Source organism: Chitinophaga niastensis, from assembly GCF_003014755.1.
In the GTDB taxonomy this organism is placed as follows: Bacteria; Bacteroidota; Bacteroidia; order Chitinophagales; family Chitinophagaceae; genus Chitinophaga; species Chitinophaga niastensis.
Map to the genome: position 1 here is coordinate 1,441,316 of NZ_PYAW01000002.1, position 57,671 is coordinate 1,498,986.

Genomic DNA, 57,671 nt, shown 5'->3' on the forward strand with positions numbered 1-57,671 from the left:
CATTTTGATAAATGACAAGATTGCCATCACTTTGCATAACCAATACCCCGGGTATACCAGTAGTGGTATTGCTACTCCAATGTGCAACATTTCCGGTATCATAGAGTACCAGATTACCATCTCCCTGCATCACACATCTGTTGATGTTTGGATTGCCGGCTGTTATACTGCTCCAAAGAGCAACATTGTAATAGTAAATGACAAGGTTACCATCAGTTTGCATTATCAGGATAAAGCGTCCGTCCGTTGAGCGTAATACCTGCCCTTGTAATAATTGCTCATTTGTATTCAGGCGGTCTGGACCTCCTAAAGTGACTGGATAAAGTGCTTTAAGCGCTACCTGATCATAATAGGAGAAGCCGCCCCAATTATTACCACAAGTGCCGCCATTCATTACAGAAGCGCCATCAGCAGATGGGGTGCTGGGGATCGGAATAGCAGCTGATTCACCTGAAGGTTGCCAGTTGGTATGACGTAATCCTACGCAATGCCCCAATTCATGCGCTACCAGTAACGTTAATTGTGACGCACTGGTAAGATTGTAATAGGTTAATGTATATTCAGAAATATAAACAGTATTGAAAGGCTGTCCGGTTGAAAGCGGGAAACCTGATTGTCCACAAATCCCCAATTGTAAACCACTGTTTTGAACAATCTGGATATTAGCAGCAGCTGCTGAATACACCCTCGATAATTGAATGCCTGACCCTACTGCGTTGTAGGCAGCAATTACGTTATCAAGGATACCACTCAGGTTAACGGCACTGAATGATCCTGCATTAAGGTATACATTGATATGCCGATATGCAGGAGATACCAGATAAGGAGAACGGGCCTGCTCAGTGGTTACTTTAGCAACCCTTTGTTCTAGGTCTTTTTTATAAAAGATAATATCTCCCTGTACTACATAACGGTCTTTAAACTCCACAATATCTTTCCGGTCATAGCCTTCTTTAACCAGCAGTTTTATGAGCGCGTCATCACTTTTTTGTGCAGATTGATCTTCCTTTCTGTTTCCCTGCTCTTTGGTACATCCAATAGCTAAAGTAAGCAGGAGTACTATGCAAAGTAAATAATTGTGTTTAAACATATTTAAATGGTTTAATTGTTACAGTATAATTCTCAATGATGTTATCTATCATAAATAATAAAGCATTTTAGGGGGAGAACGTGGGCGCATTTTAAACAGTTGAAATGATGAGGGATATATTTTTCCGCTAACCACATGTTATGAGTTGGCTTAATAACATAGGAAATGCTATAGATTATACATCAATCAGATGATGGGGATTAATATAATATTGGTTATGAAGAGGTAATAACTAAATAAAGGTTATCAGTGCCTATATAGTATTACTCCGCAATAATAGATCTCGGGTTAAATCCATAGGGTTCATGAGGGAAATATTTTATGGAAGATAATAAAGAATATTCAATAAAATATAAAATATGATTTCCCCTGAATATTTTTCATAATCCAATGAAACCCTTATTGAATAGTAGTTTCATGGGATACTGAAAAAATACAGCATTGATTTTTATGTCGGGTAGGCAAGAGAAATTTCACCCCAAGCCTCTCACAGCACTGGACGTGAGACTCTCACCTCATCCAACGCTTCTAGGTCAGGATTTTCTTTTCTTACCTTTAAGCTCAGCATAGGGGAACTCCCCCTAAAAAAAGCATAGGCAAAAATCCCATGGAATCTTTCCGGTTCCCGTTCCCTTCCAGAATTGTTCTTTAATTCCATACCTGAATAGAATAGAGAGCATTTTATATTTGTTAAAAAATGAGAAAGGATATTTATGAGCTTGTTCCCAATCCTGAACACTATAAATTGGAGTTTACGGCCTTTTTGCTTTGAGTTCATCAAATACTTTTTGATATCGGGGCAGTTTTATGGAGCTTTATTTATAGTTACATTAAATATAGTAATAATTAACAACCTATGAGAGAGATGGATTGAATAAACAGACCTCTATGAATAGTAGTGCACCTGATAGCCTGATTTTGAGTAAGTCTAATATTGCCTCAAATTGTTTCTTTGAGATTGGTAGATTTTGTAAAATAAGCTCTCTGCAAGGTAGTGGTATTCTTCAGTTACAAGCCTATTCAAAGGAAGCTGTAATCATATTAAATAATATAGATCTTGATCAGTTAAAGTTTCCACTTTATGGCTTAAATCTGATAGTTGATAAAAATCAGCCGTATGCTCTTAAAATGAAATTATATGACCAGATTATAAAACGTTATTCGAATGTTCCGGAAACCCGAAGAAAGTATGATGTTCAAAGAATACAACTCATGAACAATGAAGGGCGGCATTGGTTTATAAATTTTATTCAAAAAAATTGGGATTACTATGGATATGACAAAACGCTAATTTTTATCAATGCTTTTTTTTAATGCTTTTTTGTTTTGTCATAAATCTTTGTTTATATCCAAAGATCATATATGAGGGGTATAATTTAGAACAATTTAAAGATGCTGAAGAAGAATTAGTTGGAAGTCAACGAAATGCAAGAAGAAAAAAAGTAAGTAAATTTTTAAATTGCTTAATGTTTACGGGATTTATATTTTGGGGCTTAAAACTTGATCCTGAAAAAATACGTGTTGCAAATCTTCCCCTCTCTTTTTGGATAATATTACAATATATAATCGGGCTAATTTGTTTAGGATATATAGCTAATGTAATTATTGCAAAGTAATTATATTAACATAATATGGGCCGTAATGGGTCAATAAAAGGGGGGGTAACTAACAGGAAACTGAATTTTAATCCTACCACGACTGACCGAAATGGATCAGATCACAACCTGGTGGCAAAAGACTATACTAATATAGTGGCGGACGCATTAACTGAGCTGTTTCCAAACTTAGACGGCAGTGTTGCACTTGCATTATCCTGGGGTGGCTTAGATAGCACTTCCGCATTTTTGAACGATTGTACTCAGTTAGAAAGAGATAATATTATTAACATAAATAATACTAATTCGAATGATACCGCTGGTACAAAATGTAATTAAAAGAGCATTCCTAATTTGCATGATTGTAGTATTAGGTCAAACTACTTTTGCTCAAATTATTGTCACCAATAATAGTGAAAGTATAAAATTAAATAATCAGATATGCAACACTATTCGATTGCCATATATAGTAGATTCGATTTGTAACGTTTACTCCACAGTGACAATTATTGTACGAAATAATACCCTTGATTCTATTGCGTTTTCCAGGGAATGTCCCCGATTTTTGAAAGCTGCATTTTCTCGAATTTTACCTGCATATCAAAAGGCCGATTGGGGGAAAATACTCCCCACTTCCCAAACTAATTTTGATATTTTACAACCACTAGTTTTTAAATGCATTGCTATAGCATGTGATACTTTAACAGCAACGGAAACGAAAGGTATGCTAGCCCATGATGTGAAACTCAGGAAAGATAATAAAGTTCCCACATTTCTATTGCTACCAGTAAATATTACTTTGTATGAAAGCTGTAGGCTTAAAATACCTCCAGCACACTAAGAATTAATTTTTAGCAATAAATAATATTGCTCCAAAAATAAATACTATTCAGCACGTAATCTTTCTATTGGATTTGCCTTAGCAGCTTGGTATACTTTCGTTCCGATGATAACACTGCAGCAAAACAAGACAATCAGGAATGTACCGATATAAGGCGCTGGCCCGGCATCAGGATGATATTGATAAATAACCTGGAAAATAAACTTGCTGGTAAACAAGTAGCCTAAAGCTGAACCAACCACAAATGAAATCAGGAGGATGCGTATGAACTCCCGGTTAACTAATCCAATGATTTGAAGCACCGATGCACCAAGTACTTTGCGAATACCAATTTCTTTACTTCGTTTGTCTATGTTCAATGAAATTTGTGCAAACAAGCCTGACGCTGATAAGAGCAAGGTAACTATGGCAAGAAAAAAAGCGATCGACTTGAAGCCTTGCGTCATCCGGATCTCCTTTTCAATTAAATCTGATTGTAAATAGCCCCGGTATGGTACATTGGGCACCACTTTGTGCCAGGCTTCCTGTAAGTACCTGGTTACTTGCGACAATCTATCTTTATCTGAACGAACGACCATAAACTTATACTCATCGGGTTTAGCCATGCGTAGCACGCAAGGTGGTATTAGGTCGTGCAAGCCATACTCTTTGTAGTCGTTCACAACTCCAACAATCGTGTAGCTGGCACTGTCCAGGGTCACTCGCTGGCCAAGCGGATCTGTTAGCCGCAATCGTTGCAGAAAGGTCTGATTGACCAGGATAGATTGATCAGCATCAGCACCGGTATCATAAAAATGACGTCCCTGAATTAAGCGGATCCCCATGCTATTAAGATAGGCTTCCCCTCCAATACGCGCGACCTGCGCCTGTATTTGGCCATTTTCGGTTTTGGCTGTCTGGGTGTAGGTGCCATCACCAATTTGTTGAACACATCCGGCTACACTTTTAATTTCCGGGTACTGCTGAACGGCCTGACTAAAAACGCGATACTCCTGAGGATTGTTGATTTCTACAACGGCTACTTCATTGATGGAATAGCCAAAATCGGCTTTCTTTTGAAATGACGCATTCTGGGACATAACAATACCAACCACCAGTGCGAAGCACGATAGACTGAATTGTGAAATCAACAGGAAACGTGTAAAACGGTTGGAAGAGGCAAGGGCCGTTTTGCCCTTAAGAATCAGCACTGGCTGAAAGGAACTGATGTACACAGCTGGGTATAGGCCAGAAAAGATGGCACTGACAACGGGAATGAATACCAGGAACAGCCAAAAGCCATAGTCCTTGCCATAGTTGGGCGAAAGATCAACATCGGTAAGCTGAATGACTGCTGGCAATAGTAGGTAGACAAACAACAACGCCAATGTGGAAGCTAATAGACATAGAACAATGTTCTCGGTTAAGAATTGCCGGATTAATTGGCTCTTGAAACCGCCCATTACTTTACGAATACCGATCTCTTTTAATCGGCCACTGGCAAATGCGATGGAAATATTGGTAAAATTAAAGCAGGTAATAATTAAAATAAACAGCGACATGATGGCCGGAACTATAACGAGGACACCACGGGGATTGACCGTCAGTTGGCTGCCATATACGTATCCCGGCATATCAATATCCGAGCTGGCCGCCAACTCAGAGAAAGGTTGAAGGGAAAAGCTTTCTATAGGCCAATCGGTGCGATTACGGTTATGAAGCGCTACATAGGGATTAAGATTGGCAGTTACAAAACGAGTCGCTTGCTCACTTTTTAATTCCGCAAATGTTGTAATGAGGTTCGGGTTCGCCCAGTCATTAGGCGCTAACTGCCCATTAACAAATCCGTTCTCAAACGAGGTGATGATATCGAACTGAATACTTGAATTAGCCGGAATCTTCTGCGTTACGGCAGCAACCGTGTACACCTTAGGCTTACCTTCCGATCCAATGATTGTCAGGGACTGACCCACCGGCATTTGCTTTGGAAAGTATTTGTCTGCAAAAGTTTCACTGATGATTACCTGATTCGGTTGGTCAAAGCCAGACAGGTTTCCGAATTTTAGCGGGAACGTAAAAAAATCAAATAGGGCCTTATCTGCGTAGTGAATATGCTCGTCGAAAGTATTCTCTTTGATCTTTACAACAACGGCAGCGCTGCTAAGGCGGGCAATCCGCTCTGCCCCAGCCAGTTCTTTCTGCATTGCCTGCGCTAACGGTAACGGTATAACGGCCCAGGGCTGTTTACTTCCATCAACCATGCGCACACTGTTTAGCCGGTAAATGTGTTCGGTGTGAGCATGATGCTGGTCGAAGTTCGCCCTGTAGTTATAGTTGAGGTAAGCCAGTATACAACAGGCAATGGCAAAACCTAAGCCTACAATGTTGAGGACCACATATATCTTGTTGCGCCAAAGAACACGGAAAGCGATCTTCAAGTAGTTCGAGAACATAAGGTTAATTTAAAAAAGACTGTTAAGCTGTTAAGTTATAAAGCGCCAAACGACAGCTTTTAAAGTCAGCGTAGGCATTTTACCAGTCTGTGACAACTACCATACCACTTGTCTGGATATCGCTTTACATGGCTGTAGTGGCCATTTTTACACCTTCTGTGACGGTCCTTTTTACAAGTATGCTGTACGGATACGGACACGGGTGTTCGATTTTAAGCGTCAGATAGCGGCAGTTAAACGTAACACTGGATAAGAAAAAAGCCTTCAAATTGTTTGAAGGCTTTTTTATGTGCACTGGAAATTTTGTATTTGATCTGCTATGAAGCGAAGGATCAGGTAATCGTTAAAACTTAATCAACAGTTTTTCAGAAATAAGCTTATTGTCTTTGTAGTATTCGAAATACCATTCTCCGTTCTTTTTCAGCACTATCCCATGAGATGCCCCGTTATCGGCAATAAAATAATCCTGTACCGAAGTTTTAAGTAGGGTTAAAACTATTTTTGGTGCGGTATCAATTAACTGATATCCATTAGCTGTTGCCTGGGCATATAATGTTCCGGCGGCTTCCTTTATCTCTGCTACTACAGTTGTTGTGGCAGGCGAGGGGGCTGGAACAGCTGTAGTGGCAACCGCTTGCTGGGGCCCCTCATTTGTTGTTCCAATATAAGCATACGGTACGTCATTCAGCGATGTAAAGGCGTCTTTTAAAGCAAGATTATAAGAAGCAGCAAATTCTTTCTCCCTGCTTTTGCCTTCTTTACTTTTAAAAATGATATTACCCCTGCAATCCTTTAATAAAAGTGTAAGGTTGGTGACAAACAGTCCTTTTTTCTGCACTACCTCGGCACTCAGTGCATTGCACCTATTGCCGGCAAGTTCTTTTGGTATTTCTGAATTATCAAAATAAGCGGAAAATCCTTTTTCTTCCAGGAGCGATTTGGCCATGGTGTTTAATCCATACTGGTTGTCTTCCCTGGAGAAATTGAATTTTTCCGGTACCAGCACGTATTTGTAGTTATTGATGGTATTCTGGGTATACCCGGAATATGAAACGAGTAAAAAAAATAATAAAGCGTATCCTTTCATATAGCATTTTGTCTTCTGATTATGACGAATATATACAAAATAATTGTCAAAATCAGTACAAACCAGCTGATTCCCTATACTACTGTGTAAGATCCAGGCAGTCATCTACACTCAGCAAATTATCATCGGGATTAACCGGGTTATAGGAGATTACCGTTTTATCTTTTTGCTGCATGGGAATATTCTTGAGGAATGGCTACCGAAGCAGGATGGAAGTGTTTTATAGTTTGGCCATAAGCCGGTGTCAAACAATTTAGTGTATTGACGTTACACTATTTCACTTGTTAGCGAGAAAAAAATTCTATTGTTTCCGACTGCTTTTTTAGGAGCTGCACCCTGTTTGAATTTGTTTCTTAATAAGAGTTGGATTGAACTGTCATTGTTCTCATGGACGTAAGCTTCAATTGTTATTAATTTCATTTTATTAAATCCGAAGTCAATAACCTTTACTAAGGCTTCATTCATATACCCCATTCTGTGAAATTCAGGGTCGAGTGTGTAACCTGTTTCCGCTTTATATTCATCTTTCGAAATATTCCACAGACAAATTGTCCCAATAAATTTGTTTCTGCCTTTTTGGGTAATTACCCATAGTATAGTTTTGCCAATTGCTATTTCTTTTTGTACTCTGTCAATGAATGCCTGTGTTTGTTCAATGGAAGAATGCCTGAAATCCTCAAGGTATGTATTTACGCTATCGTCGGAACGATGAGAAAAAATATCCTTGTCATCAGTTGTTTCAAGTTGCCTTAAAACCAAACGATCAGTTGTCAGGATGGGGAAAGGGGTGAAATTTGTTTCAATCATTGGTTTAATAGATAGTATTTAATCTGACAGAAGGGAAAAAAATTATATTTCAGATGCAGGATTTAGGGGGACAAAAAATTGTTCTGTCAACATTCTTCCTTCACTAAGGTAAGGCATCTTCAAAAGTCTGCAAAGGGGTTTTACCATACCAGGTATTTCAGTTTGTTTCCGATTTTTTAAGAAATATTGCAGTTTGTACGTAGTGAAAATTTAACTTTGACAGCCCAAGGCTTTCCGTTAAAAAGCTGTTTGAAATCATTAATTTTTTGTTTGATAATTATTAATCCCCGCACTTTCACTGGTGTATCTTTGTTGTAAACCCCGGTAATTGTTTAGAAAATTTTAAATAGAAAATTTATGGAAATTAAGCGCAGCGGCTCACAGCCTTCAGGTAAAGGCCCCGCAGAATATTTTACCGGATCGGTACGGATCGACCCCCTTTGTAGTCCACCAGAACCCGCCCGTGTGGTGATGGCGTTGGTCACCTTTGAGCCAGGCGCCCGCACAGCATGGCATACGCATCCCCTCGGTCAGACCTTAATCGTCACCGCAGGTGCTGGTCGTGTGCAGCGTGAAGGCGGCTCAATCGAGGAAATCCACCAGGGGGATGTAGTTTGGTTCCCGCCAGGTGAAAAGCATTGGCATGGAGCTGCGGCTACCACAGCGATGAGCCATATTGCCATCCAGGAAAAGCTTAATGGTTCGCCTGTCGATTGGATGGAACAGGTAACAGATGAGCAGTACAGCAAATAATAGAAAAATTGGAGAACGCAGATTAAATTTTTGTCGGCGCAGCCCCAAATTGTTTTTTGAAAGCAAGTGAAAAATGTGACAGATCCTCAAAACCCAGGTCCAGGTAAATATCGGACGCTGTTTTGCCTTTTTCCCGGATAAGATAATACGCTTCCTGTAACCTTCGTTGCTGCAACCAGCGGCCCGGTGTTAAGTGGAACAACTTTTCGAAATCTCTCTTGAAGGTAGCCAGGCTCCTGCCGGTCAGATAAGCAAATCGGTTAAGGTTGACATTAAAATGGAAATTCTTGTTCATAAAAGCCTCCAGGTCTATTTTTCCTGGCTCACTGAAATCGAACAATATGTCTTTCATCTCAGGATTTACTTTTAACAGCAGCAGGATCGCCTCTCTTAATTTCACAGCCACCAACCCGGCATCATCTTCCACATTAAGCTGCATGTAAGACGACAGTGAATCAAAATAGTTTTTATACAAGGGGTGAGGTTTCAGGTCGATTACCGCGTTACCATTGATATGCTTTTCAGCTTTATATCCGGCTTCCATACTGAAGTTCCGTAAAAAGGGCTGATCAAAGTGAACCGAAACCGACTTGAATTCGCCTCCTTCCGGCGGCAGTTTATTAAACTTCATCAGATGGTTCCGCCTGCCGAATCTAAAATCTCCGGGTTTAAAAATATATTCCTTGTTACCATCATTCATGATCATCGTCCCCGATACCTGGTAGCTAAATACATACTCAGGTATAAACTGTTCTCCCTCCCTGCGGCGGGTAGCGTAGCAGGAATATGCTATGGGCGATGGTCTTTTATTGAGTTGTGGCATTATTCAAATTGAATTTATTATTGCTGCACTCCGAAAAGCGACTTACCCATTTCTGTTTGCGTAAAATCTACCGCATCATCGGCATCGGTCGAAGTGCTTACCGGCAGCCACTTTTCCATTTCCTCGCTTCTTACAACATTGGCTTGTTTTACCCTGCCTATCGCATCGCTACCCAGTACCAGGTGTACCGGTGGTTCCGGGTTATCAACCAGGTCGATCATCACTTTTGCGGCTTTATCGGGGTCGCCCATTGGGATAAAGTTACTGTTTTTAAACAGCTCCATTCGCATGCCAACGGTCTTTTCATAGCCTTCTACCTCTGGCGCACAGGTCATCGAAGTAGCTCCGGTACGGAAACCGCCCGGCTCAATGCTTGTTACCAGTATGCCCAGCGGCTTAACCTCTTTAGCCAGCGCCTCGCTAAAACCGCTCAAACCAAATTTTGCTGCCTGGTATATGGTTAGGCCGGGGTTACCCACCCTGCCGCCTATCGAGCTGATTTGTAATATCCTGCCCGAACGCTGTTTGCGCATGTAAGGTAATACCACACGCGTTATTTCTATGGGTGCATACAAATTGGTTTCCAATTGGCTGCGTACCTGTTCATCGCTATAAGCCTCGGCTGCACCTATGATGCCAAAACCGGCGTTATTGACCAGCACATCTATCCGGCCGAATTTTTCGATCGTATTTTCAACTGCGGCAATGATCTGCGCCTTGTTGGTGACATCCAACCTTAGCGGATAAATACTATCAGGGTACTTCTCTGCAAGATCTTTTAATTGTTCCGGGTTTCGGGCTGTTGCGGCTACCAAGTCGCCACTGGCTAATACTGCTGCTGTCAAACTCCTTCCCAATCCGCGGGAACTGCCTGTTATAAACCAGACTTTTGGCATAATTTAAAATTTTAATTTTAATCAAAGTTCGGTTCAATTTGACGAAGCCACTTTGTTAAAACGTTCAAATTGCTTTGTTAAAACGTTCATGTTTGAGAGATTTCTTGATTTTTATCAAGTACACTATGCTGGTTAAATGCAATATTTGCGGAGCTGGATATTCATACTTTTAAACCCGGGTAGGTAAGGGTTATAAGAATGGTTGCTGGCGTTGAATAACTTTAGTAATCTAAAACAAATTTTCATGTTTATTGGACATTTTGGACTGGGGATGGTCACAAAGAAAATAGCCCCGAAGATCTCGCTGGGAACACTTTTTATGGCAGTTCAGTTCTCTGACCTTATATGGCCGACTTTATTGTTGCTTGGTGTAGAAAAAGTTGTGCTGCATCCTGAACTTGGAGGAACAAGAACCATTACGTTTACAAGCTATCCGTTTACCCATAGCCTGGTAGGAGCTTTAGTTTTGGCTGTCTTGTTCGGTACGGTTTATTATGTGGTTAAAAAAAATTTTAGAAATGCGCTGATATTGGGAGCAGCTGTGCTCAGTCATTGGTTTTTGGATTTTATTGTACATTTTCATGATTTGCCGCTATTTCCTGCTTCTTCAGTGAAAGTAGGACTTGCGCTTTGGGCTACGATAGGAGGGACACTGTTTGTAGAACTTATATTGTTTATATCCGGAATTGTTTTGTATTTGCGTTCTACGACTCCTTTAAATGCAAAAGCAAGGATTATTTTCTGGATTAATATCCTTTTGCTCGTCTCTGTACAGATTTCAAATTTTTGGGGACCTCCACCCGCAAGTGTAAACGCACTTGCCTGGTCTGCCCAGTTTCAATGGCTATTTGTCATCCTGGCTTACTGGGCTGATAACAATACCCAATCAGCAACTACCGGAAAGTCGATTGAAAGATTTTAGTATTTTGCAAGAAATGGATGATCCTTAACTGTTATAGCAAGCGACCCATGTTTACAGTAACTTAATTTTTTTATTATGGTTTCAACTAAACAAATATCAAAGCACTTCAGGGATGTTCATTTTGGTGGTAACTGGACTAGTGTAAATCTTAAGGACACATTAGCAGATGTAAATTGGAAACAGGCAACCACAAAAGTTCATAGCCTAAATACTATCGCTGTTTTAGTTTTTCATATTAACTATTATGTGAGCGCTATTTTAAAAGTCTTACAGGGAGAACCCTTAAACGCAAATGATAAATTTAGCTTCGACCTGAATCCTATAATGTCTGAAGAAGCGTGGCAGGAATTGGTAACTAAAGCATTTACTGAAGCTGAACAATTAGCTTTACAAATTGAAAATTTAGATGAAACAAAACTATTCCAGGATTTTGAAGATCCCAAATACGGAAATTATTATAGAAACTTACTCGGAGTTATTGAACATACACATTATCACCTTGGACAGATTTCCCTGATAAAGAAAATTATAAATGAAACAAAAACAGCAAACTGACATGGCCGGTACCTGCTCATGCATCCATTGTACTAAGTCTACAACCTAAAGTTGAAGAATAGCCATGATTTAAAGTGTTCAAAAATGGAGAAAAAATGTTCAAAAATGGAGATTTTGTATAAGGGTAGTGAGAAGTAGATTATAAGGTTAACTCGATGTCAACGCAGGGAGGAAAATGTGGTGAATTATGTTGCTACTGATACAATATTGCCCAATATTCTTACCACAATGTCAGCCCTTCGTTAGCACAATGTCAGGAATCAGATTTACTGGTTAAAATAATATTATAAGGCTTAAGTCTTGAGGAGAAATGCAGTGTAGATTACGAAAGTAAGTGATTTTTTGATATTTCAATCAAGAAGTCTTTGATATAATTTTTGAGAAGGGAAATTTGCATAACATTTTAATTAAAACATGCGCTAAATTTGGCGTGCACATTTGATCCAGTAATTATTCAATTATGACAGAGAATACAATTTTTTATTTTGAGGCAGATAACCCGGAAATGATTAAAGCCTTTCATAAAGCACAGGAAACATTCCGGTATTTCTGGAGAGAACTTTCCTGGGAGTATCGAAGAATTGTTCCTGCACTGGATGTGGCTTGCGTAAAAGTAGCTTTCATGGAGCATGTTGCGCATCAAACAACTCCTATCGTAGAGCATATGTGGATTAACGAAGTAGAATTTGATGGAGATACGATTAGCGGAGTGCTCATAAATGATCCAAATGAGCTGACGAATATTAAGAACGGAGACTTTGTTGAAGTGCCGCTAAGCCAGATCAGTGACTGGTTATTTAGTACTCAGGGAAACACCTATGGAGGATTTACAATACAGCTGTTAAGGTCAACAATGGAGGAGCAGGAACGTAAGGAATATGATGAGGCATGGGGATTGGATTTTGGTGACTATCATGATATTTTGCTCGTTTATGAACAAAAGGAATACCCTGAACATCTCATTGAGCACCCTATGAGTATTAATATGAAGGAGCGCTTAATAGAATTTTTGAAAGAACATCCTGAAGAAATAACCAACCACGACGAAGCTGGATATACGCTTTTACATAGGGAAACAGTATCAGGCAATAAAAGTTCTGTTGAAATTTTGTTGCAGCTTGGTGCGGATAAAAATATTAAAACCGGTAAGGGAAAAACGGCGTTAGATTTCGCAAAGCAGTTAGGTTGGGAGCATATAGTTCCATTGCTTGAGAACTAGTATTTGCACATTGGCAGCACTTAGTATTTTTATGTATCGAAGAATACAATGCCAGAAGACCACATGAAGACCTGGAAAATGCAACTCCCAGAGGTATCATGAAAAGTTGAAAAGTACAAATCAGGCCGTTTGAGAAATTGGTGCTTACAATGCCTTGCAATATCTATGGCATACAAGTTCCGCGTTTATTTATTGGTCCATGATTTTTAAATAATCATTAGAAAAAGTAAGCATTTTTGGTAAAACTAATAATTAGCTATATCTTCCTTAGAGAAGATTTGGAATTTATTTTAACCCGTTTATAATTGGCCAAGGCTGATTTTGTGATACCCAGAATTGTTATCCACTAGAAGATTAATATTTATTTTTTATTCCAGTCTCGCCACTTTTTGTAGTACTAAGATTTACCAGCGTAAATTATCATTCAGCTAAACAGTAGTTTATCTCATATTAAAGCCTTTCTCAGAAAGGCAGAAAAGAAGCACCGACATGTTTACAATGAACATGGTTGAATCATCAAACAATTAAATTAAAAAAAATGAAAAAACTGAATTTGAACGCTCAACAATTGAGTGATGTTAAAGTATTGACAAGAAGTGAATGAAAAACTATACTAGGAGGAACTACAAGATCCTCAAGGGCAGCAGCGGGGTATTGTAATTGGATGGATATCAAGTGCGATCCGGGATACACATGCGTGTCTACTCATAATCCTTCGAGTCCGGACCAGGGGAGATGCGTTGCTAATTAATAATAGTTAATAATGCAGATCAAGCGTTGAAAATATTAAGTTTTTATGAACTTAATTAAATCGACAAAGCGCTGGAGGTGGAATCTGGCGCTTTGGGGGTTTAGTTCCTCTGACCCGGTAGTATCTAATCCTTTTGTGTAAATAGTAAGGAAGTAAGCATCCAGTAAAATGCACCTTGTTTGGGGGTACGGTTTTTATGTTAAGAGAGATTTCGTATTCAATATCCGGTTGTTTTTTTATAAAAAATACTAAACAATTAATCCATATGAAAAAAATACTGCTACTGATACTATTTTTCTTTTCAATAAGCTATTCTTTTTCGCAAACTATTATTGTGAATCCTGATGGAACTGTTTCAACTGTAATGGGCAATGGTAGCATTAAAACTATTGTGAATACTAATGGAACTCTTTCAACTTTAATTGACAATGGTAGCATTAAAACTATTGTGAATCCTGATGGAACTTTTTCAACTGTATTTGGCAATGGTAACACTAGAACTATTGTGAATCCTAATGGAACTCTTTCAACTTTAATTGACAATGGTACTACTAAAACTATTGTGAAGCCTGATGTGACTCCTGATGTGACTCATTCAACTGTAATTTACAATGGTATAAAAATAAGCAGGAATAAAAGGAAATCAATAATGTATTTTTTATTACAATTTAACTAACATTTTTCTCCATACTGTTGTCATGTCACAGTAGTAGCTATTGCAGTTAAATCACGACCGATTGTACCACAACCTGCTTTTTAGCGCCTACCGTTATTTATTCTTTGATTACTTGTCAATAGATGGCAGGCAATCGACTTGTGCATATTTAAAACGTAAACGCAATTGTAACTGATAAGAAAGTTAAATTGTGATGGCATACTTCTTTTTCAATTGTTCATAAATAGATTCCGGGTGGTAGATAGCGTCTTTATCCAGATACCCTATACGCCAAATCTCATTCCATAAGTGAAGGGCAAAATTTTTTTCTGTAAGGGAGTAATTTTGTTTACTAATAAGTTTATAGACATCTGTCCAGTTTATAGGACAAAATGTTTCCGGCGCCATAATGTAGGACTCGGTATCGTAGCTTTTAATAATTTTATTAAAAAGCGATGGCCCCAATTCTCCCCATTTTATGCAATTGTGATCAAGATTGTCTATATGCGTTAAGCAATCTGCAAGGATGGCTGCTTTAGCGGGTGATTTAATAAAACCAATATTTACGATTTTATCATTTTCATGACCATGTTCTGTTGAAAAACAGTATTCTTCCTTCATGTCAAAGTGTCGAAGACAAACTGAATCCATATCTACCCACCAGCCACCTTTTTCATAAAGTAATTTATAACGGAACCAATCGGAGAATGATGCTATCCCTCCTTTGCTATCTATAAAAATTTTATTAGCATGAATAATGCTATTAGCATCTAGTACGGTCGTATTCTTCGGGACGTTTTTAATATCCTGATAAGCATATAAATGAAAGTCATGCTCATTTTGTAAAAATGATTGGATACAAAGATGTTCCATTGTAGAAAGGCTTTCCCCAATCCAGAGGCTTTGTATAATTTTGTTTGTATCGGTTTTAACAGGCATTGAATTTGTAATTATAGTTAGCTATTCAAATTTACTCAATTGGTTTTAAAAAGTATCATCTTATGCTCTCTCACAGAACGAAAACATCCCTGCAGGATAAACCCCACAGCAATACATCTTTTACCAGCTGCCTGAAATTGTTCCTTTTTTTTATAATGTTTGACATGAAGTATCTGAAATAATTCTTTCCACTCCTGTTCACTAAGAAGGGCAAGTGTATTCAAATAGTTTTTAAATGACGTAATGTCAATCTTATTATCCATAAATACTAAACATTCAACTTTATAGCTAAGGTAAATTTCATTTGGTCCATATGACTACCCTTGTATAATCAAATGCTGAATATTATATTTAGTAGTCTGATGCAGCAATTATTTAAAAACAGGCAGACCATAAAAAATGACACAAGTGAACGAAATATTGAAGCACTCAATTAATGCAATTGAATACAGATTTATTAAAGCAACAGCTGGTTCTAAAGACAACTTTGGGGACTATAAAATTAGTGACCACACAAGAAGTCCGAATGAAATTATTAATCATATGTATGACCTGGCAACAAAAACAAAGACTATGATTAAGGAAGGGCATTTCAACTGCCCGGTTCCTGAAAGCCTTAAATTTGAAGACGAAGTAAAACGGTTTTTATCAGCAATAAAGGAACTTGAAGCTGTAATTGCTAACAGTGAAATAAGTATAGAAATAAGTAAAAAATTATTACAAGGCCCCATTTTAGACATGGCTACTCATATAGGACAGATTGCAATGCTGAATGGCCTGAATGGAAACAAGATTACCAAAGAAAGCTATTTCGCTGCTGATTTAGATAGTCCCATCCGGCACTTGCGCGGGTAGGGATATACTTCAGGAGGCAATTGGGAATATTCAGACGACCTGCTTATTAACAACCAAATTGAGCATCTGTTTAAAAGAGATTTTGAGCAGTTAAGACATCTATGTTAAAAAATATTTCTACATAACTATACATAATAAATTGTCCTGGAATGATTTTCATACTAAGTTTGGAGTTTGAAAATTAAGCGATGAAAAATTTATTAGCATATATCCATTCTCTCACCAACTTTTCAGCGGAAAGCTGGGAGATCCTTTCTCCTGCATTGACAACAATAACATTCGAAAAAGATCAGTACCTGTTGGAGGCCGGTAAGGTATGTGATGCCTTGTTTTTTGTTAGCGGGGGCTATTGCCGGGCTTTTTACGATAAGGACGGACAGGAAATAAATACGGATTTCTTTTTTGAAAATGACATCGCCACCAATATAAACAGTTTCGCCAAAGCAGAAAAATCTGAATTTTCTATTCAGGCTTGTGAAGATGTAACAGTAGTAAGATTTGATAAGAAAAAGTTGCGTGAAGCGGCAGAACACGACCCGGAGATTGACGGGCTGGGTAGGAAATGTTTACAACAAATTGCTGCCAAACAAGAAAAGCATGCAGCGATGTATAAGCTGATGACTGCTCAGGAGCGATATGAATATTTAGAAAAATATGCGCCTGAAGTTTTACAAAGAGTGTCGCTAACACAAATAGCGTCCTATCTCGGTGTTGCGAGGGAAACATTAAGCCGCATCCGCAGCAGAAGGTTGTAGCATTGTTTTGTGACGATTGTCACAGGTTAAATTAAATGGATCGAACGACCTTTACATTACAATCAGCATATGATCATAACAAGTATTTGATTTTATAGCGGTTTAATCATTGATAACTAAATTAAAAAAATGACACAAAACAATTCGCAAGGCACGGCCAATGACGCAAAAGAAGTTGTATTATCCTTTATTAAGGCGCTGAATGAAGAGGATTATAACGCGGGCAGAAAATACGTAAATGATGATCTTTTATTTGTAGGGGTACTTGGTTCCCGTGAAGGGGCAGAGGTCTACTTTAGTGATATGGAACGTATGAGAATAAAGTATAAGATCGAAAAAAGCTTTGTTGATGGGGATGATGTTTGTCTGTTATACGATATTTTGATTGGTGGCGTAACTACATACGGATCCGGATGGTATCGTTTGGTTGATGGCAGGATAAGCTCAATCAAGGTAGTTTTTGATCCACGTCCTTTGCTGGAAAATGCAAAGTAAATTGATCTTTCGTTTATAAAAATATTTTGAAAGCCGCTTAAATCGCCCGATTTATGTGGCTTTTCTGCTTCCGTTCCGTTGGTGTTTGCATATATCAGGGGTACAGCGGCCATCAAATCCGGTAAAAAAATAAGTTATCTTGCAGGCACTTATTTAAGCTTAATTTGTATGGATCCTCTCAAGGAAATGTTCAACAAAAAATTTTACCAGCATTTTGCCACCGGTTTTGCAAGTGCAGATAAAAATTTTAATAAAGAAGCTTTTGTCAAAGATGTCACCGAAAATATGGAAGGGCTTTCCCTGAATGGCAGATTGCGAAATACTGCTATCGTGCTTAAAAAGTACCTTCCTGCCAATTATCAGCAATCTGTTGAAATAATGTTCCGGGCAGCACCTTTGCTTAATACCGGCTATACCGCGCTGGTACTGCCTGATTTTGTGGCGCTTTACGGGAAAGACCACTTTGATCTTTCGATGGAAGCGCTTAAACATTTTACCGCGTTCGGGTCATCGGAGTTTGCCATCCGTGAATTCTTAAAAACAGATCTGGTAAAAACTTTGGCAGTATTGAATGAGTGGGCAGAAGATAAAAGTCAGCATGTAAGACGACTCGCTTCGGAAGGCAGCAGACCCCGGCTTCCCTGGTCCTTCAAACTGGAACAAATTATTAAGAACCCGACATTGACAACAGGTATCCTGGAAAAATTAAAGGCAGATGAAGAGCTGTATGTAAAAAAATCAGTGGCTAATCATCTGAATGATATTTCAAAAGATAATACCGCATACATGCTGCAGCTGGTAAAAAGCTGGGATAAAAATAACCCGCATACCAGCTGGATCATTAAACATGCCATCCGTACGCTGATTAAGAAAGGAGATAAGGATTCGCTTGCCATATTCAATTTCGAGAAAAATGTAAAAGTCCGTCTCGATAAATTAAAATTAAGCGCAGCTGTTATCCGGCTGGGGGAAGCATTACAATTTGAATTTCAGCTGACCAGTGAAAAAAACACACCGCAAAAGCTGGTGATCGATTATGCCATTCATTATTCAAAATCTTCCGGTGAATTATCAAAAAAGGTGTTTAAACTGAAAGAAATTACCCTGCTGCCAGGCCAGCAAGTTCAAATAATAAAGAAGCAACTGTTCAGGGACCTGACCACCCGTAAACATTACAAGGGAAAGCATCTTATAGAGATCATAGTGAACGGAAAAGTGCTGGGCAGTAAAACGTTCAGCCTGGTCTTATAATCCATGAGGTTAGTTCTTTTCATCATCTGCATCCTGCGTTTCTTCCAGTTTATCTTTATCGCTGCCTCTGCGCAGTTTCACTTTGGGATTGCTCTGGGTGCCGGTAACGTTGAAGGGTATACCAAATATGCCAAGTGGCGGCAATCCTAAACGCCCTTTCAGGTTCAGCTTTCCATCAAGGCTAACCTGTCCTTCAAAGCGGGGCCGGAAGCCGGCTACGCGCATCCTGGTCTTATCGATGGTAATAATATTATTATTGATCCTGGATTTAATATCTATTTTGGAAAGGTCCGGGTCTTTCACTTCATCTTTGCCTGTAGAGCTACTTATTGCATTAAACAGCTTGAAGCCTTTCATCTTTATTTTTTTTACTGACAGCACACCTTCTCCTTTCAGGGAAGGATACACCGGGTTCATGTTCTCATCCAGCTTGCCGCTTAAATGATAGTCGAGTCCTACAATCCCGCTTGCGCTGGCAGCGGAAGTGGCCATATCATGAAATAGTTTTATTTCGTTGTAAGCACGTTTTATATCAAATTCTTTTGCGCTGATGTGATAATCAAAGGTGGCTTTTTTAGGCTGAAGGCTTACATAGGTAGCATCCATTTCAACCGGTGCACCGATAATGTTAAAGCCTGTTTTGTTCAGTTGAAGTTTGTTGCTGTCAACTACCAGTTGTCCGTGGAAATCATTGATGTCAACGCCCTTGAATCGTACCTTGCCGGCGGCGGCATTCAGTGTCAGCGACAGGTTGCCGGGTATCATAACAACGCCGGAAGGAGCGGAGGAGGTGCTGGCAGTAGTGTTTTTCTTGCTTCCGTTCATCATCAGTTCATCTACCAGGATATAATCGCTTTTCAGGTCAAAGGTGCCATGCAGGGTTTGATCTTTTTGCGTAGCATAACCGATCACATTACTTAAAAAACCATTCAGTGTAATAAGCGATTTTCCGTAACTGGCATTGAACTGATCGAACCACATTTTATCCTGGTCAAAACGGAAAACGCCGTTTTTGATATAAAAGGGAAGGGGAAACAGTTCGGATGTTAAAGCTATATCCCTGACCGTTAGTGTTCCTTTGTTATTTAGTTTGTTATAACGGCCTGCAGTGGCGTCGCTTTGTGTGCCGCTGAGCGACAGGTTGGTTTTTATGAAACCCTTGAGGTCATAGCCTTGCAAGGCAAAGACTTTATATATTTTGCCCAGGTCTATTATGCCGTTGGATGTAATATTATATTGAAGGTTGTCAAAATTATTCAGGTCGGCTTTCAGCATGAAAGGCTGTCCTTCAAACTCAAAAGCTACTGGTTTGAGGTCTACCTTTAATGAACGCATAGTGCCGGTGGTATTGGTAATAGTGGCGTCTACATTTATTTTTTCAATAGGTTTGGGGTAATATTTTGTTTGTATGGTGCCGTTGTTCATCGTCAGCCTGGCTGTGGTGACAGGGAACAGCCTTTTAGCCGGCACGTAGCTGCCTTTGGTACTGATATCAATATTCAGATCACCGGCCATATCCAGGCTGTCGGGCCGGTAAAACTGCTTTATATCAGCCAGGTGGAGCACTGATTCCAGTTTGGCTGCTACCAATGGTTCCTGGGCATTGCTGAGCCGGAAAAATCCTTTGATATAGTTACTCAGCATATTGGCATTAATGTCTTCTATGTTGAGATGCGTATGTGCGTAGTTGTTATCCGGACAGGAAGCCTGCATGTTGAAACTGATATTGCTGACTGCCTGCGGCATGGACGCAAATTTAAAATAACCGTTGCGGAAGGTGGATGCTAAATTAAAGGCCGGGATGCTGCTGATCACAGTATCCGCATGCCGCCGCAAGCCCCGGTATACAACACCTTTTGCATATTGTCCGTCTGCCTGCAGGTGCGCCTGCAGCCTGCCTTTCAGTTCAAAGGATTGCCATCCCACAGCCTTGCTCCATTTTTCCAGGTCTATGTCGGTGTTCATTTTTATATGAACATCAGGTGCTTTAAGGCCTTTGATCCGGATCACAGAGCTGAAATAATCTTTATCAATATTGAAGAAAATAGAATCTACATTGATATAAAGGCTATCTGTATTGAGTTGCGGCAGTTTTGACTGGAAATTGAGGAAGAGATTTTTTACAGGAGCGGGTGCTTTTGCATTGGTGATCACGCCGTCCCTTACTTTCATATTAAAGGTGAGGTCGGGCATGGTGTTGGTTTCCGCGATGTATTGGCCAATGAGTGATGCATTCACATCGGCAGCTCCTTGTATATCTGTATGCTCCAGCCATGTAACATATTCCGGTGGCAGGGCGCTGAAAATAGCATGGAGGCTGGATTCCCTGGAGTTGAGCCTGAAATCCATCCTATAGCCGTTTTTCAGGAATCCGAAAGAGCCGTTCAGTCTTACCGGCAGTTCATTTATTTTCAGGTCGTTTTTTTCAAAAACGAGGTCCAGTGAATTGGTATTGATCTTCGTGATGAGTTCCCCGTTGAGTTTCTTGGACAGGATATAAGAAGTGCCGCCATAGTTAAGATCGAAGGAAGCTATACGAACCTGTGAATGCAGGTCGAACTGCGCTTTACTCAGGTCGCCTTTGCCTGTATAGTTCACTTCCTTTGCCTGGATGTACATCGGGAGGGACTGGTCATCATAAATGATATTGCAGTGTTCTATTTGTATGCGTTCTATTTTCAGGGATGCACTGCCGCTGTCTGCGGGGTTGGCAGCTGTAGCCGGGCCGGACTTATACACATTATAGTTAGGATGACCGGCAGCATCTACCATAACATGGATGTTCCCTTTGGTCAGGAATATTTCGTCAATGTTGATGGAGCTGGAAAAGATGCTGGCCAGGTTTACGCCCAGGGCCACTTCATCCGCTGCTATCAGCGTGTCTTGTTTGAATGGAGCTGCTCCTTTCAGGCTAAAATCGTATAGGGTCAGTGTCAGGGACGGGAAATGGTTGAAGAACGATAACCTTGCCTTCGAGAAGTTCAAATCACCGGTAATGCTGTTATTGGTCCATGTTTTTATTTTATTGGATATCGCTGTTGGAAAGAGAACAGGCAATAAAAATAATAAAAGGAATATAGCAGCTACTGATATTGAAATAATTTTCAATGTTTTCAGTGCAGCTTTTTTAATAAAGGCATTGCGCATAAAAATCCAGGAATATTTTAAGGCTGTTGTTGATATACATCATCCCTATTGTCCTATTTATAGGTGATTTTTCTTGTATATCTAACAGCCTTTTATGGTTACAGCGGTAAAGATAATCAATATTTATGAGCTGGCTTTAGTTGCACTATTACTTCAGACGACACCTGAATGCAGCAATAAAAAATCTAAAGCTTCGCTAATAGTTCTGCCTGACTATTTTGTGTTTCATCATAAAGAGCGGTGAAGAAATATTATAATTGAATTTGACCAATGGCCAGTCTACCATTGGCAACCCGGGAGTCTTTTAACATCACCTTATTCTTTTAAATTTACCTGATATACTGCTGGTATCTGCTCCGCTGAAAGATTCATTTGTGCAGTCATTACTTTAGTTTGAAGATCGGCCATTTGTGCTAATGTTATGATTACTTCACTGGTGCTGGTTGCGGAGCTTTCCATTCCCCGTTCAGGATTTCTTTTCCGGGACCATAAATCCGGATCAGGTAATAAAAGGAACCTTGAGGAGTAGGCAACCAGTTAGGCTCCTTATCTTTTGCCGGTGGGTAATGTTGCAGATATAACGTCAGATCGCCGTTAGGGTCATATTTAGGCCCGCTTGTTCTGTCACCGATAGAATACCTGTTAATCGGATTTTTAACCAGGAAACGGCTTGGTAATTCATATAAAGTAATGCTCCAGAAGTATTTGTTTGGTGGTGTTTGACCTTTAGGGAAACGGATGATATAATTGTTTTTACCCTCCAGGAAATTGCCGTTTTTATCTGACCTGATACCAACGTATATAGCTTCTTCTTTGGTGTTTCCAAACAATCCCGCAGCAGCTCCCAGTGCCCGTTTGAAATAATTTCCCTGCAGCATTTCCCTGGTACCAAAGAGATCGGTGGCATTGGAAATTTTATCGGTGCCTTCCTGCAATTCCTTTTCAGCACTTTTTACACCATCATTAATTGCAGCCAGTATTTCAGGACTATAAGCGGTGCTGTCGAAAGGTTTTCCGGGTTCAATGCCAATTTTAGCAAACCTTTCCCTTATTCCTTTTTCTTCCGGAACCAGGGGGCTGTACTGCAATAAATTATTGAGCAATCCAATAAATGAATAGGAACTTATTGCTCCAGGATTGTATACCGGAAATGATAAATCATACTTTTTGACAGGAGGGGCAGCTTGTTTGGTATACTCATGCAAAGGGATGATCTTAAAGCCTGCCTGTATTTTTTTTACATTTTAAATATCGCCCGGCGCAGTTTTTAATTCCGTTCTTCCTAAAACTGTTACCAGGTTAGTTTCAGAAGAGATAACACCATTAATGCCAGCTGGCTTATCAACCTGTTGGCCGGGGCCTGTAACCAGGTATTTGCCGGCACCGTCGCCTGTGGTACGACTACCAATATACCCGAAATTGAAAGTGTAAAGATCAATGAACTGCAGCGCGTAGTATCTTTTATCTTTTATTTCCGGCACTTCTATAATAACAGGTTCATCACTCAGATTAAGAATTGCCCAGGAGTAAGGCGTGTCATTATTTGGCGTAACAACGGCGGTATCACTGGATGTAAAGCTTTTTGTATAATTCCTGAACTGATTAAATCCTCCAATGTAATCAGGATATTTTTTATCCAATGCATAAAGATACATGGTTCTGTAGTTGTTGAACATTGGAAACGCATATATCCAGGCATCATGCGCAATAATTCTCGCAGAATCGCCTGTTAATGCAGCGTTTTTATTGCCTTTTTGAAAGCAGCTGCTTAATGCCAATAACGCCAACAACGCAGAAAAAATAAGAGATCTCATGTTATAAATGTTTAGATAAATTCAAAAGCATTTCACCCATCTTTTGAAAGATGAATGTACCGTGATGAATGCCCGATCGCTGAAAGAAAGTGCTGCGAATTGTTTATTTATGCGAAGGAATTGAGATGGATGAGGGTGTTTATCTAAATGTTAACAACACAATATCCGTTTTGGTTTAATAAAATATATTTAATGGATAAGCAATACCCTCATTGTCTGGCCGGCAACGTTCTTTTGAAAGTGTGATTATTTGTCTTTTATTTGAAAAGACAAATAATTTCCTATTTTTAAGATTCAAAAAATATAAGATGCTGCCAAAAGGAGAACATATTGAGGGAGTGCCCACTGAACTGGAAATATTGCTGGCAAAAGACAAGCAGGCAAAGACTTTTTTTGATTCCCTCTCAAAGTCTTACAAGCAGGGATATTGCGATTGGGTTGGTTCAGCAAAACAGGAGGCTACCCGGCAAACAAGAGCCGAAAAGGCCCTGATCATGTTGCAGAAAGGCCAGAAGACGCTTAAAACGTGAACGGTGTACCCCCGCTTTACACCAATCCCTTCTTCAGTTCATCTCTCCTTGCCCTCGATACCGGAACCTGTACGCCGTCTTCCATCAATAAATATCCTCCGGATTCTTTCACCATGCTTCTGACAAATTTTTTGTTCACCAGGTGCGACTGATGACACCTTACAAAACCGTAAGGGGCCAGCATTTCTTCGTACTCATAAATGGAAACAGCTACGGTGATCTTCTCTCCATCTTTTATGTAAAAATGTGTATAGCTGTTACTGCTTTCACAACGAACAATATCTTTCGTATATACAAACCTTGTTTCTTTCAACGAAGGAAGGGCAATGCGGTGCTCGTCTTTTTGCTGGCCCTGGTGCAGTATTTCAACCAGGTATTGCATTTGCTGGCTTTGTTTCTTTTTTGCTATTACGGAGGATGCTTTTTCTACTGCAGTTTTAAGCTCTTCTGTGTCCACTGGTTTCAACAGGTAATCCATCGCCGCAAACTTTACCGCCTGAATACCATATTGATCAAATGCGGTTACAAAGATCAGCGCAAAATCTGCGGAAGGCAACTCCTTTAATAGCTCAAAGCCATTTTTGTCAGGCAGCTGTATATCAAGAAAAACAAGATCCGGACGGAGCTGCTGAATGGCGGTAATGCCATCAGCAGCTCCGTTAGCAGTACCGGTTACCCGCACACCAGGACAATGCTGCTCCAGCAGTCGTTGCAGGTTAATGATATTGATAGGTTCATCATCTATAATAAGTGCATTAATCATTGTCCATCCAGTTTTTAAATCGGAGGCAGCAGCGGGTACCATTGGAGGAGCTGCTGATTTCCAGTAATATTTTTCTGTATTTATACATCCGGTTAAAGAGTGCAATGCGCGCTTGTGTGAGCCGGATACCATGCCCGTTGGCCGGTTTGTCAGGATCAAACCCGTTCCCGTCATCGATCACTAAAAATAGTAAATCTGCGTTTTCTTTTGTTATATGAATGCGGAGCATCCCATTTTCACGTTTGCCGGAGAGACCATGTTTTGCCGCATTTTCGATCAACGGCTGTGCAAGCAGCGGTGGAACGTCGATCTGATCCGTCTGGATAGCCGGAGAAACTTCCAGTTCATAACGGAACCCGAACCGAAGCCTTTCCAGTTCAATGTAGTTATCAAGATTTTTCAGTTCAACACTCAGGGGAACAAACGCCTTGCTGCCCTGAGAAACAGCACTGCGCAGTAGTGTAGCAAATCCTGTCAGGTATTTATTTGCTTTGGCGGTTTGCTGGTCATTCATCAGGCCCTGGATAGAGCCCAGTGCATTAAAAAGGAAATGCGGATTCATCTGTGCGTGCAGCGCCTGCATTTCCAACTGCAGGTATTTCATTTTTCGTTTATTTTTTCTTGCGCGGGAAACAAAGAACAATAACAGCAAGATAGCTACTGCCAGGGCAAATATGATAATTTTAAACCAGCTAGTTTGATACCATAATGGCGGCGTATTAAATGTATAGGTAGATAATTGTCCGTGACCATCGGCGTATTTTACTTCAAGGGTATAATCCGCGTTGTGAAGCAATGATGCCATCAGGATAAGGCCATCTGTTTTCTGCCATGCAGTATCTTTGTATTGGCCTCCGAGTATACGGTAGGAGTAAATGGAATCCATGGTATGGCTTGTCTCTTCCCGGAAATAAAAAGCCAGTCGGGAGTTTGCTGAAACCCTGGCATTTCTGAGCTGCAATCCACCCCCCGGCCAGTCGCTATAAAAGCGGGTATCATACACTCTGTTTAAACTGTAAAGTAGTTGTTTACTGATAAAAGAAAGTTCGGTGGACGTGCTGCTGTCACTTAGGTAGGACATCATGAATGGCTGCGTGTGTGCATTTTCCCGTTTTGCATGCAACCTGAGAAAAGGCTGTTCATTCTTCTTCCGAAGTTCAATGAGGATGCTGTCGCCAATTGCCAGGGTGTCGTTCACCAGCCAGTAGGAAGGCGCTGGCTTGCGGGGATTGGCTGTATAAGTGACAGCCCTGTCCTCAAAGGAAGTCATGTTGCTGATATACTGCCAATCCCTTAGTACAGCACCATTCCTGACAACTCTTGCCTGCAGTGCTGCGAAAGGGAAAGCGTTGCTGTCCTGCAGGCTGCTGTCCCGGAAAAGGCCACCCTGAAAATTTGCTAACTGTATCAGGCTGTCCCTTTTAAAAGCACTCAGGATCAGGTGCTCACCGTATACTGTAAAGTATTCATCTTTAAAAGGCAGCGCGATATACACCGGGGAGTATGGATGATGAGCAGATTCAAAATTGTTGGAAAGGGTCATTTGAAAACCAGGCAACATAAAGTGTTGTGATGATTTCTCCCTGAAATATAATTGGGCATTTGCTGTCGGCACGCTAAAGAGCAGCACCAGCAATACAAGGAACATTCCTTTATTCATGGTCAAAAGTTAAGTTATTTGAGTAAGGCAGGCAATTGTTTTGAAAGATTTGGGTGCATGGCGATTATCTTTAACATCATTTTTTTTCTGTAAAAATGGGGCAGCGGGAGCTATATAATGTTACGTTTCTTGAAGTTGGATAGTCCGGGTTTGAATTCAGTTAATCCTCATATTGATGCAAGAGCTTATTCAACTCCACTTTATCCATATAAAGATTAAAATCTTCCGGATGAAGAATACTTTTATTTCTCAGGTCTTTCAGTGTTCTGTTGAAACTCCTTATTGATACAGCAAGGTAGTCTGCCAGATCCTTTTTGGATAATACAATTTGATGGGCTGCCAGCAGCGATAATAATTTCAGTGTATTATATTCAGCAGGATATCTTTGTTGATAGGAGGCTCTTTCAGATGTGTGATAGATCCTTGTTACCAGTACATCCAGTAATAAAGTATTGAATGGTTGATTAATCCGGATCAGCTGTGAAAAATAGTCGTACGTAATACAGTAAACGGTAAGTGAGGTGAGTGCTTCTATATTACAAAGACAGCGGGTATGTTTTATAAATTCTATCTCGCCCACAATTTCTCCTGCTCCCAGAAATTCAAAAATAAAATCTTTACCATTATTTTCTGTAAGATAACATTTGGAGATACCTTCCCTGATAACATACACGTAATGCAGTGTTGTTCCCTGTTGCAGCAGTTTTTCTCCCGGCTCCAGTGTTTTCAGGAAAACATCGGCTCCTTTTTTGTTAGTCTGATACTGCTCAATAATGTTTAATATAGCCAGATTGTTTCTGATCATTTTTTACAATGGGACAAATGTCCCGGTTTTATTTAAAATCTGTTTTACTTTTACTTAAAAATAGGAATATATCAAATGGAAAATCATCAAAAATCATTTACTGGCATTAAAGTGATCGCTTTTGATGCAGATGATACCCTATGGGTAAATGAACCTTATTTCCAGGAAACAGAGCAAAAGTTCTGTGCCCTGATGGAGGATTACCTGCCTCATCATACAGTATCCCAGGAGCTTTTCAAAACGGAAATGCAAAATCTTTCTTTATATGGATATGGCGTAAAAGGTTTTATGTTATGTATGATAGAAACGATATTGCGGGTTTCTGAAAATACAGCCAGTCTGCAAACAATCCATAAGGTGATTGAATATGGACAGGAGCTGCTGAATAAGCCTATTGAATTGTTAGATGGGGTAGAAGAAGTGCTGAAATCCCTGAAAGGAAAATATAAATTAGTCGTGGCTACCAAAGGAGATCTGCTGGACCAGGAACGGAAACTGAACAAATCAGGACTGGCGCATTATTTCCATCACATTGAAATAATGAGCGATAAACAGGAAAAGGATTATAAAAAGCTGTTAAAGCACCTGGACTGCCAGCCCGAAGAATTTTTAATGATCGGTAATTCGCTTAAGTCAGATATAATGCCGGTTATCGCTTTAGGTGGACATGGAGTGCATATTCCTTATCACACTACCTGGGCACATGAAAAAATAGATCACCAGGTAGAAGATCTGCGTTTTCACCAGTTTGAAACTATTATGGAAATACTACCCAAAATGATGATATGAAACAAAAGCTGGCATTAGAAAGCTGGGCCAGAAAAGATCAGTTTGATTTTTTCAGACAGTTTGAAGAACCTTTTTTTGGGGTATGTGTGCAGATAGATTGTACCAAAGCCTATGCAGCGGCCAAAGAGCAGGGTGCTTCCTTCTTCCTGTATTACCTGCATAAATCATTGGTGGCAATTAATGCAATAGCTCCGTTCCGTTATCGTATAACGGATAATGAGGTGTGGGAGTATGATAAAGTACATGCTTCTCCAACTATTAATCGTCCTGATAGTACATTTGGTTTTGCTTACATGGATTTTTATGAAGATTTCCGGCAATTTGAAACCACTGCTCAGCAAGAAATTGAAAAGGTGCAAAACAGTAAAGGGCTTATCCCTGCAGTGTCCGGAGAAAATGTAATCCATTATTCTTCGCTGCCCTGGATCAATTTTACTGCTATTTCTCATGCGCGGAGTTTTTCTTTTAAAGATAGTTGCCCGAAAGTATCTTTTGGGAAGATGACCACCCAAAACGGACAAAGTATGATGCCTGTTTCAGTACATGTACATCACGCTTTAATGGATGGTTATCATGTAGGGCAATTTGTGGATTATTTTCAGGAATTAATGAATAGCTGAGGATCGTATAAAAGTAATCGGGGCCGTTTCTTCATAAAGAGGCGGCCTCTTTATTTTAGGAAGGTTTATACATTGGTTTCCTTCAACTGCTTCCGCAGCTGCTGTAATGCTTTCACAATATGTTTCTCCACAGTACTCACGGAGATGCTCATTTTAGTGGCAATCGCCTGGTGCGACAGGTATTGCATCCTGCTCAGAATAAATGCTTCTTTACATTTTTCCGGCAGGCTATTAATGATGTAGTGTATTTTTTCTTCCAGTTTTTTACTGTCGATTTGTTGATCGGCTGCATGCACAGTATGTGTTTGCACCTGCTCTTTGATAGCGGCATATTGTTTCTGTTGCACCAGGTGCTGGCGAAAACGATCAATCATGCCGTGTTTCAATAATGTTTGCAGGTAGGCAAACAGGTAATCGGTATTTTCAATTTGCGCACGTTTGGCGTACAACCGGATAAATACATCCTGTACCACTTCCAGGGCATCCTCCTTGTTCTCCATCCGCTTATAAGCTATATTAAGCAGCCGGATGAAGTAGCGGTCGTAGATAGCCTCAAATGCAGCAACATCTTCTTCTTTCAGTAACTGGAACAGATCGCTGTCGGTAGCGCTTGCGTATAAAGGATTCATCTTACATATCAAGTAGCGAATAAAAAAACTAAAAAAAAATCAGAAATACAATAGCGGTGTTTTCTTTTCTGCTCGTTTATAGTTGTGTAAGATAACAGCAAGGAGCCGGGACTTATACTTTGGACAGTAATATAGATATAAAAATATTAGAAAAGTACCTGGATGGTACTGCTTCTCCGGAGGAACAGCAGCTCATTGAAGCGTGGCTGGCCGAAGGGGAAGATCATGCCCCGCTGTTTGAGGACGAGGATTCGCAGGAAGCAATGCAATACAGGGAAACGGCTAAAGCAGCTGTGCTTGAAAAGTTGTATGAAACCGATGCTATCAGCAAACCTGGTCGTAACCGGCGCATCATATTATTACGTGTAGCCGTGGCAGCATCAATAATGGCTGCTATTGTAATGACTGCTACCTGGTTTCAGCATCATATAACGGAGAGCCATATACGTAATCCTGTTTCGTTAAAGGGAGCCATGCCGTATAAATCGCGTAATAAGGCGGTGCTGGAGCTTTCGGGCGGAAGGACCATTGCGCTGGACGCTATCGCAGCCGGACAAACGCTGCAGGATGGAGCAGTAACCATCACAAAAACAGCGAACAATGAAATTGAATACCAGCAGGTAGCTGCCGGACAGCAGCAACCTGTTGGTATCCATAAATTAAGTGTACCAAAATCATCGCAGTACATTGTTGTATTATCCGATGGCACCAAAGTATGGCTGAATGCGGGATCAACCATCAGCTTCCCCGCCGCATTTACCGGCAACAGCAGGGATGTGGCCATCACCGGAGAAGCCTATTTTGAAGTGGCTAAACAAGTAGCCGCTAACGGCGGAAATTATCAACCATTCAGCGTAGCTACCGGAAAAATGTCGGTGCTGGTATTGGGTACCCATTTTAATATCAATGCTTATACAGATGAACCTGCTGTCAGTACCACTTTGCTGGAAGGTAGTGTACAGGTAAAAGTGAACAAACAAAAAATACAGATCAGACCGGGAGAGCAGGCGCAGTTGAACAATACCGGAAAACTGTCAGTATCACAACCAAATCTTGAAGAAATAGTAGCCTGGCAAAAAGGCTACCTGCAATTCGATAACACGCCACTGGAGGAAGTATTCAGGCAAATTGCACGCTGGTACGATGTGCACGTTGTTTTTAAAGGAGGAGTCCACCAGGGATCTTTCCATGGGAAAATATATCCCGGTATGAAACTACCGGAAATACTCCGGGGCCTGGAAACAAACGGCGCCAGGTTTACTTTCAATGGAACCAGCATTATTGTAGAATAAAATCAGACACGCGCATTCTCTAGCCGGCTATTTACTGTCGCAACATTAACCACTTAAACACGAAAGTATGGAACAACCTGTAAAAAGACTCCTTTCAGGGAGGGCCCGTGCCCGTAAAAGTTTGTTATTACTTATCTGCATGCTCACTGTCTTCCGGGGCACTGCTATGGCCGAAAAGCAAACAAATAAAATTAGTCTGAATGTGACCGATCAACCATTGGAAAAGGTCTTCAAAAAAATTGAAGCAAAAACAGATTACGTATTCTGGTACAAAATGGATGTGCTGAAAAAAGCACAACATGTAACTATCAAGGTGAATAATGAAGACTTACTGCAGGTCCTGGAAAGCCTCTTTAAAAATCAGGCACTCACTTACAGTATTGAAAAAAATATTATTGCTATTAAGGAAAAACAGGCAAATGAACTTTCCGGTGCTATGGCTACAGCAGCCATACTGGCGGTGATCAAAGGGAAGGTGCTGGGCGAGGACGGATCACCACTACCAGGTGTTACTATTAAAGCAAAAAGCAATAAAGCTTTTGCTACCACCGATGAACATGGTCTTTTTACCATTAAAGTGGATGCCGGCGAAACACTTATTTTTTCCTATATCGGCTACCAGCCTGCTGAGGTAGTAGTGAAATCGGAAGAAGCCCTAACCATTATCATGAAACCTTCTTTCGATAAATTATCTGAAGTAGTGGTAGTAGGTTATGGTACACAAAAGCGTGCTAATCTCACTGGCGCAGTGGCCACCATCAATTACGATAAAGCTCTGGAGAACAGGCCTATCACTAACCCCAGCCAGGCTTTGGCGGGTAAGGTGGCCGGTGTATTCGTAAGCCAGAACTCCGGCTCTCCCGGCGGCGATGGCGCTACTTTGCGCATTCGTGGTTTTGGTACTTTAAACAACACCGATCCGCTGGTGCTTATTGATGGTATTGAAGGTAAACTGTCAGAGCTGAACCCCGCAGATATCGGCAGTATCACTATCCTGAAAGATGCTGCATCTGCCTCTATATATGGTTCCCGTGCGGCAAACGGTATTGTGCTGGTGACTACCAAAAAAGGCACCTATAATATGGAGCCCGTGTTATCTTACAACGGATACTACGGCATGCAGCAACTGGGCAGGAAATATGACCGTATCAATAACAGTGTGGAATTTATGAACCTGTGGAACAGCGCTGTGGTGAATAGCGGCGGTGATCCACTGTTTCCAAGGAATATGATGAATGATTTCGGTAATAACAAAGACCCATATCTTTATCCGAATACAGATTTTTACAAAGAAATATTTCGCACTGCTCCGATTACGGAACACAATATTTCTGTAAGAGGTGGTGCTGCCAAACAAAATTTTTTCTTATCTGCTAATTATCTGTCGCAGGACGGTATTATTCGTCAAACCGACAGCAAGCGCTATGGTGTTAACTTTGCGATCAATAACAAATTAAAGGACTGGCTGGAAGTAGGCGGCCGTGTGCAGATCACCCGCAAGATCACGAACAGCCCGGTGGATGGGATTGACCGCATTTATTATATTATGTCCAATGGTGGTTATCCTTTTATCGCACCATATACAAAAGACGGCCGGTTCGGCGCTACACAGGCGCTGAAGCCGGATGGCTCTCCCATTGTGGATTCCCGTAATCCACTGCCGGATCTGTATGATGGTAATAGTCAGTATGTCAATAATTTTTTCAGGGCTAATCTTAATGCTACAGCAAATATTACCAAAGACCTTACTTTTAAAACGATGTTTACCGGCCAGTCAAATAACAATCGCCGGGATAAACACAACCAGCTCAATTATGTATATACCGCCGGTGGTATCCAGGGAAAGGTATTAGATTATCCTTCGCAGATAACACTTTACAGAGCCAATAACGAAGAGTTTTACTGGGTGTATTATAACACGCTCAACTATACGAAATCATTTAATAACGTACATAATTTTTCTGTTATCGTAGGTACACAGGCAGAGTCATATCAGTTGAAACCCATGTCCGGTCAGAAGTCTGACCCGCCTAAAGCCGGGCTCAATGAAGTAGATGCAGGTACCAGCAATGTACAGGCCGGGGGTAATACTACAGAATGGAGCATGCTGGCTTATTTCGGAAGAATTAATTATAACTACAGGGAAAAATACCTGCTGGAAGCTAATCTTCGTGCAGATGCATCTTCCAGGTTCAGGCAAGGTAACCGCTGGGGTTATTTCCCGTCTGTTTCTGCAGGATGGGCCATGGAAAAAGAAAACTTCATCAAAAATATTGCGGCTATCAGTCAGCTGAAATTACGTGCTTCATGGGGACAGCTCGGCAATCAGAACACGAATAATTCGGATGGTTCTGTTAATAATTATCCATACATCGGGGCTGTTACACAAACTAACGGTACCAGCTATACGGCGGGCGGCCAGTTTGCACCCGGTGCTGCCATCACCGGGTTGGTAGATCCTAATATCAGCTGGGAAACCACTACCAGTACAGATGTTGGTTTGGATGTAGGGTTGTTCAATAATGCATTGTCTGTTGAACTGGATTATTTTAATAAGAATACAGATCAGATACTGGTGCAACTGCCCATCTCTTCCACACTGGGAGAAGTAAGCGCGCCGATTCAGAATATCGGGAAGATGAGCAACAAAGGATTTGAATTTTCCGTGAATTATCATTCTCCGGAATATAGATCCGGCTTCAGTTATTCTATTGGAGCAAATATCACCTATATCAAAAATATGGTAACAAAATTCAGGGCAGATGCACCGGATCAGTTGTGGCTCATCAGAGAAGGGATGCCTTATAAAATGTTGTACGGCTATAAATCAGTGGGTGTATTTCAATCTGATAAAGAAGCCAGCGAGTACATGAGAAATAACGGGTATATACCTAAAGCAGGTGATTTAAAATATGAAGATGTAAATGGTGACGGCAAACTGGATTATAAGGATAAACAATCGCTGGGTAATACATTGCCTAAATACACCTATGGCATTACGCTGGGCGCCAATTATAAAAACTGGCGCCTGAACATTGTAACACAGGGACTGGCGGGCATCAGTGGCTACAACCAAAGTGCATGGACAACACCGCTGGGTATTTCCGGTGGCACATTGCTCACCAGGTGGAAAGACGCCTGGACACCGGACAATCACAGCAATACTTTACCACGTATAGTCGTGAACGATACCTGGAACAGGTATGAATCTTCTTTTTGGGTGCAGAACATGAGCTATTTTAAGATCAAGAATATACAGTTGTCATATCAACTGCCGGCATCTTTACTGCACAGTATTCGTTTCAAAGGCGGAAGTATTTATGCCAACGTACAAAACCTGCCTTCTTTTACCAGTAAAGGATACCTGGGTTTTGATCCGGAGCAGAACACCTTTGCAAACGGCAGTACTATTTACCCGACACCTGTTATCACTTCTTTTGGTATTAATCTGCAACTTTAAACTGAACTGATTATGAGATATATATTTCTGACAATAATAGCAACGGCATTATTGGCAAGTGGTTGCTCCAAATCGTTCCTGGACAAAAAACCGGATGACCGCATCACGACAGATAATTTCTGGGCAAATGAATCTGATGCAACCCTGGCGTTGTACGGTGTTTACAATGTGTTGCATGAATCTTTTGTATATGGCTATGGTGGCGGGTTTGATGCCTGTTCTCCCAACGCCTACCAGTGGGCTTACTGGGAAGGAATGGAAAAGCAGGTAGGTAACGGAACTATTTCAGCCAACGATGGCGGTATTGTAAGTGGCCGCTGGCAACAATGTTATACCGGCATCAACAGGGCCAATACCTTTATTGAAAATATCGATAAAGTAGCGATGGACGATGCGCTCAAAACACAGATGAAAGGAGAGATCTATTTTTTAAGAGGCGTCTTTTATGCTTTGCTGGCAAATAGTTACGGCGGTGTACCTGTATTCACTAAAACAATCACTGCAGACCAGGCCAGGGCCATGAAACGTAATTCGGAAGATGAAACATGGGCACAGGTGCATGCTGATTACGATGAGGCTATCAAACGCCTGGGCACCACCGCACCTATAACGGGAAGGGCTACACTGGGAGCTGCACTGGCAATGAAGCTGCGCGCTTATTTATATAAAGCCAACTGGGATAAAGTATTGGAATATGCAGATAAAATTGATGCACTCAATAAGTACAGCCTGTTCCCCAGCTACCACGGATTGTTTCAGCTGGCCAATGAAAATAATGCAGAAGTAATGTTTGATGTGGAATATATGGACGGCCCTTTCCAACAAGGTAGTTATTTTGATCGTCACTGGCAGCCGCAGAATATGAAGTACGGCATAGATGGGTCTAACTCAGTGGCACCTATCCAGAATTTAGTGGATGCCTATGAAACGATCGATGGCGCACCGGTAAATCCGGCTACGCCTTATGTCAACAGAGATCCGCGGCTGGACTTTACCATCCTCAGGCCTGGTGCGTATTTCCAGGGACAACTATATCCTGTGGAAATTAAGAACCATACCGGCCAGAAAGTAGGTTATTCCATCAGGAAATATACTATAGAAACACAGCAGGTAGTAGCCGGGCAAGAGCCATTAAATTTTATTATTTTCCGTTACGCAGATGTATTACTTTCGAAAGCAGAAGCGTTGATAGAAAAAGGTACAGATGTACCACAGGCCATACGACTCATCAACCAGATTCGTACTTCCCGTACTGATGTAAAGATCACTGCGTTGCCAGCCAGCTTATCGCAAAGTGATGCGCGTGCAAAGCTGCGCCATGAAAGAAGAATTGAATTTGCGCTGGAAGGCCTCTATTGGGATGATGTAAGACGCTGGGGAATTGGAAAAGATATTTATCCGATTGAAGTACGCGGCGCAGACGGAGGACTCATTGAAACTAAATTCGGCAACGGTTATGTACAGGAGAAATCAATTCATCTGCCGATTTCTAACAATGAAATCTCTATCAATAATAATCTGACACAAAATACCGGGTATTAAAATTAGATGTAGACTTTGAAAAATGTAAACATGAAAAAATTAGTTGTATTGTCTGCTGCCGTTGGCTGTATTGCGCTGAGCGCTGCTTTCAGCCAGGCAACTGTAAGAGAAGACAGCGGTACACACCATCAGGCTGCTGCAAAAGGCTGGGTAAATTTATTTGATGGCAAAACCCTTAATGGCTGGCATGGCTTTAATAAGGGTATGCAGCCCATTGCCAACTGGGAAATAAAAGATGGCGCGCTGGTATGCGGGGGAGGTGCTTCCAGCGAAGATATTGTTACCGATAAAAAGTACGGGAACTTTGAGCTGGAATGGGAGTGGAAGGTAGATAAAGGCAGCAACAGCGGCGTTATGTACCATGTGGTAGAAGATAAAAAATATCATGGGCCATCCGAAACCGGTCCGGAATACCAGATCATCGACGATGTTACTTACCCGCAAAAATTAAACGACTGGCAACAGGCTGGCGCCGATTATGCGATGCATCCCGCAGGCGCTAACAAAAAACTGAAACCGGTAGGAGAGTGGAACAAAAGCCGTATCATTTTTAACAAAGGCCATGTAGAACATTGGCTGAACGGCGAAAAAATTGTGGCATTCACCGCCTGGGATGCTGACTGGACCCAAAAAAAAGGCGCCGGCAAATGGAAAGATTATCCTGATTATGGTAACGCTAAAACTGGTGTGATTGCATTACAGGACCACGGAAACAAAACGTATTACAAGAATATACGCATTAAGGCATTGTAGCATTTTTGAATTACAAACGGTTGCAAAAGCCGCATGGATCGTAAGATTTATGCGGCTTTCATTTTTTTTTATTTTTAATGATGAACTTACCTATTTTATCATTATTTTACTTGGTAATTATATATTCTGAAGAAGTATTTGCCTGGCACACAGCTAATATTTTGATCCCCCAAAGATGATCTACGGACTCCATAGGTAAGCATTATCAACCGGCTTTTTAATAACCATCTATTTAAAATCAAGCACAAAACCAGCCATGTTAAAACCAGTAAAAAAGTATTTGTTTCCAGCCACTGCATTGTTGATTTTTTTGGTAAATAATACGGAAGCGCAGCAAAATTATCAGCTGCAACCTATACCGGTGCAAAGCCGGTGGGCAGCTGATGTAAATCCGGAAAATGCATTGAAAGAATATCCGCGCCCTCAAATGGTGCGCAAAGATTGGCAAAATCTGAATGGTCTGTGGGAGTACGCCATTACAGCTGATGATAATGCCAAACCCTCCGCTTTCGATGGACAGATCCTGGTGCCTTATCCCCTGGAATCGGCATTGTCGGGCGTGAAAAAGGGATTGAAACCAGAACAGCGTTTATGGTACAAAAAAACAATCGCCATTCCTGCTGCCAACGGAGAACGTACTTTGCTGCACTTTGGGGCGGTAGACTGGCAAACCAAAGTGTACCTCAACGGTAAGGAAGTTGGCGGTCATACAGGTGGTTATACGGCCTTTACTATTGATATTACTGATGCTGTTAAACCCGGAGATAATATCTTGCTGGTAAAGGTCTATGATCCTTCAGATCAGGGTGTTGGTCCACATGGCAAGCAGGTGCTGAATCCTGCGGATATTTATTATACCCCAAGCTCCGGTATCTGGCAAACGGTATGGCTGGAAAGGGTGCCGAAAGATTATATCACAGGACTACGGATAACACCTGATATTGATAAAGGGGTGCTTCACCTCACTGTGAATGCGCCTGCGGGTTATACCGTTGAGGCCACTGCTTTAACAAACGGTACGGAGACCGGCACTATCAAAGGAGCGAGTGGCGCAGTACTGCAGCTGCCGGTGAAGAACGCCCAACTATGGTCCCCTGGTAATCCTTTTCTGTATGACTTATCTGTACGATTACTAAAAGGCCGTAAAGTGGTAGATGAAGTGAAAAGTTATTTCGGGATGCGGAAGATTTCTATTGGCAAAGATGATAAAGGAGTAGATCGTATCTTTTTAAATAATGCCGCTTATTTTAACCTTGGAACCCTTGACCAGGGCTTCTGGCCTGATGGTCTGTATACGGCGCCTACTGATGAGGCGCTGTCGTTTGACATCAGGGCAATTAAGGCGATGGGCTTTAATACCATCCGTAAACACATCAAGGTAGAATCTGCAAGATGGTATTATTGGGCAGATAAACTGGGCATGCTGGTTTGGCAGGATATGGTAAATCCCAACCAGGGATTACCTGAAGGAGCTAAAGCAGCTTTTGAACAGCAATGTAAAGAAACACTGGCGCAGCTGCACAACTCCCCCTGCATCACTACCTGGGTATTGTTCAATGAGAAGTGGGGACGCTTTGATCAGCAACGGTTAACGGAGTGGATTAAACACACAGATCCCTCCCGGCTGGTGAACGGGCACTCCGGTGAATACCTGTATGTAAACGGAAAACTGCGCAGTCCGAGTCCTAATGCCTACGTAAGTGCAGACATGACCGATATACACAGTTACCCGGATCCGATGAATGCCTTGCAGCTTCCCGGTAAAGCCAGGGTACTGGGCGAGTTTGGTGGCATCGGGGTCTTCATTCCCGATCACCAGTGGAACACGAGCAGCGCATGGGGCTACATCATGGAAAAACCCGCCGGGTTGAAAGCCAAATACACCATCATGAACCAGCACTTGCAATTGCTGCAAAAAGAAGGTTTATCTGCCAGTATCTACACCCAGCCATTTGATGTGGAAGGAGAACAGAATGGGCTGATAACCTATGACAGGGAAGTAGTAAAAATTCCCTTTACAGAAATAAGAAAGATCCATGCCCCGCTAAATCCGGATATGGGAGAGATGCCGGCAATAATTGCTAAAGATGCAGACCTGACAGAGCCCGGAACCATTTATAGCGCGTTATTACAGCAATACATAGATGGCAGGAGAGATGCACCTTTTTTAAAGAAACTGGCGATGATGGCCACACAGGTGGGCGATAAAGCAGGAACAACCAGGATAGGCGGCGAATATATTGCTTTGATGAAACAGCCTTATTCGGCAGAAGACCTCGGCTATGTGATGCAGGTAACAAACAGTACTAAAGACAACGGTTTCCCTATCATCACAAATAACATCGAAGCCGTTGACAACGCGATGGGCGCAAGACAGGCAGAAACAAAAATGATGAATATTATTTATCAGGACCAGATCAGTCCATTTGTTTCGGATGACAGCACCAATCCGGATTGGGAAGCCATTCACACATCGATTAAACCTTATGGCGCACCAGGAGAAGAAATATTCCTGCGGGCAAAAACTATCTATCTGTTAAATAAACAGGATAAAGCCGGGTTTAAATCAGTGGCGAAGGAATACCTGGACAAGTACGGACAGTTTGTAAAGCCGGAGGAAAAGAAGATATTGGAAGCTTATATGAATTAAGCAAGACAATGAAGTGAGGATAAAAATCAATTTTTATGTTTGATTTTATTGTGCCCGGGTAAAAAATGCCGATAAATAGTATTTTTTATCCGGGCAATAATAGTTTGATCTATTTCTTCCATATCGGCTTAATATCAATTAAGGGCGTATTGTCAATAACTTCCAGCCCTGAAACGCTTATCAGACCATCATCTGAGACCGAAAGCACTTTTACCGTATGAATACCAATGGGATTAGGACGATCAGGAGATCTTGTTGAGAATACACCAATAAGCGGAGCATCCTGATTATTCCGGGGATAACATTTAATGACAGCCCTGTTAGCCACATGTAACCACGTTAATAATAGTATTTCCGAGCCCACAGTTATATTCTGGATACCTTCAATAAACTCCGGAAAAATTGTTATCACTGCTTCCGGGGCATTTTCATTTTCCTGCAAAGGGCATTCTTCGATTTTTTTTAAGGAGGAATGTATTTTACCAATGTATTTTATTACTGCTTCCATGTGCTGATAAAAAATAATTAGTGAGTAATGGATATTATTATCGCTGTGTTAAATGTACAACTTAACGCTGTGCAAGATCGCGGCGGGCCGGCGGACGCAGTGCCCAGGAGGCGATGGTGATACCAGTAAAGAGGAGCGGAAACACCAGCTTTCCGGCACCATCACCTATCGCAAAATGGGAGGCAGCGGCTCCTGTCAGATCGAAGATAGTGCCGGCGTAAGCCCATTCCTTTAACCGGGGGTAGCGTGGGATGAGTATCGCCAATGCGCCAAGCACTTTCCATACGCCGAGGATTACACAGAAATAAACCGGGTAGCCCAGATGTGTCATGCCTTCCAGGAGGTAGGATGGTCGCAGGATGTCTCCAATTCCTCCTGATCCCAGCTGGAACACAACGAGCGCAGTAGTTACCCAGTAAGCGATCCTGTTGCCCCGGGAAGAGGTAATTATAGTAGAGGCTCCTTGTTCTCCACGAATAACCAGCGGCGCAAAGTCGCGGCGGGCTGGTGGACGCAGCGCCCAGGAAGCAATCGTGAGGCAAACGAAGATGACCGGACCCACTGCATCAGCACCATGACCGATGACCAGATGAGAGGCAGCAGCTCCGGAGTAAACGAAAACCAGTCCGGCATACACCCATTCTTTGAGTCGGGGAAAACGCGGGGCGAGCAGTATTACCACGCCGAGGGCCTTCCATACACCCATAATGGTGAGCATATAAGAGGGGTAGCCTAGTTGCTCCAGGATAGTGCGGACAAATGGTATTTTCATGATGTCCCACACTGATCCAACTCCTGTTTCTAAAGCAATGATTCCGGTGGTAACCCAGTAGGCGATGAGGCGGATCCGGGAGGAAGTAAATCTTATGTCCTTATTCTCTTTCATGACTTTGATTTTTAATTGATGTAGTGTAATTATTTGTTTACATCATAATAAGTACTGAGAAAGCTGAAATAGGACAATAGGGGAGATTATTTTTATGTAAGGCTATCGATTTTTTCCTGGATACCTTGTTTTTCAGTTTGCGTTTTGGCTAAAGCATAAGCCTTTTTTAAATTTGATGTTGCTTTGATGTTGTCAATGTTTTTGTAGAGTTCACCCAGCAGCAGAAAATAGAAATGGTTGTTTTCCAGTTTGAGTTTTTCAGCTTCCAACAAAGCCGCTTGTTGCCCATTGGCCTTGTATAATGCAAAAGTCCTGTTAAGGGCCACGCTGGGGGAATAATTAACCAGCAGCAGCTGATTATACAATTGCAAAATGTCTTCCCATTTTTCCCGGGTATCTTCTTTTATGCAATGCCAGTAAGCAATTTTTGCTTCTAAATGATAGGAGCTTATTTCATCTCCTTGTGCTGAAAGATGCAGGAAATGGTTGCCCTGATTTATTAATGCGGTATCCCATAGCGCTTCATTTTGCTGTTCGTATAGCACGGCAGCATCTTCGTTCGTTTGCCTGGCATTAAACCGGGAGGCATGAAAACACATGAGCGCCATTAAAGCATTTGTTTTGGGCCGGTTGGTTCTTTCATAGGTTGTTAGCATTACGCCCAGGCGCAGTGCTTCTAAGCACAAGTCTTTTTGCAAAATTTGATTTTGCGTTTTGGAATAATAACCTTCGCTGAAAAGCAGGTAAATAATGTGTAAGACATTATCGAGGCGGTTTACTATTTCATGCTCCGATGGGAGTTCCATCTTTACTTTTTCAATGCGCAATTTTTCTTTTGCTCTGAATAGCCTTTTATTGATGGTTTCTTTGTTGGATAAAAAGGCCTCGGCAATTTCATCAATACCAAAACCGCAGAGGATACGCAGTGCTAACCCAATCTGGGCTTCACTGGCAATGGCCGGAGTACATATGGCAAAAAGCATTTGTAGCTGGCTATCTTTAATATTTTGCTGGGAAAAATTTAATGCTTCTATTTCAATGGTTTTTTCCTCCCTTGAAGTTAATTCGGGGAGTACTTTTTTCTCAAAGATTTTATTTCTTCGGAAATGATATAACGTTTTTTGTTTGGCTACCGTGTAAAGCCATGCGGTTGGATTTTTTGGAATGCCTTTGGTTTCCCATGTTTCCGTTGCCAGCAAAAATGTTTCACTCACAATGTCTTCTGCTATTTCAATATGTTGTAACCCAAAAAGTTTGCTGATAACGGCAACCATTTTGGAAAATTCCTGCTGGAATAACTGTTTTAAAGATTCGTGCGCTTTTTCCATATATAATAACAAAAACCCCTCTCGCAGGAGAGTGGGTTTTTGTTTGCTAATGTTGATGTATTAAATAATAGCCCGGATTTCAACACTGCCATTGGCATCCAGGGCAGGACAGCCATGGGCTAATGTGGTTGCATCCTCTAAACTGTCGGCTTTAACAACTATAAAACTACCTAACCGCTCCCTGATTTCAACAAAAGGGCCATCCGTAATAACACCACCCGCTTTCAGCACTTTGCCTTCCAAAGCAAGGCGGGTACCATTGTTGGTTAATTTTCCCTGCGCAGCTATGCCTCCAACCCAGTCTGCCCATTTTTTACCAATGGCCTGCATCTCTTCTTTTGGTGTATTGCTGTAGTCATAGCTCGGCTGACGGAATATTAACATGAAGTCTTTCATTTTATTCTTATTTTAATATGTTATTGAATGTATGAATTAAATTAATTTTTTGCCTGAATTAAGCACTATTTTGCTGACACTGCATATGCGCCGGGTTGGTAAGTGCCCACTGCAGCGCCGAAAGCAATATTAACACGATTGTAACTGTTGATGGTTATAACCGCAAAAGTAAGATCAATCAGTTCTTCTTCAGAAAATTGTTCCCTCGCTGCTTCATAAATATCATCCGGTACCTGACCTCCCTTGATTTTTGTCAGGGCTTCGGCCCAGGCCAGTGCGGCACGTTCACGTTCAGTATAAAAAGGTGCTTCCCTCCATGCATCTAAAACAAAAAGACGCTGTTCAGTTTCACCTGCTGCACGCAAATCTTTGGAGTGCATATCCAGGCAAAAGGCACAGCCATTGATTTGTGACACCCTGAAATAAATTAAATGAAAAAGCGATTGTTCAACCGGTGATTTCGCCAGGTATATTCCCAAGCCATATAAAGACTTCATTGCGCTTTGACCTTTTTCGAAAACATTAATTCTCTGTACCATTTTGTTTTATTTTAATCGTTATTGAATGTGATTACACTACAATAATGATCGGTAGGACAGAAATTGGACATCTTCCGAAAAAAAATTTTAAACAACCCGGAAAAGCTGCAATCGACACAATTTATTTATGTAAAATATAATTATATATATTCATTCGTATCAGACAATAATGATTGTTTTTTGATAAAGTGCTGCCGCTGTGCGAGGATGCCTCAGAAAGATTACCGGAAGATCTGCAAGGCAGATTAGGCAAGATTCCCCGTAAGGTAAAAGCAAAAATGTAATTTCTTTTTAAATAGTATATGGAAAGGCTGGAGTTATATCCGGCCTTTTCGCTTAGGTACCTGGAACGGCAATCCCCCTTACTTTTTCTCTTTGGGTTTTAGATTCTGCTGTACCCTATATTTTACAATTTTGGTTATCAGGCCTAAAGGCATTGGTTGGTTCAGCGGAAATTGAATCGAACCTTTTCCTGTTTTGTAAACAGAAATTTCTTTTTTTAATGCTTCATCAACTATCGGTAGCGGATAAAACCCGATATGATTTTTGAAAGCTGCAAAGTAAACCAGGTTACCTTTAAGCGCGAAAGCAGGCATGGCATAACTGATTTTTTCTGTTGCATCAGGCGCTGCTTTTTTAATAGTCGCACGAACCTGTTCCAAAATTATTTGAATCTCTTTTGGAAAACCGGCGATATATTCGTCAATGTCGTTCGGTTTGGTTGTTATCATACGATTACATTTTTTTGTCTGTCAGTGTTATAAGGATTGATGACCAGTGAGATGGATAGTGCCTCGTCTTGCGGTGTTTCCTATTGCCTGAAGATGTCTTACTCCCGTGCTTATTATTTTTTAAGCAACCGTTTGGTTGCAAATATACGCGCTACTATTCGGTTTCTCAAATTTTTCATTTTTTTAGCACAATAAATTAATCCCGTTTTTTTATAGCTTTAGCGGATGGCGATGATGAACGCCATCATATAAACTATAAGCATGAAAAATGAAGCAACTGAAAGAGCTAAGATGCCAAAAGGAACATCCGCAGTATTAGACAGCAGGAGTTTGCAAAATAGTTATGCTACCTTAATCCCCATCCTGAAAAAGGGAATGAGGGTGTTGGATGTAGGCTGCGGCACTGGCGCCATTTCAGCAGGTATTGCCAATGTGGTTGGTGAAGAGGGATATGTTGTTGGCATAGATAGTAGCGATCATTTAATTGCTAAGGGAAAAGCGGATTATGCAGCTATCAGTAATTTAGAATTAATTGAAACAGATTTATTTAAGTACAACCCGGCAGAAAAATTTGACCTGATTGTTTCTGCCCGTGTGTTACAGTGGTTAAGCAACCCTGAAGAAGCTTTGCTGAAATTTAAAGACTTATTAAAGCCCGATGGCGAAATATCAATTTTAGATTATAACCATACTGCATTAGAATGGAAACCGGCCCCACCAGCAAGTATGGCGAGGTTTTATAAAGCCTTTTTAAACTGGCGCGCAGATGCCGGCATGGACAATGAAATTGCTGATCACTTAGCAGCCTCCTTTCACCAATTAGGATTTCATTCAATAACAAGTTTAAATGCGAATGAAGTATATAAAAGGGGAGAGGAATCCTTTATAGATAAAGCCGGCATCTGGTCAAAAGTGGCGGAGTCAAGAGGCCTGCAAATGGTAGAAGGCGGGTATATTACTGATGAGGAACGTATGAATGCAATAGCCGATTATAATGCGTGGATAGCGGATGATGCTGAATGGATGATGATGAAATTGAATGATATCCGGGCTAAAATTTAGATCTACGCATATCGAAGAAGACATAAAAAAAACCGCATCTGCCAGGATGCGGTTTTTTATTATCAGTTAATTTTTTACATCATACAATATCACAAACTCCACTCTTCTGTTTTTTGCCTTACCGGCTTCTGTATCATTTGTGTCGATAGGGTCACGATCTGCCAGTCCCCAGGTAAACATTCTATCGTTGCTTACCTTATCTGTATTGAGCATTTGTTTTGCGGCAGTAGCGCGCTTTTCGGATAGCTCACGGTTGTAATCGGCAGCGCCGGTATTATCTGTATGTCCGGTGATAAGGATCTTGGTTTTATTGTATTTGTTCAGCACATCAGCAAAATGTTCAAACGTTGGTTTGATCTTATCATTCAGCTGATCCGATGAAGAGGCAAAGAGTACATTATTGGGGAAGATGACTTTCAGACTGTCCTTGATAATGCTTACATCTGCTTCATTCAATATATTTTTCAATTCTTTGTACTGCTCATTCATATAAGCATGCTGACTGGTGCTTTTTTTTGAAGAAGCGCAGGAGGCCATAAAAGCAATGGCTATAACAGCGTATAGGCCGTAACGTGAGGTCAATAACATTCTTTTCATGTTGGATGTATTTGACCGCAAAGGTATCTAAAATATAGATTATCAATATGTTGTGTTGATTATCTTTAATATTTTAAAAAGCATATATGCGTTATAGTTATCTTCTGACAGCTATTCTTAAGGAAGCCAGGCAGGCAAGGGTTTGCAAAGTACTGCGTAATAAACTCAGCGCTTTTCTTCTTCGCACAGCTTTTTCGCGCGTTCCAACTCTTCCCCTGGTGCTGTTGTATAATCAGGCTCAACACCTTTTCCTTCCCATGAATCGGTAGTGCCGGGATAGGTAGTCGCAGCAATAGAAACAGATAGGAAGAGTGCATCATTCACGTAAAGAAAAGTGTTCATGTTGGCAGCACCTGCGGATGTTTGTCCGATTATTTTGGCGCGGTTGTTTTTTTGTAAGACAAAGGGAATCTCTTCTCCCGCAGAAACGGTTTTTTTATTGATAAGCACATACACCGGTTTCGTATAGGCTGGCTGCGTAAGCCAGTTCACTGTTTTCACCTTTTCCTCTATACCTGTCCGGTTACGGGATATCAGTATTGTTTTGCCGGGTGGCAAAAAGAAGCTCTCAAATACAGCGTCCACATCACTGCCACCACCAACATTATCCCGAAGGTCTATTATCAGTGCGCGTGTATTGGCTACAAATAACATCGTTGCATTTAGTAACGCCAGACTTTTACGTGAGATGTTAATTTCCGACAGCCTGATATAACCTATATTATCTTCCAGTATGCGCGTTTCACGGAAGCCATAGTTATTGATTGCAGCTTGGGGACCGTAGAAAAACATATCATCTCCTGCGTCGGCAGTTGTATCCTTTGTCAGGAGGGACTTTGCCACGGCCGGTTTATTTCGCACATATAAGTGCCCGTCATGACTGAACCGTTTTAATATCCCTGTGGTCAGGGTATCCATCTCTTTCCATGAACTTACCTTGTCAAAAGCGCCTTGTCGCTGTTCTTGTAAAAGATGATCTGCAATAGCCTTCCCTTTTGCTTCGGAAACATAATTTTTCTCCAGCAGTACAGCTATTTTATTAATGGCAGCCAGCATTTCCGTTTTGGAAAAATCCTGTGCCTGCACATGGCCTGCTGCCAGTATACACAGCAACAGCGTGTTTACAATATATTTTTTCATAATTCTGGTGTGTGATAATATATTGTAAAGTTGCATCAGGGACAGATAATGAAATTGTACCAGATTAACCTGCTATAATTTCATATAGTCACCTGGCCGGAAGCCGGTGTAAGATTTAAAGGCCCGGATAAAATGGCTCTGATCAAAAAAACCGCAGGTGTAGGCAATATCGGTAAGAGAGTGGTGTGATTGTTTCATCAGTGAAAGCGCTCTTTCTACTTTCAGCTTGCGGATGTAAACGCCCAGTGTGCAATGAAAGTAATGTGGGAAATAACGGGAGATGCTGACAGGGTGTAGTTGCAGGATGGCAGACAGTTCATCCAGCGTCAGATTTTCTTTCCAGCGATCGTGTAATAGCTCACGCAATTGATGGACCCATGCCGGTATTACACGGGTTTTGCCGGTAACCTCCGCACTGAATGCCTGCAGGAGTAATTGCTGGATGGCCACAACACTGCTGCTGTCACCTATCTTACTTTCGTTTCTGATCCTGAGCATGGCCAGTTTGAGATCAGGATGACCAGCAGATGCCTGGTTAAAATCCAGCTCATATTGTTTTAAAAAAGTATCTCCTATCTCCACATTAATATTGAGGGAAGGAAGTTGTGTGTTCCTGTTACGGTGTATTTCCCCGCTGTTATAGAGTAGCACATCGCCGGGTTGCACACTGTATTCCTTGTGTGTCCGCTGTTCCAGGTTGCCACCTCTGGCGATAAAGGTGATATGATGATTTTCATGACAATGCCAGTCTTCAGAAACCTGCTGTTGGTACTCTGTTTCACTTACCACTACGCCGCCTGCTGAAAAGCTGGAGGTATTGGTACCAAGATATATGGCTGTTTCAAGTGTTATCATCTGTTACATGACTGTGTGCTCCGGAGCTTTAGTGCTCCATCAGCTGTAAAACCTTATCCAATTGTGTTGTATCAACAGTTATATCAGCAATATACGTATCCCTGGAAGAACCTTGATTAACAAGATAAAAATAATCCTGATCTACTGCTGATGCCAAAGAGAAAAAACAATTGTTGTGATCATCTCCTTCATTCCGGAGTTCAAGAATCCGGCCATTGGGAGGCATAAAAAGCATGTTGGTTAACCCCGCACCATGTAGGCCTGCCAATACTTTGGTGCGGGACATAATTTCCAGTTGTTTTTCGAAACTATAGTCCTCAAAAAAGTGGATTTCATAACCCCGCCTGAGCAGCACGGCTTGTACGGCATCTTCGTTTGTGATCTTTCTTTTGGTAGCTTTCTGCCTGCTGATGTAAACTTTTCTATTAATTTCGTGTTCACTTTTTTGGATGAATTTATCCCGTATAAGTTGTATCAACGTTTTATTATAGTTCCCGGTAGGAGCAGTATAGCTGGGTACGATCAGTTCCTTTACCCTCACCCTTCTTCGTGGATCATAAAATATCACCTCCACCTGGAGCATCCGCAGGCTTTGGGTGATATAAGGTTTGTCTGCATATCTTTTGGGAAGGATGACCGACGTGGTATTTTGCCAATCACCTGCTGTCAGCAGCCTTGGTAGCGCATCGGTGAGCCAGTGGAAGTACTCTGTACTCCATTCATTTATAACCCATATGGCACGCGGTATGGTATGTGCAGGTTTTAAAAAAAGTAAACGTCTTTTTAATAAGGACTTGTTGGAAACCTTCGATAAATGAGAATGGTGAAGGTAATAAGTGAAATGCCGCAGACTAAAAAAAGTGTCTTTGAGTATACTTACATTTTTAAATTTTGAAAGTGTTGTTTTATGTATAGGAGTTGTTAAAACCTTTTCAAATAAATGAAGATCATCTTTGTGCAGGTTAACCGGTTCCTTTCTTACAGCCAGATGGGCCTCATAAACAGTATTCTCAAATTCCATGGCAGTCTGTTAATTAATATACAAAGGTAGCAATTAATTATAGCGTAGTGTAACCAGCCCTGAAATTATAAAAGACATGATTATTTCCCTTAATTACCAGGATGGCCATGTCTTTTGTTATCAGGGAGATATCAATATCAGGATAAGACTGCTTTACATTTTTTAAAGAAGCCATCTGACAAATTATCCCTTGAATAAAATGCATGATAGATAGCATCGTTATAAGTAGTACCGGGGCCAAAACGGGTATGTTCCGGATGATACAGGGACCATTTATCTTCTTCAATTTCAGTGGGCCACCAGTATTTAACGTTGCCACCATCTCTGATAACGTGTTCAGTAAGGTTTTGACCGGCATCCATATCCGGGAACATATTCATATCCGGATAATCAAGTGCTTTTAAATAGGCGGTTGATATGGCAAAAAAGAAAGGAGATACATACAGGTTTCTGGCATCCCGAAGGTGATTGGCTGTTTGTGCTGCACCCACAATAGTGCGTGTTTCCAGGAGATCTGCCAGCAGCAATTGAAACCATTCTTTTCTCGTAGGGATACAATCAATATCAAAAAAAATGAGGTAATCCGTATCTTTTACATGCCTGCATATACTATTAAGAAAACCACCATGGCTAAAGCGTTTATCAAAAATCTGGTTGATGCTTAACCCAAATTTCTGAAATACAGCCCGCTGCTGTTTAGGTACTTCCGGATTAACAAGATGATTGTAAAACGAGAATATCTTAAACAAAGATTGTGAGGGTTGTTTTCTTTTAAAAAGCATATTACTGTTTTTTAGTTATAAGACATATGTTAGATAACTTACTTTTTATGATTGGCGATAGAGGAACTTTTTGATCATGAGCCGGGTATAATCAGATTTGGATGAAAAAGGGGAGAGGTAAAAGAAGGTCATGGCTTCGTTAATGACTTCCCTGCTGCTGATCCCTAATTTGATAGCGATGATCCTGAACGGAGCCAGGAAGAGCAGGCGCCACCTGTTTTTATGTTTATTCCTGTTGTTCAGTTTAACAGCGAGATCATATTCCCCTAACACTTTCCTGGAATCCATAATACCCTCCATTAGTTTTTCGCGGTGGTGAATGGTCAGTCTTTCTTTAGGAATGAAATGCGTTAAATACATATCTGCCTGGTAGTGCAGCTTATATCCCCACAATAGCAGCCGTTTGCAGTATTCGAAGTCATCCCCGGTACTTAGTTTTTCTCCGTTCCGTCCATTGAGCAGGGAAGGATACTTTTCGTCATTGATACTGAGGAACAAGAGCCTTCTTGTAACAAGTCCGGCACCTAATACAAATCCTCTGTGGCTAACATCACCGGATGTTTGAGCGGGAATCCCCAATGCATATTTATCCTTGTATTCTTCAAACCAGTCGGGGTATTCCGGGGCATCGGTGGCAGGTGCATTTTGTCCGCCGCCGGCACCGATGTTGCTGTCGTGCGCCATCATTTCCCAGGCCAGGTACACGTAATTTTTGCCAAGCCAGTTATCATCATCACAAAATACAAGGCATTCATATTTCGCTGCGATGGCGCCTGTTTTCCGTGCATACATCTGCCCTGGTATTGGTTCTTCTATTACCCTGAAGGTAGCGTTGGAAGGAGAGAAGGAATGCCATATTTCGATAGCACTGGCAACAGTATTGTCTTTTGAGGCATTGTTCACGAGGAGGATTTCCCAGGAGAAATCTTCGGGAACCAGCTGTTCAGCCAGGTGCCACAAGGTTTGCGGCAATCTTGCTGCGCTGTTGTAGCAACAGATAATGACGGACACTCCTTTACCGGACCGTTTTTCCTGACTCGTAGTATACTGATCATCCATTCTTTGGAGATTTATTCAATATGATTACTCGCTATGGTCTATCCGTTACAGTCTGTAGTTATGGTCTTATCCGTTATGGTCTATCTATTATGGCTTATCCGGTATTCTTTTAATTTAGCTTCAAATATTTTGATATGGTGATAACGCCTGTGGGAACTGGTTTGTTTAAAGCCGTGTAGGCGCCTGTATTTAATCCAATGAAATTGATCAGGTCTAACGATTTTACCGGGTTGGTGCTGCACTTCGCTGCCAGTAATTTTTTAAAAGTCTTCCTGAAAAACTTCGCCGGCGGTATTACTTTTCGTTGCACATTTTCCTGGTATTCCGGAAATACTTCCAGTATACAGGTATAATAACATATGCTGGTGCCGTAGACTAGTTTTTGCAGATATTTGAAATTGGCCCTGCTGCCCGGAATCATATGTTTCATATGTAAAGCGGGTGCCACGCCGGCGGCATATCCTTCTTTGATACAAAGTAAAACCATTTGGGTGTCTTCCCCGCTGCCTTGCTGGCTGCCTTTTCTGCCTGCAAGTGTAAAGTGGCCATCCGCTGCATATTTATTGTATTCTTTCAGCATGGCGGTGTAGGTGCAAAGTCCTGTGCCAAAGGGGTAGCAGGTCTGCCATTCTTTTTCGGCGGCAAAAGCAATCTCCTTTTCATGTCGCTCCTGGAAGGCAATCTGTGCATAGCCGGCTATATCAGCAGGTATCCCGTCAAGAAAATCTACCCATATATTTCCTGGTCCCCAGGCAGCCACCTGTGGGTATTGCGCATTTAGTTTTTTCAGCTCCTGCAGATAGTTGGCCGCAGGCTCATTGTCGTAATCAAAGTAAACGCTTTGTTTGCCGCGGGCTTGTTCAATAGCTGCCATGCGTGCATATTTAACTCCCTGCTCTGTTACCAGTATGGTTTTCATGAAAGGCATCCTGTCAAGGTAATGCTGCACTAATGGCAGGCTGCTTACGGGTATTGTACTGTTATTATCCACCAGTATAACTTCTGCACTGATACCGCTCCGGTCGAGCTGGAGAACAGCTTCCAGGCAACGTTTTAATAAACGTTCATCCGGGTTATATGTGCAGATGATGATAGAATAATCAAGTTCATAATTTACTGATGTCATCCCAAACTAGTATAAAGTGCTTACTAAAATAATTATTATCACGGATAAAATTCACTTAGCGAAAAAGCTTTTCAGCCATCTTTTAATGCGTCGCTTGGGTTTGTTATATCTTCTCCATTTTGCCGCAAGGTTAAATTCGCTGTTCAGAAAGTAGTAGTCTGCTGCTTTTTCGGGCAGCATAATATGCGGGTGTGTGATTTCGCCAAGTTCAGCCACCGGGAGGTTGGCATTATGTGCATCCGAAAGGATCGTGTGTGTGGCATCTACCCCGAAACCTATATTGCTGACCAGGTTTACATTAGGCGTTACACATAGTCCGTTTTCAAAGAAAGTATTAAACTGCAGCTGATAATCCCAGGTATCTATTTTACCTGCTTTCACGTTCTTGAAAAATCCCAGCCATTCCAATACAAAAAAGCGGTCATCGCAAATCTTGGGTAATTGTGCTACCACATCTTCCTCAGTATATTTCGACATTGTAACATCGTATTCTTTCCATACCCTTCTCCAGCTGGCCCATCCCCAGATATTGCTGAGTTGCGAAAAGTAATAGCTGCCTGTACCCCAGGTTTTACCATGTTGCAGATTGTTGCCGGTGATGTTACGGATACGGGTGTCGTGCCTGTATTTATTCAGCATGGTATCACAAAAATAAAAGAAGCTGTTGTTGGGTACACAGTCATCTTCCAGTATAATGCCTTCTTCTTCCTGTTCAAAAAACCAGCTGATAGCGCCTGATACGGCTAATTTGCATCCTTTATTTTCTTCCCTGAAAAGTGTTTTAACGGTGCATTCCCAGTCGATGCCGGCAACAGCGGCTCTGGCTTCTTCACAGCGCCGGGCATCGGTTGCATGGCCTTTACGGGGACCGTCTGCAGCAATATACAGGCGGGCGGGTTTTACAGCTTTTATTTTTTCAAAAACCTGCCTGGTCACATCCGGTCTGTTGAAAATGATGAATAGAATAGGAGATTGTACGTTATAATTTGTCATCTTGCGTAATTCAGTTGGATAAAGTAGTTCACTCGGTAATTATAATGCAATAATAACTTCCATGTACTATTTTAGACATTTGTTTGTTAATTTTAACATGCAATTTAATATATAATCGAATGAATGAACGATCAGGTGATGTATTAATTAGTATAATCATCGCAACCTATGATGCAGGTCAACACCTTAGAGAATGTTTGCAATCCATCACATCACAAGCAGTAAAAGCACTTGAGATTATTGTAGTGGACGGCGGTAGTAAAGATGAAACCATTTCTATTTTAAAAGACGCTACGCTTCCCATGCTTACCTGGACCAGTGAACCGGATAAGGGTATCTACGATGCACTGAATAAAGGAATCGGGATGGCACGTGGAAAATGGATATATTTTTTAGGTGCTGATGACCGTTTGCTGCCTGGTTTCAGTGAACTCGCGGCACACCTTAAAGACGACCACACAGTTTATTATGGCAACAGCAAAGCTTATTATGGCGATGCCCCCGGAACCCTGGAACTGTTACAAGGCAGTTTCAGCAATTATAGACTGGCCAAACATTGTATGAACCATCAGTCTATTCTTTATCCGGCAACCGTATTTCAAAAATATACCTATAACCTGCGCTATAAAGTATTGGCTGATTATGCACTCAACATCCTGTTGTGGGGCGATAATAGCTTTAAGAAGATACATTATCCGCTTACCGTTGTGCGATATCATATGGGAGGCTTTTCCTCAGCGGTTAAAGACCAGGCATTCCGTGAAGACAAACTACAGCTTATCCGGAAAGGAATGGGCTGGAGAACGTACATGCGTTTACGATTCAAGCGTCTTAAAGTAAAACTGAAGCTGGGAAAAGAATTCTGGGAGTCATAACTGATTAGCTGTTGAACAAACGCTAAAAAAACTTTTTTAACAGTCTGTTCAACAGCTTTTTTTCCTGCTTTATTGGATAAGCTTCCTGCTCCTGCTCTATTAGATAAGCTTCCCGCGTGATAGAATAGCTGCTCGTAAACTGCTGGTAAAAATCATGACGGGCTGCTTTTAATTCTTCATTATATTCCTTGTGAATACCTTCTAGGTCAGGCCTTTCGGCCATTGTGAAGCGGTCATAATGAACCAATGGCAACTCCATCGTATCTATTTTGAATGAGCTGAAGTGATAAAACTTCAGTGTTTCAGTATCATTCACATAATATTTGCCGGCTTGCTCACTTAAATATCTTTCATGGATATTCCATGGAGCCATATTTAGTCCATAATCCTGTAATATTTTTACATTACTGAAAAATATAGGTACATGATTAATCGGTAGCTGATCCACAAAGATGCCTTTCTCTGGTGCAATATATCCAAGCTTGTAGGTCCATTCCTTCCACCATGCCAGCATGGCGGTGCTTTCCTTACTTTTATTAACACCAATAAAGCCGAGATTATATAAGCCATAATTCAGGAAAGTATTTTCCCCGGGCTTTTTGCCATCAATAGGTATTGGTGTGTACACATGCGGTGTGAGCAGGATGGAAACAGTATTCAGTTCCTCAAACAGGTGATGCAGCGGTGCAAAAACTTTAATATCCGGATCAAGATATAATACTTTGTCAATATTCCTTTCGTTCAGCAAATATGCTATTGCGTGTGGCTTTATGCAAGTATTCAGCTCTATAATATTATAACGGAGTGCCAGTTCTGGCAGTTGTTGTTCTATGGCGCTCACGGGTATTACTTCATCTGCGAGAGATGCATAATCAATTGCTTCCTGTTTTTCATCACAGAGAAAAATATAGAATTTTATATCCCGGTGATGCTTTTTTATAGATGCACCCAGTATTTTAGCCTGGGCGAGGTAGTTGTTGGAACAGATGGTAAAGATCACCATTCGAGACTAAGTATTTTATTAGAAAAATCAATTACTGTTAAACGTCTGCATGTCTATTAACCTGGCGTACAATCCTTTTTTCTCGATTAATTCCTGGTGGGTGCCTTGTTCAATGATCTTTCCTTTTTCCAGGACTATGATCAGATCGGCATTTTGAATAGTACTCAGGCGGTGCGCAATGATGAGGGAGGTACGATTCTTCATCAGGTTGTTAAGGGCGTCCTGTACCAGTTTTTCAGATTCCGTATCCAGTGCGGAAGTGGCTTCATCCAACAGCATGATAGGGGGGTTGCTTAAAACAGCCCGGGCTATACAAATACGCTGGCGCTGTCCACCGGAAAGCTTCACCCCCTTGTCTCCTATATTAGTCTGGTACTGATTTTCCGTTGCCATGATAAAGTCATGCGCATTGGCAATCCTGGCGGCGGCAGTTACTTCTTCTATAGTGGCGTTCGGCTTACTGAAAGCGATATTATTAAAGATCGTATCGTTAAAAAGAATAGATTCCTGGTTTACAATACCCATCAGGGCGCGTAAAGACTCTATGGTAACGGATTGTATGCTCTTTCCGTCTATCAGTATGTCGCCGGACTTAGGCTGCATAAAACGGGGGATGAGGTCCATCATAGTAGATTTACCGCCTCCGGAAGGCCCTACCATCGCTACGGATTTTCCTTTGGGGATGGTAAAGTTGATGTTATGCAATACGGTTCTGTCGTTATAGGCAAAAGAAACATTTTCAAAAGTAATAGCTTCTTTAAAACTATCTACCGGTTTAGCATCCGGAGCATCCACGATAGCCGGCCTTTCATCTATAAGGGCCAGTACGCGCTGTCCTGCAGAAACACCTGAGTGGATACTGCTGAAAGAGGAGGTAAGGGCTTTAGCTGGTCGCATGATCTGTGAAAACAGGGCGATGTAGGCAATAAACTCTGCCGCACTCATATCGCCTTGTTTGGAAAGCACCAAAGAGCCGCCATACAATACGATGCAGGCTACCATTGCAATGCCAAGGGTTTCCGATACCGGAGAAGCCAGCTGTTGTCTTCTGGCCATAGCCCTGATAATATTGGAATAACGGAGATTCTCGTCGTTAAACTTGTTTTTGATATAATCAGTAGCATTAAATGACTTAATTATCTTGATACCACCCAACGCTTCATCCAGATAGCTGATCATATTGCCGTAAGACTCATGTGATGCTGCTGCCTGGTGTTTCAGCTGTTTAACAATTTTGGAGATGATAAAAGCAGATACCGGGATCACCAGCATCGTCATCAGCGTGAGTTTGTAAGAAATGATGAACAACATCACCAGGTAAGTGATCAGGGTCAGCGGTTCCTTGAAGATCACCTGTAAGGTGCCGGTTACGGAATATTGCACCACCTGCACATCGGAAGATACTTTGGAAATGATCTCTCCCTTTCTTTCATTATTAAAAAATCCCAGGTGCATGTCCATTACACTGTTAAATACCGATTTCCGGAGGTTTAACAACGTATGTATGCGCATATTTTCCATAATACGCTCGGCGAGATAGCGAAACAGGTTACCCAGTACTACGGAGGCGAAAATGGTCAGGCAAACATATTCTAACGTGCGCTGCATGCCATAGGTGCTGCTCGCCCATTTGGCGTAATAGGTCAAAAGTTTGAATACTTCCAGGGGATTCTCAGGTTTGGTAACAACATTTCCCATACTCTGATCAAACAAGGTAGTGAGCAAAGGAGCCAGCAACGCGAGATTAAGGGTGCCAAACGCAATGGCCAGCAACGTGAATATTATATAAGGAATTGCGAATTTCTCAATTGGTTTTGCGAAAGATAAAAGTCGGAAATATGTCTTGATCATAAATAATGCTGTACGTAAAAAATTAACCAGGGGCGAAATTACTGATAATTTTAGGATTTGCCTATCTAAAAGACGTTAAAACCTGATTTACAGCGATACATAGTTCAATTATTTTTTCTATCTTAGGATCCCGCTTTTATAATAGCCCGGTAATCCAACACTTTTTCCGCTGTGTTTATGTATAGATGAACATCTTTTGAGCATAAAGATTCGCGGAGATTTTAATATATCTTTAGTCCATCATCTTCATAAAATTAAAAGCAGGATATGGGTCATAATAAGTTGAGTGCTTCAGATGATGTATTGATAGCTACTTTTTTAAACGGCAAATCGGACCACACGCTGGCATTATTTGATCATTTTATTGCACAATACAAAAAGCTGGGGGAAATAGGTTTGCGTCCTACTAAAACCATGATAGGCATCACCAGTGGAAATGCGACGGTGGCCTGGATTACACAATTGGGCAAAAACTTTGTGCACATTGTTTTTCCTTTTGAAAAGCCTTATCCGGATAATTTATGTTTCATAAAAATAGCGCAGGTTCCCGGCGATGACCACCAATTCAATCATCATTTCCGGATGTATCAAATGGAAGATGTGAATGAAGAGGTGCTGCAATTTATGCAGCTGGCTGCCCAAATGAAGCAGCCATAACCGGGTAACCGTTGTTCCGTATTATTCTGATCTTAAACTTTTAATAGGGTTGGTAAATGCAGCTTTAATCGCCTGTGTACTCACTGTGAGCAAGGCAATCACCAAGCCCAACGAAGCCGTAATAATAAATATCCACCCGCTGATATTAATATGATAGTCGTAATTTTGCAACCAACCTTTCATAAACCAAAACGTGAACGGGGAGGCAATCAGGCAGGCTATCATTACCAGCCATATAAATTCTTTCGATAACAACATCCACAGGTTTATTACTGAAGCGCCTAATATTTTGCGAATGCCGATTTCTTTGGTTCTGCGTTCAGCCATAAACATAGCCAGGCCAAATAAACCCATACAGGAAATAAAAATGGCTAAGCCCGCAAAAATGCCTGCTAATTTGCCTACTTGTTTTTCCGTTACAAACTTCTTATCAAAATCATCATCCACAAAATTGTATTCAAACGGGAAGGCAGGGTTGTAGGTTTCGAAAATTGGTTGAATAGCAGCCAGCGATTTTTTCAGATCTGCTCCCGGTTTTAGCCGGATGAGAATATTATTCACGCTGTTGGTCGCACTGTGATTAAAAAGGATGACCAATGGCGTAACAGGTTTGAAAGGATCATCCAGTAATATATTCTCTACTATACCAACAATGGTAAGTTGCCTGTTGCCCGATTTCATTGTTTTACCAATCGGGTCTTTGTATCCGATTATTCTTAGAGCAGCTTCATTCAGGATCACTCCATTTGAGTCTGTTTTATAATCTCTTGAAAAAGGTCGTCCCTGTTTAAATTTTAAGCCTGCTGTTTTTTCGAAATCCCAATCTGTCATAATGGCGTCTAAAGCAATATTTGCTTTAGGGTCTTTGCCTTCCCATGAAAAATCGCCCCATCGGTTGTAGATGGTGGTCATGGGTTGTGAGGTTTTTACAACTGCTTCCACGTAGTTACTGTTCAACAGGTCCTGTTTCAGCAGGTCGTAATTTTTCAGCAGGTCCGGAGAGGTGCCTGTGGAGAGCAGGTTGTTCGGGTTATAGCCCAGGGAACGGTTCTGCGCATACCTGATCTGCTGAAATACGATCACCGTA

53 protein-coding genes (2 of these 53 running past the window's edge) are annotated in these 57,671 nt (G+C 41.3%); 22 read left to right on the forward strand and 31 right to left on the reverse strand.

What is annotated here, in order from left to right:
- Nucleotides 1-1,090 carry the 5' portion of a M57 family metalloprotease gene (locus tag CLV51_RS14185; RefSeq protein WP_106528670.1) on the reverse strand. The gene continues 38 nt to the left of window position 1, outside the view, so only the first 1,090 of its 1,128 coding nucleotides appear in the window; the start codon lies at nt 1,088-1,090; the stop codon falls past the left edge of the window.
- Between the two features lie 888 nt (nt 1,091-1,978).
- On the opposite strand from CLV51_RS14185, the gene CLV51_RS14195 reads away from it, so the two are divergent.
- Both CLV51_RS14195 and CLV51_RS14210 read left to right on the forward strand, forming a co-directional pair.
- Nucleotides 1,979-2,404, forward strand: coding sequence for a hypothetical protein (locus CLV51_RS14195; RefSeq protein WP_106528672.1), 426 nt, complete (start codon nt 1,979-1,981; stop codon nt 2,402-2,404).
- 591 nt (nt 2,405-2,995) lie between these two features.
- The gene (locus CLV51_RS14210) at nt 2,996-3,526 is read left to right on the forward strand and encodes a hypothetical protein (RefSeq protein ID WP_106528675.1); all 531 of its coding nucleotides are present in this window, start codon (nt 2,996-2,998) and stop codon (nt 3,524-3,526) included.
- A 44-nt stretch (nt 3,527-3,570) separates the two neighbouring features.
- Here the strand turns inward: CLV51_RS14210 and CLV51_RS14215 are convergent, their stop codons facing one another.
- The 3 genes from CLV51_RS14215 to CLV51_RS14225 form a co-directional block, all read right to left on the reverse strand.
- Nucleotides 3,571-5,958 (reverse strand): ABC transporter permease, encoded by a 2,388-nt coding sequence (locus CLV51_RS14215; RefSeq protein WP_106528676.1) that lies wholly within the window; start codon nt 5,956-5,958, stop codon nt 3,571-3,573.
- Between the two features lie 343 nt (nt 5,959-6,301).
- Nucleotides 6,302-7,045 carry a hypothetical protein gene (locus tag CLV51_RS14220; RefSeq protein WP_106528677.1) on the reverse strand — a complete coding sequence of 248 codons (744 nt, stop codon included), beginning with the start codon at nt 7,043-7,045 and terminating at the stop codon, nt 6,302-6,304.
- Nucleotides 7,046-7,312: 267 nt separating this feature from the next.
- Nucleotides 7,313-7,852: a GNAT family N-acetyltransferase gene (locus CLV51_RS14225; protein WP_106528678.1), complete on the reverse strand. Its 540-nt coding sequence runs from the start codon at nt 7,850-7,852 to the stop codon at nt 7,313-7,315.
- Between the two features lie 357 nt (nt 7,853-8,209).
- Between CLV51_RS14225 and CLV51_RS14230 the strand changes: the two genes are divergently transcribed.
- The gene (locus CLV51_RS14230; protein ID WP_106528679.1) at nt 8,210-8,605 is read left to right on the forward strand and encodes a (R)-mandelonitrile lyase; all 396 of its coding nucleotides are present in this window, start codon (nt 8,210-8,212) and stop codon (nt 8,603-8,605) included.
- 22 nt (nt 8,606-8,627) lie between these two features.
- On the opposite strand, the gene CLV51_RS14235 is transcribed toward CLV51_RS14230, so the two are convergent.
- Nucleotides 8,628-9,428, reverse strand: a complete 801-nt coding sequence (locus CLV51_RS14235) for a helix-turn-helix domain-containing protein (protein WP_106528680.1) — start codon at nt 9,426-9,428, stop codon at nt 8,628-8,630.
- A 17-nt stretch (nt 9,429-9,445) separates the two neighbouring features.
- Nucleotides 9,446-10,324, reverse strand: coding sequence for an SDR family NAD(P)-dependent oxidoreductase (locus CLV51_RS14240; protein WP_106528681.1), 879 nt, complete (start codon nt 10,322-10,324; stop codon nt 9,446-9,448).
- 244 nt (nt 10,325-10,568) lie between these two features.
- Here CLV51_RS14240 and CLV51_RS14245 point away from each other — a divergent pair, with 244 nt between their 5' ends.
- The 4 genes from CLV51_RS14245 (at nt 10,569) to CLV51_RS14260 (ending at nt 14,447) form a co-directional block, all read left to right on the forward strand.
- Entirely contained in the window at nt 10,569-11,246 is a 678-nt protein-coding gene (locus CLV51_RS14245; RefSeq protein ID WP_106528682.1) for a hypothetical protein, read from the forward strand.
- A 75-nt stretch (nt 11,247-11,321) separates the two neighbouring features.
- Nucleotides 11,322-11,801 (forward strand): DinB family protein, encoded by a 480-nt coding sequence (locus CLV51_RS14250; RefSeq protein ID WP_106528683.1) that lies wholly within the window; start codon nt 11,322-11,324, stop codon nt 11,799-11,801.
- Nucleotides 11,802-12,261: 460 nt separating this feature from the next.
- Nucleotides 12,262-13,020 carry a DUF2314 domain-containing protein gene (locus CLV51_RS14255; protein ID WP_106528684.1) on the forward strand — a complete coding sequence of 253 codons (759 nt, stop codon included), beginning with the start codon at nt 12,262-12,264 and terminating at the stop codon, nt 13,018-13,020.
- 1,016 nt (nt 13,021-14,036) lie between these two features.
- Complete coding sequence (locus tag CLV51_RS14260; protein ID WP_106528685.1) at nt 14,037-14,447, forward strand: hypothetical protein; 411 nt, start codon at nt 14,037-14,039, stop codon at nt 14,445-14,447.
- 183 nt (nt 14,448-14,630) lie between these two features.
- Here CLV51_RS14260 and CLV51_RS14265 read toward each other — a convergent pair whose 3' ends face one another.
- Nucleotides 14,631-15,365, reverse strand: coding sequence for a glycosyltransferase (locus tag CLV51_RS14265; protein ID WP_106528686.1), 735 nt, complete (start codon nt 15,363-15,365; stop codon nt 14,631-14,633).
- A gap of 399 nt (nt 15,366-15,764) precedes the next feature.
- Here CLV51_RS14265 and CLV51_RS14275 point away from each other — a divergent pair, with 399 nt between their 5' ends.
- The 4 genes from CLV51_RS14275 (at nt 15,765) to CLV51_RS14290 (ending at nt 18,721) form a co-directional block, all read left to right on the forward strand.
- Nucleotides 15,765-16,220, forward strand: a complete 456-nt coding sequence (locus tag CLV51_RS14275; RefSeq protein WP_106528688.1) for a hypothetical protein — start codon at nt 15,765-15,767, stop codon at nt 16,218-16,220.
- A 188-nt stretch (nt 16,221-16,408) separates the two neighbouring features.
- Nucleotides 16,409-16,975, forward strand: a complete 567-nt coding sequence (locus CLV51_RS14280; RefSeq protein ID WP_106528689.1) for a Crp/Fnr family transcriptional regulator — start codon at nt 16,409-16,411, stop codon at nt 16,973-16,975.
- A gap of 129 nt (nt 16,976-17,104) precedes the next feature.
- The gene (locus CLV51_RS14285) at nt 17,105-17,470 is read left to right on the forward strand and encodes a nuclear transport factor 2 family protein (RefSeq protein ID WP_106528690.1); all 366 of its coding nucleotides are present in this window, start codon (nt 17,105-17,107) and stop codon (nt 17,468-17,470) included.
- A 168-nt stretch (nt 17,471-17,638) separates the two neighbouring features.
- Nucleotides 17,639-18,721: a DNA alkylation repair protein gene (locus tag CLV51_RS14290; protein WP_106528834.1), complete on the forward strand. Its 1,083-nt coding sequence runs from the start codon at nt 17,639-17,641 to the stop codon at nt 18,719-18,721.
- Between the two features lie 9 nt (nt 18,722-18,730).
- On the opposite strand, the gene CLV51_RS14295 is transcribed toward CLV51_RS14290, so the two are convergent.
- The 3 genes from CLV51_RS14295 to CLV51_RS14305 form a co-directional block, all read right to left on the reverse strand.
- The gene (locus tag CLV51_RS14295; RefSeq protein WP_106528691.1) at nt 18,731-21,868 is read right to left on the reverse strand and encodes an AsmA family protein; all 3,138 of its coding nucleotides are present in this window, start codon (nt 21,866-21,868) and stop codon (nt 18,731-18,733) included.
- 425 nt (nt 21,869-22,293) lie between these two features.
- Complete coding sequence (locus tag CLV51_RS14300) at nt 22,294-23,073, reverse strand: DUF1214 domain-containing protein (RefSeq protein ID WP_106528692.1); 780 nt, start codon at nt 23,071-23,073, stop codon at nt 22,294-22,296.
- Between the two features lie 39 nt (nt 23,074-23,112).
- The gene (locus CLV51_RS14305) at nt 23,113-23,682 is read right to left on the reverse strand and encodes a DUF1254 domain-containing protein (RefSeq protein WP_106528693.1); all 570 of its coding nucleotides are present in this window, start codon (nt 23,680-23,682) and stop codon (nt 23,113-23,115) included.
- Between the two features lie 308 nt (nt 23,683-23,990).
- On the opposite strand from CLV51_RS14305, the gene CLV51_RS14310 reads away from it, so the two are divergent.
- Nucleotides 23,991-24,212, forward strand: a complete 222-nt coding sequence (locus CLV51_RS14310; RefSeq protein WP_106528694.1) for a YdeI/OmpD-associated family protein — start codon at nt 23,991-23,993, stop codon at nt 24,210-24,212.
- Nucleotides 24,213-24,228: 16 nt separating this feature from the next.
- On the opposite strand, the gene CLV51_RS14315 is transcribed toward CLV51_RS14310, so the two are convergent.
- The 3 genes from CLV51_RS14315 to CLV51_RS14325 form a co-directional block, all read right to left on the reverse strand.
- Nucleotides 24,229-24,975, reverse strand: coding sequence for a LytR/AlgR family response regulator transcription factor (locus CLV51_RS14315; protein WP_106528695.1), 747 nt, complete (start codon nt 24,973-24,975; stop codon nt 24,229-24,231).
- A complete protein-coding gene (locus tag CLV51_RS14320) occupies nt 24,968-26,635 on the reverse strand; it encodes a sensor histidine kinase (protein WP_106528696.1) in 1,668 nt (555 codons plus the stop codon). The genes CLV51_RS14315 and CLV51_RS14320 overlap by 8 nt, the downstream gene beginning before the upstream one ends.
- 160 nt (nt 26,636-26,795) lie before the next feature.
- Nucleotides 26,796-27,440, reverse strand: coding sequence for a Crp/Fnr family transcriptional regulator (locus CLV51_RS14325; protein ID WP_106528697.1), 645 nt, complete (start codon nt 27,438-27,440; stop codon nt 26,796-26,798).
- Between the two features lie 75 nt (nt 27,441-27,515).
- On the opposite strand from CLV51_RS14325, the gene CLV51_RS14330 reads away from it, so the two are divergent.
- The gene (locus CLV51_RS14330; protein WP_106528698.1) at nt 27,516-28,229 is read left to right on the forward strand and encodes an HAD family hydrolase; all 714 of its coding nucleotides are present in this window, start codon (nt 27,516-27,518) and stop codon (nt 28,227-28,229) included.
- The gene (locus CLV51_RS14335) at nt 28,226-28,849 is read left to right on the forward strand and encodes a chloramphenicol acetyltransferase (RefSeq protein ID WP_106528699.1); all 624 of its coding nucleotides are present in this window, start codon (nt 28,226-28,228) and stop codon (nt 28,847-28,849) included. Before CLV51_RS14330 ends, CLV51_RS14335 begins: the two co-directional genes overlap by 4 nt.
- 65 nt (nt 28,850-28,914) lie before the next feature.
- Here the strand turns inward: CLV51_RS14335 and CLV51_RS14340 are convergent, their stop codons facing one another.
- On the reverse strand, nt 28,915-29,478 hold the full coding sequence (locus CLV51_RS14340; RefSeq protein ID WP_106528700.1) for an RNA polymerase sigma factor: 564 nt from the start codon (nt 29,476-29,478) through the stop codon (nt 28,915-28,917).
- Nucleotides 29,479-29,597: 119 nt separating this feature from the next.
- Here CLV51_RS14340 and CLV51_RS14345 point away from each other — a divergent pair, with 119 nt between their 5' ends.
- From CLV51_RS14345 to CLV51_RS14365, 5 genes are all read left to right on the forward strand, one after another.
- The gene (locus CLV51_RS14345) at nt 29,598-30,770 is read left to right on the forward strand and encodes a FecR family protein (protein WP_106528701.1); all 1,173 of its coding nucleotides are present in this window, start codon (nt 29,598-29,600) and stop codon (nt 30,768-30,770) included.
- Between the two features lie 67 nt (nt 30,771-30,837).
- Nucleotides 30,838-34,230: a TonB-dependent receptor gene (locus CLV51_RS14350; protein ID WP_106528702.1), complete on the forward strand. Its 3,393-nt coding sequence runs from the start codon at nt 30,838-30,840 to the stop codon at nt 34,228-34,230.
- Nucleotides 34,231-34,242: 12 nt separating this feature from the next.
- The gene (locus CLV51_RS14355; RefSeq protein ID WP_106528703.1) at nt 34,243-35,772 is read left to right on the forward strand and encodes a RagB/SusD family nutrient uptake outer membrane protein; all 1,530 of its coding nucleotides are present in this window, start codon (nt 34,243-34,245) and stop codon (nt 35,770-35,772) included.
- Nucleotides 35,773-35,802: 30 nt separating this feature from the next.
- The gene (locus CLV51_RS14360; RefSeq protein WP_106528704.1) at nt 35,803-36,525 is read left to right on the forward strand and encodes a 3-keto-disaccharide hydrolase; all 723 of its coding nucleotides are present in this window, start codon (nt 35,803-35,805) and stop codon (nt 36,523-36,525) included.
- A gap of 256 nt (nt 36,526-36,781) precedes the next feature.
- Nucleotides 36,782-39,175, forward strand: a complete 2,394-nt coding sequence (locus tag CLV51_RS14365) for a glycoside hydrolase family 2 protein (protein WP_106528705.1) — start codon at nt 36,782-36,784, stop codon at nt 39,173-39,175.
- Nucleotides 39,176-39,284: 109 nt separating this feature from the next.
- Here the strand turns inward: CLV51_RS14365 and tsaA are convergent, their stop codons facing one another.
- From tsaA to CLV51_RS14400, 6 genes are all read right to left on the reverse strand, one after another.
- Nucleotides 39,285-39,683 carry a tRNA (N6-threonylcarbamoyladenosine(37)-N6)-methyltransferase TrmO gene (tsaA, locus tag CLV51_RS14370; RefSeq protein WP_106528706.1) on the reverse strand — a complete coding sequence of 133 codons (399 nt, stop codon included), beginning with the start codon at nt 39,681-39,683 and terminating at the stop codon, nt 39,285-39,287.
- A gap of 61 nt (nt 39,684-39,744) precedes the next feature.
- Nucleotides 39,745-40,569, reverse strand: coding sequence for a DoxX family protein (locus tag CLV51_RS29440; protein ID WP_211301995.1), 825 nt, complete (start codon nt 40,567-40,569; stop codon nt 39,745-39,747).
- Nucleotides 40,570-40,661: 92 nt separating this feature from the next.
- Nucleotides 40,662-41,897, reverse strand: coding sequence for an RNA polymerase sigma factor (locus tag CLV51_RS14385; RefSeq protein ID WP_106528707.1), 1,236 nt, complete (start codon nt 41,895-41,897; stop codon nt 40,662-40,664).
- A gap of 60 nt (nt 41,898-41,957) precedes the next feature.
- Nucleotides 41,958-42,293 carry a YciI family protein gene (locus CLV51_RS14390; protein ID WP_106528708.1) on the reverse strand — a complete coding sequence of 112 codons (336 nt, stop codon included), beginning with the start codon at nt 42,291-42,293 and terminating at the stop codon, nt 41,958-41,960.
- Nucleotides 42,294-42,358: 65 nt separating this feature from the next.
- Nucleotides 42,359-42,832: a carboxymuconolactone decarboxylase family protein gene (locus CLV51_RS14395; RefSeq protein ID WP_106528709.1), complete on the reverse strand. Its 474-nt coding sequence runs from the start codon at nt 42,830-42,832 to the stop codon at nt 42,359-42,361.
- Nucleotides 42,833-43,194: 362 nt separating this feature from the next.
- The gene (locus CLV51_RS14400) at nt 43,195-43,563 is read right to left on the reverse strand and encodes an iron chaperone (protein ID WP_106528710.1); all 369 of its coding nucleotides are present in this window, start codon (nt 43,561-43,563) and stop codon (nt 43,195-43,197) included.
- 261 nt (nt 43,564-43,824) lie between these two features.
- On the opposite strand from CLV51_RS14400, the gene CLV51_RS14405 reads away from it, so the two are divergent.
- On the forward strand, nt 43,825-44,625 hold the full coding sequence (locus tag CLV51_RS14405) for a class I SAM-dependent methyltransferase (RefSeq protein ID WP_106528711.1): 801 nt from the start codon (nt 43,825-43,827) through the stop codon (nt 44,623-44,625).
- A gap of 66 nt (nt 44,626-44,691) precedes the next feature.
- Here the strand turns inward: CLV51_RS14405 and CLV51_RS14410 are convergent, their stop codons facing one another.
- The 8 genes from CLV51_RS14410 to CLV51_RS14445 form a co-directional block, all read right to left on the reverse strand.
- Nucleotides 44,692-45,222: an OmpA family protein gene (locus tag CLV51_RS14410; RefSeq protein WP_106528712.1), complete on the reverse strand. Its 531-nt coding sequence runs from the start codon at nt 45,220-45,222 to the stop codon at nt 44,692-44,694.
- Nucleotides 45,223-45,387: 165 nt separating this feature from the next.
- The gene (locus CLV51_RS14415; RefSeq protein ID WP_158267021.1) at nt 45,388-46,362 is read right to left on the reverse strand and encodes a S41 family peptidase; all 975 of its coding nucleotides are present in this window, start codon (nt 46,360-46,362) and stop codon (nt 45,388-45,390) included.
- 72 nt (nt 46,363-46,434) lie between these two features.
- Entirely contained in the window at nt 46,435-47,217 is a 783-nt protein-coding gene (locus CLV51_RS14420; RefSeq protein WP_106528714.1) for a helix-turn-helix domain-containing protein, read from the reverse strand.
- A gap of 28 nt (nt 47,218-47,245) precedes the next feature.
- Nucleotides 47,246-48,238: a glycosyltransferase family 61 protein gene (locus CLV51_RS14425; protein ID WP_106528715.1), complete on the reverse strand. Its 993-nt coding sequence runs from the start codon at nt 48,236-48,238 to the stop codon at nt 47,246-47,248.
- A 137-nt stretch (nt 48,239-48,375) separates the two neighbouring features.
- Nucleotides 48,376-49,020 carry a hypothetical protein gene (locus CLV51_RS14430; RefSeq protein WP_106528716.1) on the reverse strand — a complete coding sequence of 215 codons (645 nt, stop codon included), beginning with the start codon at nt 49,018-49,020 and terminating at the stop codon, nt 48,376-48,378.
- A 45-nt stretch (nt 49,021-49,065) separates the two neighbouring features.
- Nucleotides 49,066-50,079: a glycosyltransferase gene (locus CLV51_RS14435; protein WP_106528717.1), complete on the reverse strand. Its 1,014-nt coding sequence runs from the start codon at nt 50,077-50,079 to the stop codon at nt 49,066-49,068.
- 109 nt (nt 50,080-50,188) lie between these two features.
- Entirely contained in the window at nt 50,189-51,205 is a 1,017-nt protein-coding gene (locus CLV51_RS14440) for a glycosyltransferase (RefSeq protein ID WP_106528718.1), read from the reverse strand.
- A gap of 51 nt (nt 51,206-51,256) precedes the next feature.
- A complete protein-coding gene (locus tag CLV51_RS14445; RefSeq protein ID WP_106528719.1) occupies nt 51,257-52,198 on the reverse strand; it encodes a nucleotide-diphospho-sugar transferase in 942 nt (313 codons plus the stop codon).
- 119 nt (nt 52,199-52,317) lie between these two features.
- Here CLV51_RS14445 and CLV51_RS14450 point away from each other — a divergent pair, with 119 nt between their 5' ends.
- Nucleotides 52,318-53,073, forward strand: coding sequence for a glycosyltransferase family 2 protein (locus CLV51_RS14450; protein ID WP_106528720.1), 756 nt, complete (start codon nt 52,318-52,320; stop codon nt 53,071-53,073).
- A gap of 22 nt (nt 53,074-53,095) precedes the next feature.
- On the opposite strand, the gene CLV51_RS14455 is transcribed toward CLV51_RS14450, so the two are convergent.
- Together CLV51_RS14455 and CLV51_RS14460 are read right to left on the reverse strand one after the other, a co-directional pair.
- Nucleotides 53,096-54,076, reverse strand: a complete 981-nt coding sequence (locus tag CLV51_RS14455; RefSeq protein ID WP_106528721.1) for a glycosyltransferase family protein — start codon at nt 54,074-54,076, stop codon at nt 53,096-53,098.
- Nucleotides 54,077-54,103: 27 nt separating this feature from the next.
- Nucleotides 54,104-55,927, reverse strand: coding sequence for an ABC transporter ATP-binding protein (locus CLV51_RS14460; protein ID WP_211301996.1), 1,824 nt, complete (start codon nt 55,925-55,927; stop codon nt 54,104-54,106).
- A gap of 267 nt (nt 55,928-56,194) precedes the next feature.
- Between CLV51_RS14460 and CLV51_RS14465 the strand changes: the two genes are divergently transcribed.
- Nucleotides 56,195-56,584 (forward strand): DUF5655 domain-containing protein, encoded by a 390-nt coding sequence (locus tag CLV51_RS14465; protein ID WP_106528722.1) that lies wholly within the window; start codon nt 56,195-56,197, stop codon nt 56,582-56,584.
- Between the two features lie 21 nt (nt 56,585-56,605).
- On the opposite strand, the gene CLV51_RS14470 is transcribed toward CLV51_RS14465, so the two are convergent.
- Nucleotides 56,606-57,671, reverse strand: the 3' portion of a protein-coding gene (locus CLV51_RS14470) for an ABC transporter permease (RefSeq protein ID WP_106528723.1). The gene runs 1,313 nt beyond the window's last position; the window shows 1,066 of its 2,379 coding nt (coding positions 1,314-2,379); its start codon lies off the right edge, out of view; the stop codon is at nt 56,606-56,608.

Bases quoted from the DNA above. Each gene is read 5' to 3' on its own strand.
- CLV51_RS14265 (WP_106528686.1), bottom strand. From the start codon at position 15,365: ATGCCTGTTAAAACCGATACAAACAAAATTATACAAAGCCTCTGGATT.
- CLV51_RS14310 (WP_106528694.1), top strand. From the start codon at position 23,991: ATGCTGCCAAAAGGAGAACATATTGAGGGAGTGCCCACTGAACTGGAA.
- CLV51_RS14225 (WP_106528678.1), bottom strand. From the start codon at position 7,852: ATGATTGAAACAAATTTCACCCCTTTCCCCATCCTGACAACTGATCGT.
- CLV51_RS14275 (WP_106528688.1), top strand. From the start codon at position 15,765: ATGACACAAGTGAACGAAATATTGAAGCACTCAATTAATGCAATTGAA.
- CLV51_RS14455 (WP_106528721.1), bottom strand. From the start codon at position 54,076: ATGGTGATCTTTACCATCTGTTCCAACAACTACCTCGCCCAGGCTAAA.
- CLV51_RS14245 (WP_106528682.1), top strand. From the start codon at position 10,569: ATGTTTATTGGACATTTTGGACTGGGGATGGTCACAAAGAAAATAGCC.
- CLV51_RS14295 (WP_106528691.1), bottom strand. From the start codon at position 21,868: ATGCGCAATGCCTTTATTAAAAAAGCTGCACTGAAAACATTGAAAATT.
- CLV51_RS14240 (WP_106528681.1), bottom strand. From the start codon at position 10,324: ATGCCAAAAGTCTGGTTTATAACAGGCAGTTCCCGCGGATTGGGAAGG.
- CLV51_RS14425 (WP_106528715.1), bottom strand. From the start codon at position 48,238: ATGGAATTTGAGAATACTGTTTATGAGGCCCATCTGGCTGTAAGAAAG.
- CLV51_RS14215 (WP_106528676.1), bottom strand. From the start codon at position 5,958: ATGTTCTCGAACTACTTGAAGATCGCTTTCCGTGTTCTTTGGCGCAAC.
- CLV51_RS14290 (WP_106528834.1), top strand. From the start codon at position 17,639: ATGGATCCTCTCAAGGAAATGTTCAACAAAAAATTTTACCAGCATTTT.
- CLV51_RS14435 (WP_106528717.1), bottom strand. From the start codon at position 50,079: ATGGATGATCAGTATACTACGAGTCAGGAAAAACGGTCCGGTAAAGGA.
- CLV51_RS14410 (WP_106528712.1), bottom strand. From the start codon at position 45,222: ATGAAAAGAATGTTATTGACCTCACGTTACGGCCTATACGCTGTTATA.
- CLV51_RS14460 (WP_211301996.1), bottom strand. From the start codon at position 55,927: ATGATCAAGACATATTTCCGACTTTTATCTTTCGCAAAACCAATTGAG.
- CLV51_RS14285 (WP_106528690.1), top strand. From the start codon at position 17,105: ATGACACAAAACAATTCGCAAGGCACGGCCAATGACGCAAAAGAAGTT.
- CLV51_RS14315 (WP_106528695.1), bottom strand. From the start codon at position 24,975: ATGATTAATGCACTTATTATAGATGATGAACCTATCAATATCATTAAC.
- CLV51_RS14385 (WP_106528707.1), bottom strand. From the start codon at position 41,897: ATGGAAAAAGCGCACGAATCTTTAAAACAGTTATTCCAGCAGGAATTT.
- CLV51_RS14415 (WP_158267021.1), bottom strand. From the start codon at position 46,362: ATGAAAAAATATATTGTAAACACGCTGTTGCTGTGTATACTGGCAGCA.
- CLV51_RS14390 (WP_106528708.1), bottom strand. From the start codon at position 42,293: ATGAAAGACTTCATGTTAATATTCCGTCAGCCGAGCTATGACTACAGC.
- CLV51_RS14400 (WP_106528710.1), bottom strand. From the start codon at position 43,563: ATGATAACAACCAAACCGAACGACATTGACGAATATATCGCCGGTTTT.
- CLV51_RS14325 (WP_106528697.1), bottom strand. From the start codon at position 27,440: ATGATCAGAAACAATCTGGCTATATTAAACATTATTGAGCAGTATCAG.
- CLV51_RS14365 (WP_106528705.1), top strand. From the start codon at position 36,782: ATGTTAAAACCAGTAAAAAAGTATTTGTTTCCAGCCACTGCATTGTTG.
- CLV51_RS14405 (WP_106528711.1), top strand. From the start codon at position 43,825: ATGAAAAATGAAGCAACTGAAAGAGCTAAGATGCCAAAAGGAACATCC.
- CLV51_RS14420 (WP_106528714.1), bottom strand. From the start codon at position 47,217: ATGATAACACTTGAAACAGCCATATATCTTGGTACCAATACCTCCAGC.
- CLV51_RS14355 (WP_106528703.1), top strand. From the start codon at position 34,243: ATGAGATATATATTTCTGACAATAATAGCAACGGCATTATTGGCAAGT.
- CLV51_RS14465 (WP_106528722.1), top strand. From the start codon at position 56,195: ATGGGTCATAATAAGTTGAGTGCTTCAGATGATGTATTGATAGCTACT.
- CLV51_RS14350 (WP_106528702.1), top strand. From the start codon at position 30,838: ATGGAACAACCTGTAAAAAGACTCCTTTCAGGGAGGGCCCGTGCCCGT.
- CLV51_RS14195 (WP_106528672.1), top strand. From the start codon at position 1,979: ATGAATAGTAGTGCACCTGATAGCCTGATTTTGAGTAAGTCTAATATT.
- CLV51_RS14445 (WP_106528719.1), bottom strand. From the start codon at position 52,198: ATGACAAATTATAACGTACAATCTCCTATTCTATTCATCATTTTCAAC.
- CLV51_RS29440 (WP_211301995.1), bottom strand. From the start codon at position 40,569: ATGAAAGAGAATAAGGACATAAGATTTACTTCCTCCCGGATCCGCCTC.
- CLV51_RS14235 (WP_106528680.1), bottom strand. From the start codon at position 9,428: ATGCCACAACTCAATAAAAGACCATCGCCCATAGCATATTCCTGCTAC.
- CLV51_RS14440 (WP_106528718.1), bottom strand. From the start codon at position 51,205: ATGACATCAGTAAATTATGAACTTGATTATTCTATCATCATCTGCACA.
- tsaA (WP_106528706.1), bottom strand. From the start codon at position 39,683: ATGGAAGCAGTAATAAAATACATTGGTAAAATACATTCCTCCTTAAAA.
- CLV51_RS14360 (WP_106528704.1), top strand. From the start codon at position 35,803: ATGAAAAAATTAGTTGTATTGTCTGCTGCCGTTGGCTGTATTGCGCTG.
- CLV51_RS14335 (WP_106528699.1), top strand. From the start codon at position 28,226: ATGAAACAAAAGCTGGCATTAGAAAGCTGGGCCAGAAAAGATCAGTTT.
- CLV51_RS14250 (WP_106528683.1), top strand. From the start codon at position 11,322: ATGGTTTCAACTAAACAAATATCAAAGCACTTCAGGGATGTTCATTTT.
- CLV51_RS14230 (WP_106528679.1), top strand. From the start codon at position 8,210: ATGGAAATTAAGCGCAGCGGCTCACAGCCTTCAGGTAAAGGCCCCGCA.
- CLV51_RS14430 (WP_106528716.1), bottom strand. From the start codon at position 49,020: ATGCTTTTTAAAAGAAAACAACCCTCACAATCTTTGTTTAAGATATTC.
- CLV51_RS14210 (WP_106528675.1), top strand. From the start codon at position 2,996: ATGATACCGCTGGTACAAAATGTAATTAAAAGAGCATTCCTAATTTGC.
- CLV51_RS14330 (WP_106528698.1), top strand. From the start codon at position 27,516: ATGGAAAATCATCAAAAATCATTTACTGGCATTAAAGTGATCGCTTTT.
- CLV51_RS14450 (WP_106528720.1), top strand. From the start codon at position 52,318: ATGAATGAACGATCAGGTGATGTATTAATTAGTATAATCATCGCAACC.
- CLV51_RS14305 (WP_106528693.1), bottom strand. From the start codon at position 23,682: ATGAGATCTCTTATTTTTTCTGCGTTGTTGGCGTTATTGGCATTAAGC.
- CLV51_RS14320 (WP_106528696.1), bottom strand. From the start codon at position 26,635: ATGAATAAAGGAATGTTCCTTGTATTGCTGGTGCTGCTCTTTAGCGTG.
- CLV51_RS14260 (WP_106528685.1), top strand. From the start codon at position 14,037: ATGAAAAAAATACTGCTACTGATACTATTTTTCTTTTCAATAAGCTAT.
- CLV51_RS14280 (WP_106528689.1), top strand. From the start codon at position 16,409: ATGAAAAATTTATTAGCATATATCCATTCTCTCACCAACTTTTCAGCG.
- CLV51_RS14340 (WP_106528700.1), bottom strand. From the start codon at position 29,478: ATGAATCCTTTATACGCAAGCGCTACCGACAGCGATCTGTTCCAGTTA.
- CLV51_RS14395 (WP_106528709.1), bottom strand. From the start codon at position 42,832: ATGGTACAGAGAATTAATGTTTTCGAAAAAGGTCAAAGCGCAATGAAG.
- CLV51_RS14220 (WP_106528677.1), bottom strand. From the start codon at position 7,045: ATGAAAGGATACGCTTTATTATTTTTTTTACTCGTTTCATATTCCGGG.
- CLV51_RS14255 (WP_106528684.1), top strand. From the start codon at position 12,262: ATGACAGAGAATACAATTTTTTATTTTGAGGCAGATAACCCGGAAATG.